Origin of the sequence: Pseudoalteromonas sp. S3785, assembly GCF_005887365.1 — a bacterium.
GTDB lineage: Bacteria > Pseudomonadota > Gammaproteobacteria > Enterobacterales > Alteromonadaceae > Pseudoalteromonas.
The window spans coordinates 57,672-115,342 of record NZ_PNCT01000052.1; the positions used below are offsets into that span (position 1 = coordinate 57,672).

Consider the following 57,671-nt stretch of genomic DNA (forward strand, 5'->3'; position numbering starts at 1 on the left):
TTTGAAGTGGTGATGGGCGCAAGCTTAACCGATCCAGACTGTGCTACGGTTGCAGCTGGTACAGCGTGTAAACTGGTTGGCGAATTAACCTATGGCGTAGACTTTATTACTCAAGCCTCTGGCGACGCTGTGGCTATTGTACCCTTAAAGCCATTCACACCGGGTAGTTCATACATAAATGTATTAACCACAGGTTTGAAAGATTCTCAAGGGCGCTCTATTCAACCGTCTTCTACTTATGCTTTAGTCAGTGAAGAAGCCCCATTAATTACAGATGCACAGCTAGGTCTTCAAACCGCAGTAAATAGCTATGAAAATGTAGTGGTGAGCTCGGGTGACATCACTAAAGATGACATTATATTTTCTGCAGCAATGACCATTCAGTCAGCAGGCCCAGTGCTAGGTACAATTAAAAACCTACTTGCGGCTAGCTTACAAAATGACGCATTACCAACTCCAATGGTAAGTGTACCTGAACAAGCTATGGTTAATGTACAGCAAGTATTTGCCAGTGCGGGTGTGAGCGTATCTGATGCGTTTTCTGGTGTTCAATATTTAAAAGGTAGCGTAATGTTACCTATGTACTTAGGCACACCCACCGGTACTGAAATAAGCGATTTAAACGATACATATTGGCAAGGTATGTGTGACAACGCGGTGGCTATTTTAGGTTACAAAGCGGCAGCGGGCGAAGCATTCCCTGCAGACCCAATTAGCGAAAACGACGCACTTTGTGCGGCTTTGAGCAACGGGCAATTACGTGATTTAGGTTTAGACTCTACGCGCCATTTAACTAAGTACAACTCAATACCAAAAGTACAAAGTATGGCGAATGTGCCAGTGCAAATAACTAAACCAATTTTGCCGGTTATTAATTTTATTCGTGATTCACAGGGCCTTGACCCTATTGAAATGCCTGAAACAGGTTGGCCTGTTGTGATCATGCAACACGGTATAACAACAGATAAAGAAAGCATGTTGGCATTGACAGCGCAACTTTCAATTCAAGGTTTTGCTACCGCTGCGATTGACCATCCTCGCCATGGTGAGCGCGGTGTAGACGTGGATGCTGATGGCACAGATGACTTTAATGCCACAACGGGTTCAGTACTTAGTTACATGAACTTAAATTCATTATTAGTTGCTCGTGATAGCTTACGTCAATCATCTGCCGATTTATTAGGCTTACGCTTAGGTTTAAACTTTATTAATGATGAAACAATTAATGCGCAAGATGTAACCTATGTAGGACATTCTTTAGGCTCTATTGTTGCACCTGCATTTATAGCGCAAGCTAATAGCCCACTTGCAGACACAGTTGACCCGTTATTTAAGGTAAACACTGTAGCACTTGCAAGTGGCGGCGGCGGTATAGCAAGCTTTTTACTTGAGTCGGCTGCGTTTGGGCCATTTATTCAAGGCTCTGTGTTATCGCAAGCAGGTACAGCAGAATCTCAAGAGTTTAACGAATTTTTACAAGCGGATGCTATTTCAAACTGTGGTACATTATTACCTGATATGGAAGCGTTTTTAACGTGTGGCTACCAAGCGTATGTAACCTCACTTACTACGGCTGGGGAAACTACAAAACTTGCTAACATCCAAGCGGTAATGACTGAATTTGCTTTTGCTGCGCAAACCGCACTTGATAGTGGTGACCCAACAAATTACGCAGCAGCGGTAAATGCATTAGGTACACCTGTGTACACTAATGTTGTTGTAGGCGATGGCGCAGATAACAAACCTGATCAGGTTATTCCGCCAGCGGCAACAAATAACCCAATTTCAGGAACGATTCCTTTAGCAAACTTTATGGGGCTAGAAACAGTAAGTACTTCACAAGCACTCAGTGAAACGCCGGGTAGCTACTTGGTGAAATTTACAAAAGGTCACCATGGTTCAATTTTAACACCTGCGCAAGATGAAGCCCAAGCGGCAACTGTTGAAGGCAGTGCAGCCGCAAATGCTGAAATGCAGCTGCAAGTAGCGACTTATTTAGCCGCACGCGGGCGTATGTTATTAGTCAGTAACCCTGAGGTGGTGACCGATTAATCAGCAAATACCTTATTAACCTTTAAAAGCCACTGTTTAGTGGCTTTTTTTTGTTATAAAGCATGATAAATTAGCTTAAATTTATAAATGGAGAGACCAGTTGGAATTTTTATACGAATACGGTTTGTTTTTTGCAAAAACGGTTACCTTTGTTATTGCTATTGCAATTATTTTAACGCTTATTGTTGGCTCAGCAGTGAAGCCTAAAACTAAAAAAGGGGCAATAGAAATAGACGATTTATCTGAGCAGTTAGATGACTTAAAACACAGTTTTTTAGAAAATACGTTAACTAAAAAAGAGCTAAAAGCGCATCATAAAGCGCAAAAAGCCGAATCTAAAAAAGCGGCAAGTGATGAGCCGAAGCCACGCCTATATGTTATTGATTTTATAGGTAGTATGGACGCTCATGAAGTTGAAAGCCTACGCGAAGAAGTGACCGCTATTATTGCTATTGCTGACCCCAAAAAAGATAAAGTATTAGTTCGCTTAGAGAGCGGGGGCGGTGTGGTGCACGGCTATGGTTTAGCTGCATCGCAATTACAGCGCTTTAAAACAGCAGGTATTAACCTTACGGTCTCTATTGATAAAGTTGCAGCGAGTGGCGGTTACATGATGGCCTGTGTAGCCGATGAAATATTAGCCGCTCCTTTTGCGATTGTTGGCTCTATTGGTGTAATTGCACAGATACCTAACTTTAATAAAATTTTAAAGAAAAACGATGTAGAGTTTGAGCAAATTACAGCAGGCGAATTTAAACGCACGTTAACTTTGTTCGGCGAAAACACAGATAAAGCCCGTGAAAAATTTCGTGATGAGATAGAGCAAACGCACGGTCTATTTAAAGAGTTTGTAAGTAGCCAACGCCCATCACTCAATATTGATAACGTGGCAACAGGTGAGCATTGGTTTGCAACACAAGCAATTGAAAAAGGCTTAGTGGATGTAATTAAAACTAGTGATGATGCATTATTAGAGCAACAATCTGAGCGTCAAATATACAAAGTAAAATACAAAATCAAGAAAGGATTAAGTGATAAGTTAGCGATAGGGCTGAGTAGTTCTATAAATAGAGCAGGCGTTAATTTAATGTCTCGGTTTAAAGCAATGAATCCATAAACCGTTATTAAACGGTAATAAAAAACCCTTGCTATGCAAGGGTTTTTTTTAGCTAAAATACTACTCCGTAGATTTGTGATAATTTTCTAGGTCTTTAGCTGCGTTCGGGTCGTTAAATATTGTTTCATCTAGTTGACCTTCTGATTTAGCAACCACACACGTTACCATACAGTCACCCGTTATATTAACGGCTGTACGCGTCATATCGAGGAGTCTGTCAACACCAATAATAATTGCTATCCCTTCTACTGGTAAACCCACTTGGTTAAGTACCATTGCAAGCATAATCAAACCTACACCAGGTACACCTGCGGTGCCCACCGAGGCAAGCGTTGCGGTTAAAATAACCATTAAATAGTCAGAAATCGTTAAATCAACAGCAAACACTTGTGCAATAAATACTGTTGCTACGCCTTGCATAATAGCTGTGCCATCCATGTTAATGGTTGCGCCAAGCGGGATTGTAAAAGATGCTACTGAGTTATTAGCACCGAGTTTTTTGGTTGCAGTTTCAAGTGTTATAGGCATCGTCGCGCTTGAACTTGAAGTACTAAAGCCAAATAAACACGCATGCTTCATTTTAGCTAAGAAAGTAAGTGGGTTGAGGCCGGTTAGTACTTTTAGAATAACGCTGTAATTAATGAATGCGTGAATTAATAACGCAGCCACTACCACAAGGAAGTACTTAGCTAAGCTGAGTATTAAGCCCATTTCGATAGTCGTGAAAAGTTTAGCCATTAAAAAGAATACGCCGTAAGGCGCAATGTTCATCAGTAACGTGACAAGTTTTAAAATAACCGTGTTTAAATCTTCAAATACGGCGGCTACACGTTTACCAGCTTTACCGCTTAGGGCCATTGAAACACCAAATAATAGCGCAAACACAATAACTTGTAGCATGTTGCCTTTTGCCATTGCTTCAAATGGGTTAGTCGGGAACATATCGATAATAACGCGCGCCAGTGTAGGGGCTTCTTTGGCATTAAAGCTTGCATCTGATGGCAGTGCAATACCTTGGCCAGGGTTAAATAACAACGCCAGCGAAATAGCGACAGTAATAGCCACCGCGGTTGTTACTAAATATAAGCCAATAGATTTACCACCTAAACGCCCTAATTTTTTAGGATCGCTCAGGCTACACGTACCGCACACGAGTGATACGAATACGAGCGGCACAACCAGCATTTTTAAACTGGCAATAAAAATTTGTCCGCCAACATGGAAAAGGCCATCTACAAAAAAAGCTTTAATTGGCAAAGAGAATAACCCAAGAGGAATTAGATAATCGTCTTCACCAGCTAATATAGCCTGAAATAAAAAGCCTACTGCAATACCCAGTGCCATACCTATCATGATACGGGTAGTTAAACTCATTGAACGTATTTTAGACATATTCCCTAATCTATTTTTTCAAATTTGCCATAGACTACCAGCAAGGAAATATTTACTACAGAAAAAAATAACCTTTGCAGAATTTTTTACACAAAAAAGTGATAAAAAACTGTGATATTAGACTAAGTTATAGGTTAATATTAGGTAAACGACTATTAGTAAATAATAACAACGCTAGGGAGAGGTCAATGCCTTTAACGCGACTACTCAGCATTACACTATTTAGCATTTTGCTTTGCGCTTGTGGTGGTGGTGGAACAATCGAAAAAGACGGCACCATCGGAGATGATGACGATTCTACAACAGAAACATCCACTTATACGGTAACTTTAAAGGGTTACACCCAATCTAGTGACACTGAGTCAAACACTGTCACAGCCACTGCTCCTTTAGAACTTAGAGCAACTTTAGAGGATGCAGATGGCGATGCAGTTTCAGGTGAGCGTATTACTTTTACCCTTGCAGACTCTATAGGTGAACTAAACCCTATCACAGGCACAGCCTTGACCCAGTCAAACGGTATAGCGTCAATAGAACTTACCGCTGGTGAAAATGCAGGAGCTGGTGAAGTCACCGCAACCTATACGCTAGATGGTGTAAGTTATACTGACACGTTTGCATTTGAATCGGATGGTGCTCAATCAACAGATCCACAATTGAGCGTCTCACTTGTTGATTCATCTGGAGATGTAACGCGAAGTGTTGATTATTTAAACCCTGCTACTGCACAAGTTGAGCTATTAATTGATAATGAACCAGCTGCTTACGAATTAATTGAGTTTGTGCTTACTGGTTTAGGTAGTATAAACCCTACTAATGGAACAGCTTTAACGAACGAACAGGGCATTGCAACAATTAGCTTACTTGCGGGGACTGAAGCGGGGGCTGGCTCAATTGTCGCAACTTACACCGATAATGAAAATACAGTTTTTAGCTCGGACGGTTACACGTTTACGACCGAAGGCGATGCACCCATTCAAGGTGAGTCACTAGACTTTTCTATCGGTTTGAGCCTTACCTCTTCAACGACTTTATCAGAAATTAGTACAATCAGCGCAGCTGACAGTGCGGTAGTTAAAGCAACTATATTAGACGGCGATGGCGTTGAAGTTGAAGGGGCGGTTGTAAACTTCTCATCAACATTAGGAAACTTAATTCCAAGTATTGGTACTGCACTCACAAATGGCAGCGGCGTTGCATCAATTAATTTAACGTCGGGAACTGTTGAAGGGGCAGGTGTTATAACAGCGCAGTACGAAGGCGTTGAACAAACTCTGGGTTTTTATACAAAAGGGGATGCTGTAAATCCAGACCAAAGTACTGCCGATATTAGCTTTTCTATTTTACAAAATTGTCCTGCAGACTTTAAATCACAAAGAGATGCAAGCCAATGTGACACTGTGACGAGTATTTCTGGTGATTCAACCGCGATTCTTTACGTACAAGTAACAAATGAAAATTCGACAACACCACTTTCACAAACTTTGGTAACAGCAAGCACAACAATTGGCTCAATTACACCTTCAACGGGCACAGCCATTACTGATGCAAACGGTATTGCACTTTTAGATATAGTGCCAGGACAAGATGTAGGTGCTGGTGAAATTACCGTATCTGTTCTTGATAGTGCTTTAACTAAAGCATTTCAAATTGCTGCTGTAGATGTTGAAATTGCCATTAGCAGTTCGCTTGCAGAGGACGAGCTATTAGCTGCAGGTGCAACAGCACTTATTTCAATTGAAATTTCAAAAGATGGTGAGCTATACACGACACCACTTACTGTTGAGTTTTCATCTGGTTGTGTTGGCTCTGGCCAAGCCCTTATAGACGAGACAGTAACCAGCATTGGCGGCTTTGCGCGCTCTACATACCGTCCGCTTACGTGTGTAGGTGGCGATATAATTACAGCGACTGTAATTACAGGCGGTGATACGGTTTCGGCCAGTACGACTATTAATGTATCGCCTGCTAATATTGGCTTTTTACAATTTGTAGAAGTTACTGAACCAGTTATCGCATTAAAAGGAACCGGTGGCGCTGACAGAACTGAAATTTCTGAAGTAACATTTAAACTTGTTGATTCAAATGGTAACGATTTAGCGTCTAGAACTGTGAACTTTGAGTTGTCTACAGCAGTAGGTGGTATAACATTAGGTACTGCTAGTGCAATTACTAATGCTAGCGGTGAAGTAACGACTTCTGTTCAATCTGGTTCAATTGCTACACCTGTACGCGTTATTGCATCTAGCGAAGAAGAGGTTGATGGCGATACGGTTATCGTAACAGCACCTTCAGACATACTTGTAGTAAGTACAGGTATTGCCGACCAAAATAGCTTTTCGCTTTCGCGTTCTATTTTTAACCCTCACGCATTAAATGTTGATGGTAATACAGTGTCGGTTAACGCGCGTCTTGCTGATCATTTTAACAACCCTGTACCAGATGGAACAGCTGTTACCTTTATAACAGAAGGGGGCGTTATAGAGCCAAGCTGTACAACCACGAATGGTGTGTGTAGCGTCACGTGGACCAGTAGCAACCCACGCCCGTTTACTGATTCGATGTATGAAAATACCATTGCTCAAAAGTGTGATGGCGGCTTACCTTGCCCATTAGGTATTTTAAATAATGACTTAACAGTTGATTTACCGCTAGGTGGACGTGCTACTGTGCATGCTTATGCTATTGGTGAAGAAACGTTCTCTGATTTAAATGGAAACGGCTACTTTGACAGTGAAGATTTCTTTGATGATTTATTCGATATTCCAGAAGCCTTTATCGATAATAATGAAGATGGCACTTATGGTGGCAAAGACTGTAACGATGGTACAGACCCATGTTCACGTGATAATTCAACGGGCGATGAGTTTGAAGAGTTTGTTGATTTTGATGGAAATGGGACCTGGACTACAGAAAATGGTTTGTATAACGGTTTGCTGTGTCGCGAAGAAGACGAACTTGCCGGTATTTGTAGCCGTCAAATGGTTAACGTTTTTCAAAACCAAGAAATCGTAATGTCAGGAGATACTGCATTCTTTAGACTAGTTACATACGCTGATGATTGTTCTGCTATTGCAGGGGCAACCGCTTCAGAGGTGCGTGTAAACAGTGACCCTGCAAGCCCACTTGTACGCCGTGTACAAAACGACCCTACTAGCGCGTTAATGTGTCAGGTTGATGCAATTGATTTAACCCAAACTGCATCTGGCACAGCGAGTTTAGGACTTACGGTATTTATAGCAGACATATACAATAACCCAATGCCAGCTGAAACTACTATTTCTATTGATACAGACAATGGTATTTTAACAGGCACCGATAACTATACTTACCCAAATACCACGAGTATTGTTCCTGTTGGTTTATCTTTTGGTATTACGCGAGAAGATTTAGATGGGGGTAACGAGCAGTTTAGCGGTATTTTAACTGTTACTGCTGAAGCGCCTTCTGGTTTAGAAAGTACACTTTCTGTAACCGTAACCGACGATTTATAAACGCGGTAATGTAAAAAATGCCAACCTTAAGGTTGGCTTTTTTATTTGTGTTCTATATATTCCACAGCAATTATTTGAAAAACACTGGTTTGTATAATTTAACTACAAAAATTGTTTGTTTATTCAGTAAATACTGAAAAGTTTGTATTAAAAGCTTGTAACAATAGGTGTTTGTAGATATACCTATAAATATTCGCGCCGTTTATGTCGGCAAAACACATTTAAATATTTGGTTAGAAATAGGCAACTATGGGCAAATCGCTAGTAATTGTAGAGTCACCTGCTAAGGCTAAAACAATTAATAAATACTTAGGTAAAGACTTCATCGTAAAGTCCAGTATTGGACATGTGCGTGATTTACCTACATCAGGTTCGAGTAAAGCTAAAGTACCGGCGACTAAAACGCCAGCTGAAGTTCGTAAAATGGAGCCTGAAGAAAAAGCAGCGTATAAACAGCAACGAGATTACAGAAACTTAGTTGCACGTATGGGGATTGATCCTGAAAAAGGGTGGGAGCCACATTACGAAATTTTGCCAGGTAAAGAAAAAGTAGTTCAAGAGTTAAAAAAGCTGGCCGAAAATGCAGACCAAGTCTATCTCGCAACGGATTTGGATAGAGAAGGGGAAGCAATTGCTTGGCACCTTCAAGAAATTATTGGTGGTGAGCCTGAAAAATACAAACGTGTTGTATTTAACGAAATTACAAAAAATGCGATTCAGCAAGCGTTTGAAACTCCTGGTGAGCTAAATACCGACATGGTATATGCCCAACAAACACGTCGTTTTTTAGACCGTGTAGTGGGTTTTATGGTATCGCCGTTATTATGGGCAAAAGTAGCACGTGGTCTTTCAGCAGGGCGTGTACAATCTGTTGCGGTTCGTTTATTAGTAGAGCGCGAGCGTGAAATTAAAGCGTTTATTCCAGAAGAATTTTGGGATATACACGCCGATGTTAAAAACAGCGAGTCACAATTACGCTTAGAAGTCACTAAACAAGCAGACAAGCCATTTAAGCCAGTTAATGAGGCTCAGGCTACAGCCGCAGTCAAAACGCTTGAGAGCGCAGAATATAAAGTAATAAATGTTGAAGAAAAACCAAGTAAAAGCCGCCCAAGCGCACCTTTTATCACTTCAACCATGCAACAAGCTGCTAGCACCCGTTTAGGGTATGGCGTTAAAAAGACCATGATGCTTGCACAGCGTTTATACGAAGGTGGTTACATCACGTATATGCGTACTGACTCAACTAATCTGTCTAAAGATGCGGTTGAAATGTGTCGTGATTATGTAACCCAAGAGTTTGGTGCCAAGTATTTACCAAAAGATCCAATCAGCTATAGCTCTAAAGGTAACGCGCAAGAAGCGCACGAAGCGATTCGTCCTTCAAGCGTGACTGTGCTTTCGGGCCATGTTGAAGGTGTCGATGCCGACGCTAAAAAGCTTTACGAGCTAATATGGCGTCAATTTGTAGCGTGCCAAATGGTACCTGCAGAATATGACCTTACAACGCTTACTGTGGCCGCTAGCGACTTCCAACTTAAAGCTAAAGGTCGAGTATTACGCTTTGATGGTTGGACTAAAGTACAACCAGCAGTGCGTAAAAAGAATGAAGAAGATCAGTCTCTTCCTGCTGTTAAAGAAGGCGAAGTACTGAGCTTAATTGAGCTTGATCCTAAACAGCACTTTACTAAACCGCCAGCACGCTTTAGTGAAGCAAGTTTAGTAAAAGAGCTAGAAAAACGTGGTATTGGTCGTCCATCTACGTACGCATCAATTATTTCGACAATTCAAGACCGTGGTTATGTAAGAGTAGAAAACCGTCGCTTTTTTGCCGAAAAAATGGGTGAAATAGTTACCGACCGTTTAGTAGAAAACTTCACTGATTTAATGAACTTTGACTTTACTGCAAAAATGGAAGGGCGTTTAGATGACATCGCCGAAGGCGAGCGTGTATGGACCCAGGTGCTTGATAAGTTTTATGCTGATTTTTCTACGCAATTAAATATAGCCAAAGATGAGCCAGATCAGGGCGGTATGCGCTTGAATCAAATGGTCGAAACCGACATTGATTGTCCTACATGTGCTAGAAAAATGGGTATTCGCACAGCATCTACAGGTGTATTTTTAGGGTGTACAGGTTATAACTTACCGCCTAAAGAGCGCTGTACAACCACAATGAACTTAGTTTCAGGAGATGAAGCGGTTGCTGCTGATGTTGAGGACATTGAAACAGAAACATTAATGCAAATGAAACGCTGCCCAATCTGTGAAACGGCTATGGACTCTTATCTAATAGACGAAACTCGTAAATTACATGTTTGTGGTAATAACCCCGCTTGTGAAGGGTATATTGTTGAACAAGGTACCTTTAAAATTAAAGGGTACGATGGGCCTATTATCGAATGTGATAAATGTGGCTCAGACATGGAGCTTAAATCGGGCCGTTTTGGTAAGTATTTTGGTTGTAACAACGAAGAGTGTAAAAATACGCGTAAGTTACTTAAAAACGGCGAAGCTGCGCCACCAAAAGAGGACCCTGTTCACATACCTGAACTTGAATGTGAAAAGTCAGAAGCTTATTTTGTTTTACGTGACGGGGCTGCGGGTATTTTCTTAGCGGCTAATACTTTTCCTAAATCACGCGAGACGCGCGCGCCTAAAGTGGCCGAGCTAAAGCGTTTTAGAGACCGTATTTCACCTAAGTTTTATTATTTAGCTGATGCACCAGAAAAAGATCCTGATGGTAATTTAGCGGTAGTACGTTATAGCCGTAAAAATAAAGCGCAATACGTGATGACTGAAGTCGACGGAAAAGCCACAGGCTGGACCGCACACTACGAAGCGGGTAAATGGGTAGAAGAAGCGAAGAAAAAAGCAGCACCTAAAAAGAAGGCTGCTACTAAAAAAGCGCCTGCAAAAAAGACAAAAGCTAAAAAAGAAGAAGAGTAACTAACCCGTTACTTGTTTTTTAGCCAGTAAAAAACCGGAACGCACAGCCTGTGTCGTTCCGGTTTTTTTATAAGTTCATATGCTTCGCAATGGCTTTGTTAGCCACATATATACTCATAATTTAAATTTTTACAGATGATACTTTTTTATAACCTTCAGACTGCAGTTCATCATTTACACATTGAAGTACGTAACCTAAAAGGTCTTCATTCGCTACATCGTCATCTTTAGCCCAGTTTACACACATATCTGTGTATTCTTTAATTGTTTGTGCAGAAGCAGCAGGTGCATCGTCTGCGATGGCAACTGTTGCAGAAACAGAAAAAAGTGGCGCAACTATTAACGCTAGCAGTGCTTTATTCATTTGTTGATTCCTAAATAAATAGTTTGACGATTTAAATACATTTTAAAGTGGTATTTAAACAGTGCCCAATGCAGAACAATTCTGTTGGTATAGTGATTTTTAAACGAAATTAAAATAAAAGATAACGAAAAATTTTTATCGTCAAGATGAGTAGATTACGCTTAAATAATTGTATAAGTAATTGTGCTTAAATAAATTATAAGCTAAGGTCGCTTTTTTATAAAAAGATACGTTAATGTCAGAACATCAAGTAAAACCAACTAATACGCCTCGCAAAATACACAAAGTAGAGCAGGGCTTAGAGTCGCTTATATTTAAAGGTCGCTGGTTATTAGCCCCGTTTTTTGTAGGCTTACTATTTGCTGTTATATTGCTATTAATAAAGTTTTTTAAGCAACTTTATTTAATGGGTATTGCCACTTTTAGTGCAACAAACCAAGAGTTATTAGTGGGTATACTTACCCTCGTTGATACCGCTTTACTGGCTGGTTTATTACTTATTATTATTTTTAGTGGTTATGAGAACTTTGTTTCAAAGCTTAATATTGATGACCATGAAGATAGGCCATCGTGGATGGGAAAAGTTGGTTTTTCTGGCTTAAAAATGAAGTTAATTAGTGCAATTGTTGCCATATCTGCGGTTGAGCTTTTAAAGGTATTTATTAATTCAAATATTCACTCAAGTGATGAGCTATTTTGGAAGGTCATTATCCATGTTACCTTTGTGAGCTCTGGTGTATTATTTGCACTCACTGATTATTTAAATAGCAAAACACAATCACATTAAAAAAGTTAGTTTAATAATGCGCTAGCAGCTATTTAGTTTTATACCTACTAAAGCGTCCACAAGTGTTAGGCGCACAAAAAAGCCCGATAAATCGGGCTTTCAACTATCTGCTAGAGCTTTATTAATTTACAAAAGCGAAATAGCACGCAAAGCCGCTCATGTTTAACGTATTACCATCTAGTGTGGCATTACAATGAGATAATGAGTCATGCGCTTCAGTCACTGTTTTAGTCAGCTCAAATGTTTGATTGGTTTGTGCTAAATTAAACACACACAGCATAGTTTGCTCATTTAATGTTCTGTAAAAAGCGAGTACAGGCTCAGCAGTATCAACAAACTCAATGTCGCCCTCCAATAACACAGCATGCTGTTTACGCCATGCCATAAACTCACGGTAGGCATTAAGTATAGAGTCTGCATCTTTATCTTGAACAGATACAGCACGTTGAGTGTGTGCGTTATCTACCGGTAACCAAGGTTTGGTATTACTAAAACCTGCATGTTCTGAGCCATTGCCATCCCATGGCATTGGCGTTCTGCAGCCATCACGGCCTTTAAAGTTTGGCCAAAACGTAATGCCGTAAGGGTCTTGTAGGTCTTCAAATGCAACAGAAGCTTCACCTAAGCCAAGCTCTTCACCTTGGTACATGCATACGCTACCACGCAACGACGCTAATAAAGCAGTCAACATTTTGCATTGTGCTGGGTTAATTTCACCATTTTGGCTCCAGCGGCTCGCTACGCGCTCTACATCGTGATTGCTAAACGCCCAACACGGCCAACCCTCAAGCATACGTTGCTCAAGTGTTTGTACGGTTTCTCTAATGTATTCGCTTGAGTAGTCATCAGTTAATAGCTCAAAACTGTAGCCCATGTGCAGTTTATCACCACCATGAGTATACTCTGCCATTGTTGCTAATGAATCTTCTGATGAGATTTCACCCAGTGACACAGTGCCTGGGTACTTATTAAGTAATGCACGTATGTCTTGCATAAACTCAATGTTTTCAGGCTGGGTGTTATTATAATAGTGGTACTGAAACGCATACGGGTTATCTTCACTAAAGCCACGGCCTTGGCGTTTATCTTTAGGCTTTGCTGGATTGTCACGTAATTGTGCATCGTGGTAGCAAAAGTTAATAGCGTCTAACCTAAAACCGTCCACACCTTTTTTAAGCCAAAACTCTACGTTTTCTAACACAGCTTTTCTTACATTAGGGTTGTGAAAGTTTAAATCTGGCTGTTCGGTTAAAAAGTTATGTAAATAGTATTGACCACGACGAGGCTCCCATTGCCACGCGCCGCCACCAAATATAGATAACCAGTTATTAGGTGCTGTACCATCGTCTTTAGCATCCGCCCATACATACCAGTCTGCTTTATCATTGTTTTGGTTTTCGCGGCTGTCTAAAAACCATTGATGTTGGTCTGAAGTATGGCTTAACACTTGGTCAATAATAATTTTGATGTCGCGTTTGTGTGCTTGATCTATTAATTCGTCAAAGTCGTTTAAGTCACCAAAAATCGGGTCTATGTCGCGATAATCGCTAATATCATAGCCAAAATCTTTCATTGGGGATTTAAAAAAAGGAGAAATCCAAATAGCGTCGACGCCTAAGCTTTTAATGTAATCAATGCGATTAATTATCCCTTTAAGATCACCAATACCATCGTTATTGCTGTCTTGAAAGCTTCGCGGGTAAACCTGATAAATAACCGCACCTTTATACCACTGCTGTTGGGCCATGCTTTTCTCCGTCGTTCCACACAGTATTTATATTGTTATTAGTTCGATTGAAACAATCGCTAAACTTTCAAAAAGCATACGTGAAGGGGGCTACACTGTAAAAAGCCTGCATACGTATGCAGTTAATTTACTTAGTTAAAAGTACTTTTAAGAAGGTGTATTAAAGGTGCTGTGTTTTTATTACTAACTTTACCAATCATTCTTTTTAATTATAAATAAAACAGTGCGAGTCTATTTTGGTGCTTATTTTAAAAGGCTTGCACGGTATTGGTGAAGGCGGTGAATGGTCTTACCAATTTCACAAAACGGAAATTATGAAAATAACTTATGTAAATATTAAAAAATGCTTTATTTAACGCTATTTGCCCCCTGTATTGTGAGTAATTTACAGTGCGAACAAATGTATTTTTATAAAATTCATTAACAATCATATTGCACCAAAATAATAACATTAGAATCAGTGGGTTAGAGGTTTTATTGTGAATTAAGTGTTAATTTTTAACGCGTTGCATAGTTTTGAATACGTATGCATAAAGTTGTTAATAAAATAATTCGAGCGTTAATATTGATGCTGACAACAAAATTAGCTCGCCTGTTTGACTATCACTCAAATAAAGAAGCGGGTATCACAATATGGGTAACGGGAAAACATCATGTCTATGTTCAAACCAAGTATATTAACGTTGGCAATGGCAACTGCCGGATTAGCAAGCTTTGTCTCTGTAGCAGCGCAAGAAGATACAGTTAAAAATGATGACGTTGAGGTTATCGAAGTAAAAGGATTCCGTGGCAGTGTTGTTGAATCTATCAACACCAAACGCTTTTCTACACAGGTTGTAGAATCTATTTCTGCAGAAGATATAGGTAAACTACCTGACTCTTCAATTGCTGAGTCTATTGCACGCTTACCTGGTTTAACGGCGCAGCGCCTAGATGGTCGTGCAAGTAGAGTATCAATTCGTGGTTTTGGTGAAAACGAAAGTGGTACTACGTTTAACGGCCGCGAGCAAGTATCTATTGGCGATAACCGCGGCGTAGAGTTTGACCTTTACCCTTCAGAAATCATGAGCGGCGTTACTGTATATAAAACACCTAACGCAAGTATCGAAGCCGAAGGTATTGCCGGTGTTATTAACATGCAAACCGTGCGTCCTTTAAGTAAAGGCGAGCGTGTATTCCAAGTTAATGGCCAATACGAGCAAACCAGCTTTGATAAACTAAACCCAGACGGTAACGACGATGGTTACCGCGGTACTATTTCATACATTGATCAGTTTGCTGATGACACTATAGGTGTTGCATTTGCACTAAACACCATGAGCTCACCAAACCAAGAAAAACGTTGGAACTCGTGGGGTTACCCAGAGTTTACTGCTGATGATGGTAATACGTACTCAATTTTAGGTGGCGCAAAACCATTTGTGCGTTCATCAACACTTGAGCGTGATTCAGCCATGCTTGTACTAGAAGCGGCTCCAACAGACAAACTAAACATGACGTTTGATGCATTGTATGTTGACTTTACAGATGAAAAAATCTTACGTGGTATTGAAGTTCCTTTTGCATGGGGCCAAGGTTCGATTGACCCTGCAAGTGTATCTGTAGATGCAGAAAGCGGCTTTATTACCAGTGCGGTAACTAATGGACAGCGCGTGGTTGTTCGCAACGACTACGAAGAGCGTGAAGCAGAGCTAACCGCGTTTGGTTTTAATACTAAATACGATATTGACGATTCATGGTCAGTAGAATTTGATGCAAGTTACTCGCAAGTTGATCGCAAAATATGGAGCCTTGAAAGTTACTCAGGTACAGGGCGCGGCGATTCTCGTGGTATTGCAGATAACCTAGGTTACACCTTTAATGGTGGTAATACTGGCGCTACGTTTACTCATGACTTAGATTACAGTGATTACAGCCTTATTCAATTAGGCGGTCCTTTATCGTGGGGTGCAAGCTCTGCTTTAAACGATAAATATGGTTTAACGGGTACTGAGTATGAAAACCAAGCGCAAGACGGTTTCATTAATGCACCAACGATTGAAGATGAACTATCTACGTTAAAGCTAGCGGCATCAAAAGTATTAGAAAACGAATACTTCAGTTCTATTGAGTTTGGTATGTCTTATAAAGAACGCGAAAAAACAAAAGATTCGCAAGGTTTCTTTATGACGTTATCTGACTTTTCGCTTGATAATCCTGGCATGCTAACTGTACCAGAGCAATATCGTATGGGGAGTGTTGACTTAGGCTTTATTGGCATGGGCGATATGATTGCCTACGATGTAAATGGTCTTGTTAATGACGGCTACTACGACTTACTGGATGAAAGCTTAACGAATACGAGTCATTTAACTAAATCGTGGACAGTTAAAGAAGAAATCACCTCTGCATTTGCACAGGCTAATATTAATGCCGAAGTACGCGGCTTAGCGTTAACGGGTAACATAGGTGTACGTTACGTTCATACCGACCAATCATCGCAAGGTAATGCATTTAGTACTGTAGATGGTATTGTTGTGGCATCACCTACTAATATAAGCCACGATTATTCTCACGTTTTACCGAGCTTGAACTTATCACTTGCAATTGATGAGCAACAAACAGTACGTTTTGGTGCAGCTAAAACAATTTCTCGTGCCCGTTTGGATGAAATGAATGCCTCTATCGACGCATCATACAATACAACACCTGATGAAAACGGTAACTTTTGGTCTGTATCGGGTGGTAATCCTAACTTAGAGCCAAAAGAGGCAACTGGTTACGATTTAACGTACGAAAACTACTTTAGTGATGAAGGTTACTTCTCTGCTGCGTTTTTCTATAAAGACTTAACGCAGTGGATTTTTGACGGCACTTACGAAATTGATATGTCTGGCGTTGCTGACCCATCAACAGGCGAAATTCCTGCAACATCTGAGGGCACAGGTAGCGGTAAAGTCAATGGCGGTGGGGGTGATTTATACGGTTACGAGCTATCACTTGCGCTTCCATTTAAAATATTCCACCCGTCACTTGAAGGTTTTGGTTTAATTGCAAGCCATACCGGTATTGAGTCTGATATTGAAGATCAAAACGGTAATGAGTATGAACTGCCGGGTCTGTCTGACAAAATTCAAAGCTTAACGGTTTACTATGAAATGAATGGTATTCAACTGCGTACCAGCATGCGTAAACGTAGTGCCTTTAAAGGTGATGTATACGGGTTAGGTTTTGATACTCAACAAGTGGACATTCTGGGTGAGACTATCTGGGATGTGCAAGCAGGTTATGACTTCTCTGAAGCTGGTGTTGAAAGCCTTGAAGGGTTATCAATTCAGTTCCAAGTTCAAAACTTAACAGAAGAGCCGTTTACATCGCTTTCTGGCGATAACGCGCTGCAAGTTCGTGACTACCAAGATTACGGGCGTACTTACTTGTTAGGCTTTAGCTACAAGCTATAATAAAGGTTGTGTGTAGGAGCCCTTGTAATTTGTTTTACAAGGGCTTTTTTATAGCTACTTTATCTAATATTAATCCGCAATATTACCTAATCATTTTGTGGGGCTAAACGTGGACACTACTATGAAACCAATAAAACACGTCGTAATCGCTGGTGGGGGTACGGCAGGGTGGATAACAGCTGCCTTGCTTAATAAAGTGTTAGGTAAAGTGATTAAAATAACGCTTATAGAATCAAGCACTATTGGCACGATAGGCGTGGGTGAAGCGACCATTCCGCCTATTATTCAACTTAACAACGCACTGGGTATAAACGAGCAAGATTTTATAAACACTACACATGCATCTATAAAATTAGGAATTGAGTTCGAAAATTGGAAAAACACCTCTCATAGCTACATGCATGCTTTTGGCTCATTTGGAAAAGACTTTCCCTTTTGCGATTTTTACAATTTTTGGATAAAAGGAAAAATTTCAGGCTCTGAAAACAGCCTATGGGATTTTTCATTAAATTACCAAGCAGCAAAAAAACATAAGTTTGCACCCTTAAATACCATTCCTAATACGCAATTACCCGGTTTGAGTTATGCCTATCACTTTGATGCCACTTTATATGCTGAGTTTTTAAAAAATCTCGCAGTGGCACGTGGTGTTGAGCATGTTGATGCCAAAATTGAGCAGGTTGAACAATGTCCGCTATCAGGGAATATAAAATCTTTAACCCTTGATAACTCACAGCAAATAAACGGTGACCTTTTTATAGATGCTACTGGCCAGCGCGCCTTACTCATAGAGCAAACACTAAACACAGGCTTTGTAGATTGGTCTCATTATTTACCGTGTGATAGCGCGGTGGCGGTGCAGTCAAAAGGTACAGACGAGCTAAAACCTTACACGCGTTCAATTGCACACAGCGCGGGCTGGCAGTGGCAAATACCTCTGCAAAGCAGAATCGGTAACGGCTTGGTGTACTGTAGCCGTTATTTATCTGACGATGCGGCAACGCAGTTATTATTAAATAATTTGCCAGCTGAACCGATTACAGCACCACGTGTTATAAAATTTAAAACAGGTCGGCGGTTAAAACAGTGGCACAAAAATGTGGTGTCGGTTGGTCTTGCCAGTGGTTTTTTAGAGCCGTTAGAGTCAACCAGTATTCATTTAATACAAAGCGCCGTGACCCGATTAATAAAGTTGTTTCCGCATAATGGGATTAGCGATGCGTTAGTTACTGAATTTAATAGGCAAAGCGTAATTGAAATAGAACACATTCGTGATTTTATAATTTTGCATTATAAGCTAACTGAGCGAGACGATTCTGCTTTTTGGCGACAATGCAAGCAAATGGACATACCTGACTCATTGGCCCACAAGCTCGAGTTATTTAAGGAAACTGGCAAAGTCGTGCGCGAGAACGACGAATTATTTGCCGAAGTTGCTTGGCAACAAGTATTTATAGGCCAAGGACTTATCCCTGAAGATTACAACAGTATTGTTGACTCACTCAGTAGTGAACAACTTAACGATTTATTTTCCACATTAAATACTTTGATCACTTCAACAGTAGAACAGCTACCTACTCATAAAGAATTTTTAGCAAAAATTAAAAAGGCCTGATGATGCAACTTTTAAATAAACTTTTACTTGTAAGTGCCTGTACTTTACCAACCATTAGCTACGCACTTGACGTTGAGCCCGCTAATTGGTGGGTTGGCATGAACAAAAATACCATAACCATCATGGTGCATGAGCAAAACATTGCAAACGAGCAAATTAAATTAGCTAAATACAACGGCGTTAAGTTAAATAAAATAACCCGTACAGATAATCCAAATTATGTATTTTTAAATATTACCATTACCGACGAAGCTAAAGCCGGAACGCTGGAATTTAATAGCAGTGAAACAAGCAATAACTTTGAGTTTCCACTTCTTGAACGAGATAAAAACAGCGCACAGCGTCAAGGGTTTACATCAGCTGATACGCTTTATTTGATTAACCCGGATCGCTTTGCTAATGGTGATAAACAAAACGATACCCTCCCTAGCATGTTAGAAGCAGCAAACCCGAGCATAAAAGGGGGGCGCCACGGTGGTGATATTCAGGGCGTTATAAACGCACTACCGTATTTAAACGATTTAGGTGTTACACAGCTTTGGTTAACCCCAGTGCTTGAAAACAACATGCCTAACTATTCTTATCATGGTTATGCAATTACAGACTTTTATAAAGTTGACCCGCGTATGGGCTCAAACCAGTTATACAAAACGTTATCAGTAAAAGCAAAAGAACAGGGGATAGGCCTAGTCATGGATATGGTCCTTAACCATTTTGGCTCTGAGCATACTTGGGTTAAAGATAAACCCACTAAAGATTGGATTAACTTTAATGGTGAGTTTAATAAAGGCAAAAATGCCACCAGCCATGCACGTCAAACTATACAAGACCCACACGCCAGTGAATACGACAAGCGCCAGTTTAACGATGGCTGGTTTGTAGAAACCATGCCTGATTTAAATCAGCGCCAACCACTGTTAAGTGAATACTTAATTCAAAATGCGATTTGGTGGATAGAATACGCCGATTTAAGCGGCATACGTGTTGATACCTACTCATATTCAGATAAAGCATTTTTGAGTGATTGGACAAAAGCCATAATGCAAGAGTACCCAGACTTTAATATTGTTGGCGAAGAGTGGACGTCTAACCCTGCTATTGCCTCTTACTGGCAACGTGGTAAGCATAATCAAGATGGCTATACATCAAGCTTACCGAGCGTGATGGACTTTTCGCTGCAAGAGTCGGTAATTCAAGCGCTAAATGAAGATGAGGGTTGGAACACGGGCTGGGTTAAAGTATATGAATCGTTAGCGAATGACTTTTTATACCCTGATACCAATAACATTATGGTATTTGCCGATAACCACGATATGAGCCGTGTATATACCGAGCTTGGACAAGATGTTGCAAAAACTAAAATGGCCATGACGCTATTTTTAACTACGCGCGGTATTGCACAAATGTATTACGGTACGGAGGTTTTATTAGATAACACCCCGAGTAAAGACCATGGTGATATTAGAATAGACTTCCCGGGTGGGTTTAAAGGCCAAACGAGTAATGCATTTACAGGTAAAGGGCTTACCTCGCAGCAAAAAGAGATGCATAACACCATTAGCACCTTGCTTAACTTTAGAAAAAGCAGCACTGCGCTAGATAAAGGCAAATTAGTGCACTTTACGCCTCAACAAGGTGTGTATAGTTATGCGCGTATTAGCGACGAGCAAACTGTGTTGGTATTTATGAATAAAAACACTCAAACGCTACAAAAAAATATTGGGTATATGCAAGAGGTGATGCCTAACAGCACAACAGCATTTAATTTATTTACTCAAAAAACACAAAAGCTTGGCAAAACCATTGAATTACCAGCGATGAGCGCAACGGTACTCGTTATAAATACGCCACAATAGTGACCTGAATACGTATGCAGCAACTGTATGGTTGCTGCAGTAATCTTTAGTATAAAGTTAATAACAATACTGACAAAAGACACGCAATGAAAAAATCCGTTTATGTATCCGCAGTACTGTGCAGCTTACTTGTTGCAACTGGGTGTTCAGAAAATAACAAACCTGAACAACAGCAAACACCTGCACACACGCAAAATGAGCTTACCAAGCCGGTTGTATACCAAGTATTTACTCGGTTGTTTGGTAATACCGAAACAGCCAATGTGCCTTGGGGCACAAAAGAGCAAAACGGTGTAGGTAAATTTGTCGACTTTAACGACGCAGCGCTTAAAGGCATTAAAGAACTTGGTACCACGCATGTTTGGTATACTGGTGTGTTACACCACGCCCTAGTTGGCGATTATACCGACTACGGTATTTCACAAGATGACCCCGATGTAGTAAAAGGCCGCGCGGGTTCACCGTACGCGATTAAAGATTACTACGACGTTAATCCCGATTTAGCCGTTAACGTATCAAACCGCATGGATGAATTTACTGCACTTATAGAGCGTACACATAGCCACGGTATGAAAGTCATTATTGATATAGTGCCTAACCATGTTGCCCGAAATTATCAATCACTTGGAAAGCCTAAAGGCGTAGAGGATTTTGGCGCGCAAGACGACACCAGCAAAACGTACGATAAAAATAACAACTTTTATTATGTGCCGGGTCAGTCATTTCAAGTACCTAGCTCTACAACCTACACCGTGCTAGGTGGAAAGGCTCACCCTCTTGCAAATGGCTTTTTTGATGAAACGCCTGCTAAATGGACAGGTAACGGTGCCCGTGCACCAAAACCCGATATTAACGACTGGTACGAAACAGTAAAAGTAAATTATGGCGTTAAGCCAGATGGTAGTTTCGATTTTGCTCAGCTGCCCAACGACTATAAAGACAAGGATTACCATGCCCATTATGCGTTTTGGCAAGATAAAGAGCTACCAGATAGCTGGTACAAATTTAGAGATATTGCGCTTTTTTGGCTAGACAAAGGTGTTGACGGCTTTAGGTTCGACATGGCCGAAATGGTACCGGTTGAATTTTGGAGCTTTTTAAATTCATCAATAAAAATGCAAAAAAGCGACGCCTTTTTATTGGCCGAAGTCTATAACCCGTTAATGTACCGAGCGTATATTCAACAAGGTAAAATGGATTACCTTTACGATAAGGTCGGCTTTTACGATACCTTAAAAGCAATAATGCAACTAAAACTACCCGCCAATAGTATTTTTGAGGCGCATCAAAGTGTGCTCGACATAGAGCAGCACATGCTGCATTTTTTAGAAAATCACGACGAACAACGTATCGCCAGCCCAGACTTTGCCGGTAATGCCCAGTGGGGTAAACCTGCTTTAGTTGTCTCTAGTTTGATCAGCCGTTCGCCAACCCTCTTATATTTTGGTCAAGACGTGGGAGAGGATGGCTCTGAAAACGCAGGATTTGGAACGCCGACACGTACCAGTATATTTGATTACATTGGCGTACCAGCGCACCAAGCATGGATGAATAACGGAAAATTTGATGGGGCTAATTTAAGCGCCGATCAAGTCGCACTTCGTGATTACTACAAAGCGGTTATGTCACTTAATAAATTACCCGCTGTAGTGGGAGGAGAGATGTCACCTCTTAAGCTTGAAGGCAGTGAGCGCGTTGTTGGTTTTACCCGCTCTTTAGGTCAGCAAAGTGTGTATGTGCTGAGTAACTTTAGCGCGCAGCCACAAACAATTACAGTTAATGTATCAAAGGCACAATTAGCTGCAATGAGTGAAAATACGCTATTAAATGATTTACTTGAAAATTATACCACCGAGCTTAAAGCTCATGCGCAAGGCGCTACATTTAACCTCACACTTGATGCATTTAGCAGCGCAGTATTAATAAATAAGGCTAATAATGAATAATCAAAATAATAATACCGATAAGCCAAATTTAAGTTTTTGGCAGATATGGAACATGTGCTTTGGCTTTTTAGGCATACAGTTTGGTTTTGCCCTACAAAACGGCAATGTGAGCCGTATATTTCAAACATTAGGCGCACAAGTAGATGATATTCCCATTTTATGGGTTGCAGCACCGCTAACCGGGTTGATTGTACAGCCAATTATTGGTTACTGGAGCGATAAAACGTGGGGGCGCTTTGGTCGTCGCCGTCCATTCTTTTTTGTTGGGGCTGTGCTCACAACGCTTTCGTTGTTTATTATGCCGCACTCGCCAACACTTTGGATTGCCGCCGGTATGTTATGGATCATGGATGCGTCAATCAACGTAACCATGGAACCATTTAGAGCGCTTGTTGGTGATAATCTACCAGAAAAACAACGTGCGACAGGTTACGGTTTACAAAGCTTTTTTATTGGTATTGGTGCGGTGTTAGCCTCGGCGTTACCGTGGATGATGACCAACTGGTTTGACGTAAGTAATACCGCGGCACCAGGGCAAATTCCTGAATCAGTTAAATACTCATTTTATTGGGGCGGGGTGGTGTTACTTGTTGCCGTGCTTTGGACCGTGGCACGAACTAAAGAATACAGCCCGGAGCAATTAGCGGCTTTTGAAAAACAAAGCGCTCAACCTACAACAAGCAACGTGGTTGATATTAACTTTAATAAGGGGGCCATTATTTTTGTGGTGCTGGGTTTAGCAACCCTTGCATTAGTAATGGGGCTATCCCTTGGAAAAGAGCTTTACCTACTTGCTGGTGGCTTACTTGCGTTTGGTATTGTGCAGTGGATTGCAGCAGCGCTTAAAAGTGCCAATAAAACGCAAGGTGGTTTTTACCAAGTAGTACAAGATGTATTTACTATGCCAGAGGCCATGAAACAGCTTGCCTGGGTGCAGTTTTTTAGCTGGTTTACTTTATTTGCCATGTGGATTTATACCACGGCGGCAGTTACAAGCTTTCATTATGGTAGTAGCGATGCAACCTCTAAAGCATTTAACGATGGTGCAGACTGGGTAGGCATTTTATTTGCCGCGTACAATGGTTTTGCCGCTATTGCCGCTATGTGTATTCCGTTTTTAGTTAAAAAAATGGGGTTAAAAGGCGCGCATTGTTTTAATTTATTGCTGGGCGCATTAGGCCTTGCAAGCTTTATGTTTATTCAAGATCCTAAAATGTTACTTATTCCTATGATTGGTGTGGGCTTTGCGTGGGCGTCTATTTTATCGCTGCCTTACGCCATGTTAAGTAATGCTCTACCGAGTAACAAAATGGGCGTTTACATGGGTATTTTTAACTTTTTTATAGTTATACCTCAGTTACTTGCCGCCAGTATTCTAGGGCTTATTTTACGCCATGCATTTTCAAATCAACCTATTTACGCATTATTAATTGGTGCAGCCTCGTTTGTTGTTGCCGGCATTGCTGTAATGCGCGTTAAAAATTCAAATTAAGGACACACAATGAAAAAATACAACCTTATCACCGCCTCACTTTTAACGTTAGGTTTAACGGCTTGTGGCGCTCAAAACACAAGCACGACTGATGAAACTACCGCTGCACAAGTTACATCGGCACCTGGTGCCCCAGGCGCAGAGCCGTTTTGGGCTTATGCAGGTAAAACAGGTATTGGTACATCTTTTGAACAATACCAAAACGGACAATATACGGATGCAGCTGCAACGGGTGATGTATCTAAAGTATGGTTTTCAATTGCTAAAGGTATGATCACCGAAACCATGTTTGGGCTTATTCATCAAGCACAAATTAAAGACATGCAATTTGTTGTTACAGGTAAAGACTTTACCGTTAGTGAAGCCGATGAATTAGATGTCACCATAGATTACTTATATAAAGATGCACAAGGTCGCCCACTTTCGCTTGCTTATAAAGTAACAAGCACTGACAAACAAGGCCGCTTTAGCCTAGAAAAACACATATTTACCGACCCTGACGGGCAAACCCTGTTTATACGCAGCATATTTAATACTGAGCTTGAAGGGCTAAAAGCGTATGTGTCTGTTAATCCGTACATTAACAACAACGGCTTAGGTGACTTTGCTAAAACAACAGATCACGGCCTCGTTGCATGGGAAGACGATAACTATTTATCACTTCAATCAGCAACCCCTTTTAAAGCTAAAACAGTGGGCTTTACAGGGGAAAGCGATGGTATTAACGCACTTAAAACAACGCAATCTTTAAAAAACCAATACACAAATACTGGCGAAACTGCAGGTAACGTAAGTATGTTGGCAGAGCTTGGTGAAATAAGCGCAAATACCACCTTTGATTTGGCTCTAAGCTTTGGCAAAACGCAGCAGCAAAGTTTCAATGAAGGTAAAAAAAGCTTAGCGAAAGGGTATCAAACAGTACTTGAACACTATAACGGAAAAGGGGAAGCGCTGGGCTGGCAAGATTACCTACAAAGCCTAAAACCGCTTAATAGCATGGTTGAGCAAACCGCCGATAACGGCAAGCTTTTATACACCAGTGCCATGGTATTAAAAGCACAAGAAGATAAAACACACGCAGGGGCATTAATTGCTTCTCTATCTAATCCGTGGGGCGAAACGGTATCTGCTAAAGAGGGTTCTACAGGTTATAAAGCAGTGTGGGTGCGCGATTTTTATCAAGTAGCCATGGCATTTATGGCGCTTGGCGATACTGCCACAGCAAAAACAGCATTCGAATACCTTGAAAAAGTACAAGTAAACAGCAAAACACCGGGCAATAATGGCGATACAGGCTGGTTTTTACAAAAAACACATGTAGATGGTGAACTAGAATGGGTAGGCGTACAGCTTGACCAAACTGCTATGCCTATAATGCTTGCTTGGAAGTTACACAAAGCCAATGTACTTAGCGATGAAGAGCTAAAAAGTTGGTACGGCAAAATGTTAAAACCTGCGGCTGATTTTTTAGTGGATGGCGGGCTTGCTAAAATTTTGTGGAACGACACACAAATTACACCACCGGCAACACAGCAAGAGCGCTGGGAAGAGCAAGAAGGTTACTCCCCTTCAACAACTGCAGCAATAGTCGCTGGCCTTATTACCGCAAGCGATATCGCAACGCTTAGTGGCGATGATAAAAACGCAAAGCGCTACCTTGTTACGGCTAAAAAATACAGTAATGACATCGAATCGCACATGTTTACTACCGAAGGTAACTTAAAAGGCGAGAATAGCGATGGCGAATACTTTATTCGTATAGGCCAAGATACCGATGCAAATTCAGACACTAAAATTAACGCTAATAATGGCCGCGAAGGGTTTAATAAAAAGCAAATTTTAGATGGCGGATTTTTAGAGCTAGTACGCTACGGCGTTCGCGATGCTAACGACGAAAGCATTGTTAAAACACTGCCAGAGTACGATGACGAAACGCTTGAAGATAACTTACAAGTTAGATACAGCTTTAGCTTTGACGATGGCAGCGGCACATTTGCAGGCTACCGTCGATATGGTAACGACGGCTACGGTGAAGATGAAGTAACAGGCACTAATTACGCAGAAGGTGGTAGCAACACACCAGGTCAACGCGGTCGTGTTTGGCCATTTTTCACTGGTGAGCGCGGGCATTACGAAATCGCAGCAGCGAATGCAAACAACGCTCTGGATGATGCTAAACAAGCACAAATTAAAAACAGCTATGTAAAAGGCTTAGAACAATTTGCTAATAACGGCCTTATGTTACCCGAGCAAGTATGGGATGGCGTAGGGGTTAACAAAGCAGGTTATGAGCTTGGCGAGGGGACTAATTCAGCAACCCCATTGGCATGGACTCACGCCGAGTATATTAAATTAGTTCGTTCACTCAGCGACAAACAAGTTTGGGATCATTACCCTATTGTTGAGAAAGCTTTGAAATAAGGCTAGTTCAAAATCTAAAATTAAAGCCACGGTTAATAGCCGTGGCTTTTTTGTATTTAAGTGGGGTTAGTGTTTAATAAGCACATGAAGTTGAGTTGTAAACCCTTAACTAGACCCTCTGGCAATTAACACTGGCGGTAAAAGGGTGCTTTGCACTTCTTCCTCGCGAATTAGCTTTAGAAGGTTTTCTACCAGCATTTGTCCTGCAACGGTGGTGTCTTGCGCTATTGTAGTAAGCGGTGGGTTTATATAGCTTGCTATGGCTATGTTATCAAAGCCGACCACAGCCACTTCGTTAGGAACATTAATATTGGCTTCTTTTAAAGCGCGAATTGCACCAATGGCTATTAAATCACTGGCGGCAAATAAGGCGTTAAATTTAATGTTATTTGCTATGAGTGAGCGTGTAGCATGGTAACCCGACTCTTCAGTAGAAATAGCATTGGCCATTTTTCGCTCATTAATGGTTATACCACTAGTAAGTAGCTCATCTTTAAACCCCTGAAAGCGGGCAAAAAATTCTGGACTGTGATCAGAAGCATCACCGATAAAGGCACAATCAGTCCGGTTATGGGCAATTAAATGGCCAGCAGCTAGTTTACCTCCGCCGTAGTTATCACAACATACGGTTAAATCCGGGCGGTTATCGACGGTGGCGCCCCAGCATACAAATTTTGTGTTTTGCTCTAGTAAGGTTTTAAATTTTGGTTGAAAGTCTATGTAATCACCATAGCCGAGTAAAATTATGCCATCGGCTCTGTGGCTGTCTTCGTAATCAGCTTGCCAATCGGCGCTGGCTGATTGAAACGAGACTAATAAGTCGTAACCTTCTTTAGCACACGCCCGGGTAATACTGCCCAACATAGACAAAAAGAAAGGGTTTATTTGTGATTCATCTGATGTTGGGTCTTCAAACAATAATAGCGCAAGGGTACTACTTTGCTGAGTACGCAAGTTGCTGGCATTTTTATCCACTTTATAGTTAAGTTGCTTAGCTATGTCGTGAACGCGTTTGCGTGTTTCTGCATTAACAAGAGGGCTATTACGTAAAGCGCGAGATACCGTTGATTGTGAAACCCCTGCATAATGGGCAATGTCAAATGAGGTGGCTTTACCTTTCATTGTTACAACTTAATTAAATGCTAAATAATTGTGTCATTTTCGACTATTAATGAATTATTTCAAGCTTTTTAAGATTTATTATTGATCTAATCCTGACACCGGTGTCATAATGCAAGTGTTTTATCATTTTGTTGTCAGAACGTATTAGTTGCAATTTTAAATAGCAGCCTTTTTTACTGTGATAGCTACTTTGAGGTGATAGCTCAAAGTATATAAATAACAATGCAAAGCCATTGTAAAATAATAAGCATAAGCCGCTTACACAAAAGAGATAATACCATGAACCAAAATCCTTCTGCCCAGTTTAACCCTATCTTAGTTGCTGATATAGGGGGCACCAATGCGCGCTTTGCATTAATTACCGATTTTAACGAGCAATTAAACCAATTTGTTATTGAGCATATTAACATATTCCCTAGCGCAAACTTTGGTTCTTTAGAAAGTGCACTTGAACAATATTTAACAACTATTCCTCATATTAAACCAACACATGCGTGTCTAGCTGTTGCAGGCCCTATAAAAGCAGGGCAAGTACATTTAACAAATTTAGGTTGGCATTTTAGTGTTAACGAATTTAAAGCACAATTTAATTTAATTCAGTTAGAAGTAATTAATGATTTTGCAGCCTTTGCTTATGCAGCCCCTTACTTAGACTCAACGCAAAATATTACGATTAAATCAGGCCAAGCCGATGCTAACGCTAATATAGGTGTAATGGGACCCGGTACTGGTTTTGGCGCAGCGTGTTTAGTGCGTACAGCACAATCTACAGCAGTGTTGAGCTCTGAAAGCGGCCATATGACGCTTGCTCCAGTAAACGAGCTTGACTCTTTATTAATAAGTGAGCTTCGTAAAGAGCACCCTCATGTTTCTGTTGAAACTGTTTTTTCAGGCCCAGGTATTACCCATTTATACAAAGCCATGGCTGCGGTGAAAGGTGTTAAACCTAAAAATTTAGATGCAGCGCAAATCAGTAGCCTGGCTAACAGTGGCGAGTGTGAAGTGTGTGATGCAACCCTAAACCAGTTTTGTGATTGGATAGGCAGTGTGGCTGGCGACTTAGCTGTTGCATACGGTGCATTAGGTGGCTTGTTTTTAGGCGGTGGGATTTTACCTCGAATGCAAAGCCGATTATTAGAAAGTCGTTTTGTAGAGCGTTTTTCGCAAAAAGGCGTAATGTCACAATATGCGAGTCAGATTCCAGTTACGCTGGTAACGCAAGATAACATTCCACTTATTGGCGCTGGTGCGTGTTTATATAACAGCAAATAGTTTTTGTTTAATGGTTGTATTTGGATAATGAACAAATGAAAAAAGTAACCATAAATAGTGTAGCAAGCCATGCGGGCGTTTCTAAAAAAACAGTATCGCGGGTTTTAAATAACGAGCCTAATGTAAGTGCAGCGACGCGTGAAAAAGTGCTGAAAGTATTTAAAGAGCTTGATTATACGCCAAACCCAATAGCACGCGGACTTGCTCAAAATCGTAGCTTTATTATTGGCTGTTTGTACGACAACCCAAGTAAAAGCTATATAACACGTGTACAAACAGGTGCACTTGCTGCCTGTAAAGAGAATAACTACAACTTATTAATACACCCCTGCGAATTACGTGGTGACGATTTAATTAACGATATAGAACAGTTATTACAAACATCACGCTTAGATGGCGTTGTGCTTACCCCACCATTTGGTGATTTTGAAAAGCTCGCTAATTTTTTAAAAGCTAAAAAAATACCGTATGCACGGGTTGCATCAGCACTGCTTGAAGATGATTCAATTTCAGTTCGTAGCAACGACGAGCAGGGCGCGTATGAAATTACTGAGCATTTAATTTCGCTTGGTCACAAATCTATTGCCTTTATTAAAGGGCACCCTGATCATAGTGCTACTGAGCAGCGCTTTAAAGGTTACAGGCGAGCTTTAGCAAGCCACGGGATTGAATTTGACGAGCGTTTAGTTGAAGAGGGTAACTTTAGTTATCACTCTGGTGTAGACAGTGCACGCAGTATTTTAGATTTATCGCCAAGGCCTACGGCTGTATTTGCATCGAACGATTACATGGCGGCGGCGGTACTTAAGCTTGCTACACAGCGTCAATTAAAAGTGCCAGATGATATTTCTATAGCGGGGTTTGATAACGCGCCAATTGCACGCCACATTTGGCCAGGCTTAACAACTATTGCACAGCCAGTTGAAGAAATGACTAAACAGGCTGTAACGCAGCTTATTTCGCATATTTCACAACCTCAAGAACAGCCGTATCAGGTAACTCTTGAATCACGACTAATAACGCGAGAGTCCACAGCGGTCATAAAGTAAACTTTATTTGTTTTTCACAGTAACCCGAATATGAGTGACGCTTATTCGGGTTTTTTTTGTGCGGATTTTAGTAAATAAACTAAAATTACTATGTTCATTAATTGGTCACGTTAAAATTTTACACTAATTTTGTTACTCAGGGTTGACACCGGTGTCAATGCTATGCGTTAATACAGTGACACCGGTGTCAGGGTTGTTGTGAGAGGCTCCCTGGTAGCGTACCTTTGAACGGGTAAATCAAAGATGCTCAGTGCAGTTATTTACGTGGAGTCTGTAATTGCTACTGAGCCTTTTTCCTCTAACTAATAGAGATGAGCTAAATTATGTTGCACCCTCGCATTGAAGAAGTCACCCAACGCGTTATTGAACGCAGTAAACAAACCCGTCAAGATTATTTAGATCGTATTTCGCATGCAAAAAAACAAACAAGAGTTCGTGCTGGACTAGGTTGCGGAAACATCGCTCACGTAATGGCTGCGTGTAGCAGCGACGACAAAGCGCGCTTAAAGGCTGATGAGCAGCCAAATCTTGCTATTATCAACTCATATAACGATATGCTTTCGGCCCATGTGCCATACAAAGACTTTCCTGATTTAATTAAAGATATTGCCACTAAGTACGATGCCACTGCCCAAGTTGCAGGCGGCGTACCAGCAATGTGTGATGGTGTTACGCAAGGGCGTGACGGTATGGAATTGTCACTTTTTTCTCGTGATGTAATTGCTATGTCTACGGCGGTTTCATTATCGCATGACGTATTTGATGGCGTATTTTGTTTAGGCGTATGTGACAAAATTGTCCCTGGTTTATTAATTGGTGCCTTATCGTTTGGTCATTTACCAGTGTTCTTTTTACCTGCTGGCCCAATGCAATCTGGTATCCCAAATAAAGAAAAGGCTCGTATTCGCCAAAAATTTGCACAAGGCTTAGTTAGCCGTGATGTATTACTTGAGGCTGAAAGCGCGTCATACCATAGCGCTGGTACATGCACGTTTTACGGTACTGCTAACTCAAACCAAATGTTAATGGAAATAATGGGCTTACACCTTCCAGGTAGCTCGTTTATTAACCCTTACACTGAGCTTCGCGATGGTTTAACAGGTAATGCTGTAGAAACTATGCTTAAACAGCTTACAGGCGATAAAGAAAGCCCATGTTTAGCAGATGTGATCAGCGAAAAAACCATCATTAATGGTTTAGTTGGCTTGTTATCTACAGGTGGCTCTACTAACCACGCTATCCACATTGTTGCTATCGCAAAAGCAGCAGGTGTACAAATAACGTGGAAAGACATGTCTGATTTATCAGAAGTTGTACCACTACTTACGCGTATTTACCCTAATGGCTCGGCTGATGTTAATCATTTTCAAGCTGCCGGCGGTATGGGTTTCTTAATGCGTGAACTAGCCGGTGCTGGTTATTTGCATACTGACGTTAAAACTATGCTTGGTGAAGGCTTAGCCCCTTACATGATGGAGCCGCGTTTAGATAAAGACGACAGCTTAATTATGAGCGATTCAACAGGTCCTTCAAAAGTTAAATGGGTAGATTGCCCAGAAAACTCACTTGATGAAGAAGTACTTCGTCCTGTTAACAATCCGTTTAGTAAGCAAGGTGGCCTGCAACTTCTAACAGGTAACTTAGGCAAAGCCGTAATAAAAGTGTCTGCTGTCGCAACAGAGCATCAAGTAGTAACAGCCCCTGCTAAAGTGTTTAGCTCACAAGGCGAATTGCAAGAAGCTTACACCCGAGGCGAGTTAAACCAGGACTTTATAGCCGTGCTTAAAGAGCAGGGACCTAAAGCGAAAGGTATGCCAGAGCTTCATAAATTAACGCCAGTAATGGCAACCCTTCAAGACGAAGGCTTTAAAGTAGCTATAGTAACTGATGGCCGCATGTCGGGTGCATCAGGTAAAGTGCCTGCTGCTATTCACTTAGCGCCAGAAGCCGTTGAAGGGGGCATTATTGCAAAAATTCTAGAAGGCGATTTAGTAACCTTAGATGCGCCAAACGGAATCTTAAAAGTACACGTTAGCGACGAAGAGCTTGCTAAGCGTGAACTACAACTTAGTCAACCAAGTTTAACATTTGGTACCGGCCGAGAATTATTTACTGGATTTAGAAATATTGTAAGCAGCGCCGATTTAGGTGCTAGTGCTTTTGGACTTGAATAATAATTGCCACACACTGGGTAATGAGGAACAAGTAATGAGTATTGAAAAAATCTTAGCGTCGGCACCTGTGGTGCCAGTGGTTGTAATCGAAAAATTAGAAGATGCAGCACCACTCGCTAGAGCGTTATACAACGGTGGCCTAAAAGCACTTGAAATTACGCTACGTACGCCTGTTGCAGTTGAAGCTGTGAAACTAATGAAAGCAGAAGTTCCAGAAGCTTACGTTGGTACAGGTACAGTGGTTGATAAAGCAAGCTTTGATGCCTCAGTAGAAGCAGGCGCTGATTTTATGGTAAGCCCAGGTGTAAGTGATGAATTATTAGCGTTAGCTAAAAATTCTGATACGCCATTTTTACCTGGCGCAGCAACTGCAAGCGAAGTAATGCAGTTAGCAAGCCATGGCTTTAAGTATTTAAAGTTCTTCCCAGCTGAAGCTGCTGGCGGAACAGCCATGCTTAAGTCGATTGGTGGCCCATTACCACATATTACTTTTTGCCCAACAGGTGGCATTAGCCTAGCAACAGCCCCTAATTACTTAGCGCTTAACAACGTAATTTGTGTTGGTGGTACGTGGATGCTAGACAAGCAACTAATTGAAAACAAAGACTGGCAAGCCATTGAAGCGCTTGCTCGACAAGCAAGTGAAGTTAAATAGGAGTCTAAAAATGATTAATGTAGCAATTAATGGCTATGGCCGTATCGGTCGCAATGTATTACGTGCACTTTACGAGTCAGCACAAAACAGTGAGATTAAAATTGTAGCAATTAACGATTTAGCACCGGCTAACGTAAATGCGCATTTAACACAATTTGACTCAGTTCATGGTCAATTTTCTCAAAAAGTAACACTTGAAGATAACACCATGTTAATTGGTGACGACGTAATTACTTTGACGCAAGAGCGTGACCCTGCAAACTTACCGTGGAAAGAGCTTAACGTAGATATCGTTTTAGAATGTACGGGTTTTTTCACTAAGCGTGAAGATGCCGCTAAACACATTACAGCAGGTGCTAAAAAAGTAATCGTATCTGCACCTGGCAAAGACTTAGATGCAACAGTAGTGCACGGTGTTAACAGCGATGTAATTAACGCTGATAGCAACATTATTTCTAATGCATCTTGTACTACTAACTGTTTAGCGCCAATTGCTAAAGCAATTAACGACACAGTTGGTATTGAGCAAGGTAGCATGACTACAATCCATGCTTACACAAACGATCAAAACTTATCTGACGTTTACCACCCAGATTTATACCGTGCACGTAGTGCAACTCAGTCTATGATCCCAACTAAAACAGGTGCTGCAGCAGCTGTTGGCTTAGTACTTCCTGAGCTTGCGGGTAAATTAGACGGTATGTCGGTACGTGTACCTACTATCAATGTTTCTTTAGTTGATTTTACGTTTATCACTAAGCGCGACACAACAGCTGAAGAAATCAACGAAGTAATGAAAGCCGCAGCGACAGGTTCAATGAAAGAAATTTTAGAGTACAACGAGCTTCCGCTTGTTTCTATTGATTTTAATCACAACCCTGCGTCGTCAATTTTTGATTCAACGCAAACTAAAGCTGATGGCAAATTAGTTAAAGTAATGGCTTGGTACGACAACGAGTGGGGTTTCTCAAACCGCATGTTAGACCAAGTTAAAGCATTAGGTCAGTACTTATAATTGATCGTGTAAAAGTTTAGCTTTATCCAACCAAGCCTGCATTATGCAGGCTTTTTTAGTTTTATTGATTTATAGCCGTTCGTTTAATAAAGCGCTTAGTGCTTTAAAACTAGGGCGCGAGGCAATAGCAGTGTTTATAGCACGCGCTGCTATATCGGACATTTTAACAAACAGTTCGGTTTGCTTATCTGCTTCGCTAACCGTACTTAGTAAGTCGTCAATTAAGCAACCAAAAGCACGTACTTCTATAAGCTCTATGCATTTTTGTTCTTGATGGGTAAGCATGGCTAAATTAGTAGCCGCACCAAAATCGCCAAATAAAACATCATATTGCTCATTTATCATGGTGTTGTGTGCGTAAATATCGCCATGGCTTACGTGATTATCATGCAGGTGAGCAAGCGTATTAGCCATCTGTTTTGCTATTTTATAAACAGCTTCAATAGGGTAATTACAATCATCATTGAATGTATCGCGGGTGCAGGTTTGTAAGCTCGGCGGTAAACCTAAATTTGTATAACTGGTACCTATTAGCTCCATCACTAAGCCAAGCTGCGTGCTTTGCTCTATGTAACTTAATACGTTAATTAAATTTTTATGATTCCCCGCCTGTAAGCAGCAGTTTACTTCATCAAGTGGGTAACCATCGCTTGTAATTGCTCCTTTAAAAAGTTTTACCGCCACATTGTTATTTTCTGCTTTTGCTAGGTGTATAACGCCCGATGCACCTTGGCCTATTACTTTTTTAAGCTGAAAATTTTCAAGCGGGGTATTTTTTAAAGTACTTTTTGTTAAGCACTGCGCTTTATTAAATTCGTTACCTGCAAATGCAAGCCAAGCAAGTTTTGGTAATTCTAGTAGCCAATTATCAATTTTTGCTAAGTTATTAGCAGAGAGCCTTACAAGCTCTAAATTAGTACATTTAGCCATACTTGTTGGTAAATGTGTTAACTCATTGCCAGCTAGCGCAAGCTTTTTAAGCTGTGTGTAATTGCCAAAGTCACCTGGTAACGCGCTCAATTTGTTATCGGTAAGTATTAACCATTCAATATTTTTAGGTAAGCTGTTAAGAGCAAACTCTGTTATTTGATTGCCTTTAAATGCAACCATAATTAAAGCAGGGCACTTAGCGAGTACTTCAGGTATATGTTTAAATTGGTTAAACGATAAAAACACCCGCTTTAAACGGTGCAAGCAGGCAAATTCCGCAGGTAAATCTGATAACTTGTTATTTGATAAATCGAGTACTTCGAGGGTGTCTGCAAGGGTAAAAATTTCTGAGGGGAGCTCTGTTAATTCTTCAACGAGTTGTACGCGTGTAACGCCATTTAACTTACCCGCTTTAAGCTCTGCAAGGGTATTCATAAAATTTAATAAGCCTTTTAAAATAAAAAAGCCAACATCGCTGTTGGCTTAAAATAAATGCGTTCAGTAAAATTTAAAATTGCGCGTTATGGTAAACGTTCTGTACATCGTCACAATCTTCAAGCATGGCTAAAAAGCGCTCCATTACTTCTACGTCTTCACCTTCAATAGGGGCCTCAACTTGAGGTACAAACGAAATTAAGTCTACGTCAAAATCTGTAATACCCATTTCTTCAAGTGCTGTACGTGTGTTGTTGTATTCGGTATGGGGGGCAAAAACCGTCACTTTACCGTTTTCTACTTCTACATCGGTTACATCAACATCGGCCATCATAAGGGCTTCTAGTACAGCTTCATCGTCGTCGCCGTCAAAAACAAAAATAGCGAGGTGATCAAATAAATGTGATACCGAATTTTGTGCGCCTATTTTAGCGTTTGCTTTGGTAAAACAAATGCGCACATCAGCAAATGTACGTTTATTGTTGTCAGTTAAACAGTCAACAATAATCATACAGTTACCAGGGCCGTAACCCTCATAACGTGTGGCTGCGTAATCTTCACCGCCGCCGCCTTTGGCTTTTTCTATTGCGCGTTCAATAACGTGTGCAGGTACTTGGTCTTTTTTAGCGCGTTCAATTAAACGACGCAGTGCAAGGTTGCCGTCTGTATCTACGCCACCGTTTTTAGCACAAATGTATATTTCTTTACCGTACTTAGAATAAACTTTAGTTTTAGCACCCGCAGTTTTAGCCATTGAATCTTTTTTGTTTTGGTAAGCTCTTCCCATCTGCGTTTCGCCTTAATATATGTAAATTATTGAATAAAATTTCAAGGCCGTATTCTAAAGGTAAAGCGGCAGTATCGCCAGTAAATGGCTGTAATTAACCAAAGTTCAAGATAATTAATCTTCCTGCTGTTGTAATTGCCACATTTGAGCGTATTGACCTTTTTTTGCTAAAAGTGTTGCATGTGTGCCTTGCTCAACTAGTTCACCGTTGTTAAATACCAGTATGTTATCGGCATCAACGATAGTAGAAAGCCTATGAGCAATCACCACGCTAGTATGGTTTTGAGTAACAGCACGCATTGCGTTCAATATAGCTTGCTCGGCATGCGAGTCGAGCGCTGAGGTTGCTTCATCAAATATTAAAATAGGGGAGCATTTTAAAATAGCGCGTGCAATGGCAATACGTTGCTTTTCGCCGCCAGATACTTTTAAACCGCGCTCGCCAACCAGTGTTTTATCGCCTTCGGCTAATGTTGAAATAAAGTCTTTTAAATGGGCCATTTCTATTGCTTTATCTATTTCAGCATCGCTTGCTGTGGGTCTGCCATAGGCTATGTTTTCTCGTATGCTGGTATTAAATAGCACAGTGTCTTGTGGCACTATAGCAATAGCACTGCGCAGGCTATCGAGGGTAACGGAGTCTATTGCTTGGTTATCTATAGTAATAGTGCCTAAGCTCACATCGTAAAAGCGATAAAGTAATCGTGCCAATGAGCTTTTACCTGCACCACTTGCACCTACAACGGCGACTTTACTGCCTGCTTTTATTTTAAAGCTAATGTTTTTTAAAATTGGACGATTGGCATTGTAACTAAAGCTTACATTATTAAACGCTATGTCGCCGCGAGTAACTATGAGGTTTTGGGCATGGGGTCGCTCAATGACTTGTGGCTTTTTATTGAGTAAGCCCAGCATATTTTCTAAATCGGTAAGCGCGCGTCTTATTTCTCGATATACAAACCCTAAAAAATTAAGCGGTAAAAATAATTGGATCATGTAGGCATTTATCATTACAAGTTCACCAATTGTAAGAGTACCTGTTACTACATCTTTGGCGCCTAACCACATTAGCGCTGTAATAGCGCTGGCAATAATCAACGCTTGGCCAGAATTAAGCGCAAGTAACGACATTCTATTTTTTAAACGAGCGGTTTCCCACTTTGCTAAAAAGGAGTCGTATGTTTTTGCCTCAAATTCTTCGTTATTAAAATATTTTACGGTTTCAAAATTAAGAAGGCTGTCTATAGCGCGGGTATTGCTTAAATTATCGGCGGCGTTTGCCTCGCGTATAAATCGGTTTCGCCACTGCGTTACAGTTACGGTAAAAGTTATATAAATAGCAACCGCTAATATAGTAATTAACGCAAACCAAACAGAAAATAGCGACCCAAAAATAATAGCGACGGTGAGTATTTCAAAAAGGGTGGGTACAATATTAAACATTAAAAAGCGCATTAAAAAGCTTAGCCCACTAGTACCGCGCTCTATATCACGGCTTATTCCGCCTGTTTGTCTGTCTAGGTGAAAGGCAAGCTCTAACGAATGTAAATGCTTAAATACCTTTAAGCCAATGTCACGCATAGCGTGCTCTGTTACACGAGAGAACACTGCATCGCGTACTTCACCTAAAAAAACGCTGGCAAACCTAAGCCCACCATACATTAGCAGTAGTAGCGCCGGAATAACTAAAACGGGATTAATTGATTTATCTACCGAATCGATAATCTCTTTTAATGCCCAAGGCATTAAAAGTGTCGCGCCTTTAGCACCTATAAGCGCTAAAAGTGCAATAAATACTCGCCCTTTAAATTTAGTAATGTAAGGCCACAGTGTTTTAATGCTTTGCTTTAAGGTCATGGCATCGGCGCGTTTTTCTGTACTGTGCTTGGAGCGCATTAAGGGTCTCAGTTATATTAAATACTTAATTAATAAGCATTGTATTTTAAATACTTGCCCATATATACTACGCATCCCTTATTTAGTTTGAAATAACCATGTTTAACGTCCGTGTGTTTATAACTGCTTTTTTGCTGTTTTGTGCGCTTTTTAGTGTGCAAAGTAGTGCGCAGTGCGCTACACATAAATTAAACACGGCAACCAGCTCATTGAGTATGCTTGCTGACAGTGTTGATTTAGCTAAAACGCTGCCTATATCAAAATCGGTAAAGGGAAATGAGCACAAAAGAACACATCAAACAGGGTTTGACGCGCATCAACCAAGGTTAACGGCTAGCAATTCTTCGCTATTTTTACATGCCGCTCAAAGTGAACCAGAATACGATGTTGTTTTTGAGTTTTTTGCGCAGCGCCTTGTTAGACAAATATTCATACGCCCTCAAGCTGTAAATGCTATTCAGCCTTGGTATACGCTTGTGTACCATAGTAAAAAGTCTCGGTTAAGTGGCTGGAAAGATGCCAACCTACTCTATAGAGCCGTCACTACTTACCACGCTTAATTTTTCTTATTTAATTTTTATTAGGTTTTAACGTTTTACGTTTAAGCCTTGAGATTAATTGTGCTTTAAAAAGCACATTGCCAGTAATTTACTGGCAATAAGGAAAATTATGTTAAGTGTAAAAAAAGATCAAAAGCCATTTATGGCTAAATTTAAATTGAGCTATATAGCCATGCTTATTGTGCTGATTTTATTAGCTATTAGCGCATTACCCAACTTATACCCTAATAAATCGTGGTTGCATGTAAGCAATACACCACATAGCGAAACTCAAGCTGTGCAAAGTACTAACGCGTTAGTTACTTTTTTAAATAACCAAGGCTTTAACGTTGAGCAAGGGCTTGATAAGCAATCAACTATCAATATTTTATTAAACGAGCCAACTAAAAGCGCCCAAGCGCAAGCGGCTATAAAGGCGCAGTTCCCAAATACGCAAGTTAAAATTGTAGAACATGCAACAAGCCCACTTTGGCTGCAAGAATTTGGTTTATCACCAATAAAGCTTGGCCTTGATTTAAATGGCGGTGTGCTATTTGTACTCGACGTAGATTTAGACAAAGCCGTTGATGAGCAATTAGTGAGTGCATATCAACAAGCTAAATCAATCGTCATAAAGCAAAAAGCGCACGGCCTTAAAGTGCAGCAAACAGCTAATGGCTTTGAAATTAGCGCGCTGCCAAATGCGGTGCAAAAACTTAACCCCGTGATTGAAGAGCTACAAAGTCGCTTTGCTAATTTAGCGGTTACAACCGCCAATAACGGCAAGGTTAAAAACGCAATATTTAGCTATTCAGAGCAAGGGCGCAGTAGCTTTGATAAAGAAGTAATGAGCCAAACACTCACCACACTTCGCTCACGCATAGAAGAGTTAGGCATTACCGAAGCCGTCACTCAGCGCCAAGGTAAACAACGTATACGTATTGAGCTGCCTGGAGTGCAAGACCCAACAGAGGCTAAGCGCATTATAGGTGCAACTGCATCACTTGGGTTTTACCAGTTAAAAGAAGTGGGTGGTAAAACATTTAACATGCAGTCGGGTGGCACCATAAACCTTGACCCTGTGCCAATTTTTACCGGCGATCACATTAATAATGCCAAAATAGGGCGCGACGATTGGGGTAAGCCACTGGTACAACTTAGCCTAGATGGGCAAGGTGGCGATGCTATGTCGGCGTTTTCAAAAGCCAATATTGGTAAGCCTATGGCGACTGTTTACTCTGAGTACTCTCAAAACGCGAAGGGCGAAACCGTTAAAAAAAGTGAAGTTATAAATGTAGCCAATATTGCCCAACATTTAAGTTCACGTTTTAGCATTACTAATATGAAAAGCCAGCAAGCCGCGGCTGATTTAGCTCTATTATTGCGTGCAGGTTCACTTACTGCGCCTGTAACAATAGTGCACGAGCAAACAATTGGGCCAAGCCTTGGCAGCGAAAACATTAGTAATGGTTTAGCCGCATTAATGCTGGGCATGGGTATTACACTTGCCTTTATGGCAATGTGGTATCGCCGCTTAGGGCTTATTGCAAACGTAGCGCTGTTATTAAATTTAACGTCGCTTGTAGGGCTAATGTCGTTATTACCAGGGGTTGTGTTAACCCTGCCGGGTATTGCCGGGCTTGTGCTCACTATTGGCATGGCGGTAGATACCAACGTTATTATATTTGAGCGAATTAAAGAAGAGCGCAGAAAAGGCCGCTCTGCTTATCAAGCTATTCAAGAAGGTTACAAGCAAGCCGCTAACACTATATTTGATGCCAATATAACCACTATGATCACCGCGCTTATTTTATACGGAATAGGTTACGGCCCAGTTAAAGGCTTTGCCATAACATTGGCACTTGGTTTAATAACCTCTGTATTTACTGGCGTGTACGTATCAAAAGTACTCAGCCAAACGTTATATTTAAAATTGGCTAAAAAAGCAGGAGTAAATGCACATGCTTAACACTTTTTTAAAGGGCGAGGCGGGCACTCGTCTGCGTTTTTCTGGCATGCTTTTGAGCGCCATACTGGTACTGCTATCGGTATTTACGCTTAGTCAAAAAGGGCTTAATTTTGGACTCGACTTTACCGGTGGTTACCTAACAGAGTTTACCACCAGTGAAAGTGTTGAGTTAAAGCAGCTTGAGCAATTTATTGCTAAAAATCACAATGGTGAGTTTGAGCTAACCGCGCAAGGCAATAGCCATTATCAACTACGCGAAGCGCCTAGCGATTCTGTAAACAGTGACCGAAGTGATTGGCAATCTGCCATTACTCAAAACGCAGATATAAACGCTGAGGTTTTATCGTCAGCGTATATTGGCTCACAAGTGGGTGATGAACTGTTTGAGCAAGGTTGTTTAGCACTATTTTCAGCTATGGTTGCAGTAATGCTTTATTTAGCGGTGCGGTTTGAATGGCGTTTAGCTGTGGGCTCAGTGGTTGCGCTAGTGCATGATTTACTACTCGTACTGGGGTTATTTTCGCTATTACAACTTGAGTTTAATTTAACTGTACTGGCTAGCTTACTCGCCATTATAGGCTATTCGCTTAACGACTCAATAATAGTAGGTGATAGAGTACGCGAGCTTTTACGTGTTAAATCTAATAATGCACTTAGCCCTGCAAGTATTATAAATAGCGCGATAAAAAGCACCTTAACGCGCACACTTATTACATCGGGCACCACGCTTGCTACGGTTGCCAGTGTTTGGTTACTCGCAGGCGCACCACTGCAAGGCTTTGCCATTGCATTATTTACAGGCATTGTAGTGGGCACATTTTCTTCTATTTGTATTGCGGCCACCTTACCTGAGCTTTTAGGGTTAAGTGCTAAAAACTACGAAGAAAAACTAGATGTAAAAACCCAAGCATTAATGGATATGCCATAAATTCGGGTTTACATAACTGAGTAAATTTATTGGCGCTTAAAATAATGGTTTTAAGCGCCTTATAACGTTAAAATTAACCACATAGTTTACAGCATTGGTTATTAGCGCTCCCTCATGAACAAAACCCACGTAATTGAACACCTTAAATTTGCACTTGAAGCTCTATTAAACAGCGCAAAACAAGCTGCCAAAGCCGCGCACGACGCCGCAACTCACGAAGAAAGCGTAGCCGAAACACAATATGATACCCTCGGGCTCGAAGCCGCTTATTTAGCACAAGGCCAAGCCGAACGTGTAAACGAATGCTACAAAAGCATTAAACAGTTTGAAACCATTTTTAAAGAGCCTACTCACAATAAAGTGATTATAAGCTCACTCGTTTGTTTAGAAGATGAAAGCGCCTTACAAAAATGGTTTTATTTAGGCCCAGCCGCAGGCGGCTTAACGGTTGAAGTAAAAGGGCTAATCATTCAAGTAGTTACATCCGAAGCACCACTGGGCAAACAACTTTTAGGCAAACAACTTGATGATGAAGTAAGCCTAACCATGGCAGGCAAAAACCATGAATATGATGTGGTAGAAATTTTATAAAACATTGGTTTTATATGTAGGTCGGATAAGCGAAGCGCCATCCGACAAAGGTAATTTGCCTAATAACATTATTAAAAGTCGTTTTGGTGTAAATCATTTGGCCCATGTGAATGCATGGGTAATTACCTGTTTACATTAGAGTTATTAAGTAGAATTATTGATGTATGTAATATGCGCCGTTTTGGGGTGTTGTAAACCACTGAAATAGTGTTCAATAAGCTGTTTGCAAGCCATGGAGGTCTCGTGAAAATTAAGCGTTCTGAAGTAGAAGTTTTAGAAGATAACCCTTTCAAAAATGATGAACTAGGCAGGCAAGAAAGCTCAAATGTGCTGACACAGTTTGTAAAGTCATCTACGGAACCTCTAGTTCTATGTATAGATGCTCCTTGGGGGCAAGGTAAAACAACATTTCTTCGTATGTGGGAGCAACAGTTAAAGAACGAGAATATCCCCACAATCTACTTCAATGCTTGGGAAAACGATTTTACTGATGATGCTCTAATATCATTATTAGGTGAAATTAGTTCTTCTATTGAAAGTATTTCAAAAGCAGAACGAAAGGATAAGGTTAAAGAATATTTAGATAAAACAAAAAAACTCGGTGTATCACTTCTAAAAAGAAGCGTGCCAGTAGCTGCAAAAATTGCGACTGCGGGTGCATTAGACTTAGATAAAGTAACTGAGCAAGCCCTTGCTTCCTTTGCTGAAAGTGTTGCAAAAGAACAATTAGATAGATATGAACAATCGAAAGCAACAATTGTATCTTTTCGGACTGCATTAGCTGATTTAGCTTCAAATATCTCATCTCAAACTGACAAAAAACCTTTGGTATTCATAATTGATGAACTGGATCGCTGCCGTCCAAATTTTTCAATTGAAATACTTGAGAAAGCAAAACACTTTTTTAGCGTAGAAAATATCATTTTTGTACTTGGTGCAGATAAAGATCAATTAGGACACTCGATAAAGTCAGTATATGGTGATGGGATAGATGTTCATGGGTATTTACGTCGATTTATTGATGTTGACTATGTACTACCCACTCCAAATAAAGGGCTCTATGCAAAAGCATTATTCAATAAACATGGGTTCAATGAATACTTTAAAACAAAAACAGAAAGTGAAACTAAGTATGAGGGTGAGCAAGCCTTAGTGATGTTTACTGAACTTTTTGAGATTTATAACCTATCACTTAGAGAACAAGGGCACTGCTGCTCCTTATTATCCATCTCAATAAAAACATCAACGCATGAAGAACGTTTATATCCTTTATTCCTTTGTTTTTTGATCGTTCTAAAAATAAAGAAGCCGACTGAATATAAAAACTTTATAAACGAGAGGTTAACCCCTGAAGATCTTCTGACTTTACTAAAATCAAATGAGTTAGGTGTAAATTTATTATCGACAAACTATGGAATGTCATTGGAAGCTTACTTAATGTGCTGTAAATCTTTTTCGCATGATACTCATGAAATCAATGCTAAGTATGAGTTAATTAAAACTGATCTAGATTCTTCCGCAGAAGAAAAGAAACGAGCAGGTGATTTAATAAAACGTATTGACCATTTTGATTGGAACGGTGGTGTTGGTATCTTACGAGAGACAATTAGTAAAATTGAAATAGCATCGAGGTTTAGTGGCTAGGAGTTGCTAACAAGCTGTTAAACAAGGTCAAAAAACAGTTGGCTTTTATTCCTTCGTCACTAATTTTAGCCAACAGATTTTTTGCCTGTTAACAGGGCGTTGGTATGACTCCCACTGTCAAATTAAACACACTGATCCTTGCTTAACTTTTTAAGCCATAATTACTTCAGCTCGAATTAGAGCGAGTTAAAAGTAAAGGGGTTAAATCTTGACTTCAGACATCAAGCGCTTTTTAAAGAAATAGTAAACGACTCGTGTAAATAGAGCCTGCTTTTTTTATATAAAAGGTGGAGTATGACCGTCAAGAAAAAAATAAACAGGCAACCATCCTAAATTTTGCAGTTTACGCATAGGTTCGTCTGTTAAATTAAAGTGGGTGTCAAGTTTGGTTTTCTTCTCAAGTTTGGTTTTTCGTTACGGCGTTAGGTTGCATTGATTATCAATGATGTGTCAAGTAAGAGAAAATCTTGTGAGCTTGCGAAGGCGTTGTTAACAAGCAATGAAGATTATTTGGATACTGTCTTAGCTTTGTCATATTTAGGAAATAATATTCATGGTCAATGTTGGGAAACAGAGTTTCATATCTTTGGGCTAATTACATCAGAAACTGATCATTTGCCACTTAAAAAAGTCAGGCAACATTGTAGCGATGAGTTATTATCTAAATCTGACAGTGAAATACAAGAAACAATTAATTATTATTCAACGCAAGTACACGCTGCATGCACTGATATATTGGAAAAATATGGCAATGTATAACAAACAAGTCATCCCAAAACAAAACAATCAGCATGACACCGATCCAAATTACCAACACAATAAACGCGCTTCTTAAAATTCATAAATTAATTGTCGGATGGCATGGCTTCGCCATTTATCCGACCTACGTCAATGTTGTATATATTCTAAACTTACGCTTTATTTAGCTGATGCGTAACAAATAATACAGTGGATATGTAATGCAATATCGTCGTAATTATGTAAAAGGTGGGACGTACTTTTTTACCGTTAATTTGCTCGATAGGAATAAATCGTTGTTGGTTGAGAATATCGATTTATTAAGAGAGTCTATCCGTGTTGTTAAACTCCAAAGACCATTTTATATAGATGCATGGGTTGTGCTACCCGAACACCTTCATGCGGTTTTAACCTTACCAGATGGTGATGTGGATTATTCAAGTCGCTGGCGAGAAATTAAAAAGCGATTTTCAAAATCTCTCCCAAAAACAGAGTTTTTAACTCAAACACGAAAACGTAAAAATGAGCGCGGAATTTGGCAACGCCGATTTTGGGAACATACCATCAGGGATGATAATGATTATTGGCACCATGTTAACTATGTTCATTTTAATCCGTTAAAGCATGGTCTAGTTAGTCGAGTAGCAGATTGGCCTTATTCAAGTTTTCACAGAGCCGTAAAGCAAGGGATTTATACGAATAATTGGTGCTGCGAAAAAATATAAATTATTCGTAGGTCGGATAAGCGAAGCGCCATCCGACAAAGCCATAGCAACATAATACACTTTAGCCTTGTATAAAAGTTTGTTGTTGAATGAAATAACTTCGGCTTCTATTAAGCGTCGGATGGCATGGCCTCGCCCTTTATCCGACCTACGAGTTAGCCTTTTTCACAAACTTCGCTGTTACCATCATTTCGCCAATGCCATCTACTTTGCAATCTAGCTCGTGATCTTTTTTATCAAGCACACGTCTAACGACCGCTTTGGTACCAATTTTAATCACTTGTGAGCTGCCTTTTATTTTTAAATCTTTGGCTACGGTTACTTTATCGCCATCATTAAGTAGAGTGCCGTTGGCATCTTTAACTAAAATTGCGTCTTCATCGCTTGTACTATTTGGGTTCCATTCATAGGCGCATTCAGGGCATATAAGCAGTTGTTGGTCTTCGTAAACATATTCAGATTGGCACTGTGGGCAGGCAGGGTGTGACATTTTTAACGCTCGTAAAATATTTATTTTTGTATATTTTAATCTGCATTAAGATGAAAATATAGTTAATCAATATTTTTTATCTTTACGCTAAAAATATCTCGTTTGTGTGGTTTTTAAAAAGGGCATATAAAGCAGATGTCGCTTAAGCAATTTAAGCGCTAACACTTACAGTAGGTATTTGTTAAAGCACCCATCGTATTAAGTGATACGCGCAATGCCCACTTAGTACGCTGGGTGTTTCTATTTACGGTGCTGAGTATTTTATTAGGCATGCTTTTTATATTTCTGACTTAACTAGGAAAAGTCGTGTTTTAAACCTTAATAGTGGTTGATAACAATGAGCAAACACTTGCTCAATCATTCGACAATGTGATTACGTTTAATAGTTACTTACGTGATTACCCAAAACATAATGAACCTAAAACCCGCATTATTAATTTATGCGACTCAAGCCAATACTTGAGTAAGGGTTACTATTGCTCTTTGCTTGCAGAGGCGCGTAAACACCAAGTTTTACACAGCGTTAAAACAATAAACGCGCTTCGAAGCGGTCAAGATCCTATGCTAAATATTGGGCAAATTGATGGCGAAATTTACTTTGGTAATGCGCTAAACGAATTACAAAGTAAAGCGGCTAAATCGGTATTTAAACAATACCCAGCGCCTATTTTATTTGTAGATGAGCAAGGTTTGTTACAGCAAGGTTCGCTAAGTTCTTTAAACGAGGAGCAATACAACAATTTTGTAGCAACATTAAATACGTTTACCCAAACCCAATGCCAATGGCGCATTGGAAATGTGCAGCGCCGTTTTAGATGGGGTATGGCAATACTGGTTGATCATAACGAAAAAGTACCACCGAGTGATAAAGACGCCATAGCCCGCTTTATAAAAGCCGCGGCTAAGCATGGTATTAATGCGCAAGCACTCAGTTTTGATGAAATAGACAACATTGCCCAGTTTGATGCGTTATTTATTCGCCAAACTACAGCGATTGACCATCCAACGTATCGCCTTGCAAGTAAAGCGCAAAGCCTAGGTTTAGTGGTTATTGACGATGCTGAATTTATTTTACGTTGTTGTAATAAAGTGTATTTACACGATGCGTTTAATTATCAAAAAGTGCCCAGTTTAAAAACGGTTGTAGTGGCTGATCAATCAGCGCAAACGCTTGAGCAATTAGAAGAGGCGTTTACCTATCCTCTGGTTTTAAAAATGCCTGAAGGGTCGTTCTCTAAAGGGGTATTTAAAGTTGCAAACCGCAGTGAGCTTGAAGCTAAGTTAACCGAGCTGTTTGAATATAGCGCATTGGTACTTGCACAAGAATACATGTACACAGAATACGATTGGCGAGTAGGTGTATTAAATGGCCGCGCTATATATGCGTGTCGCTACTTAATGGCGCGCAACCATTGGCAAATTTATAATCACGATGCTAAACGGTTTGTCTCGGGTGGTTTTGAAACGCTACCTACCTTTGAGTTACCAAAAGCCGTATTAGATGCGGCTTTAAAAGCATGCAAAACAGTGGGTAAAGGGTTATATGGCGTAGATGTTAAAGAACATCAGTAAAACTAACCAGACACCCACTCTAAATTTTGCACTTTTCGAAGTTAGAGGCTAACTTCTATGCAGTGTGAAAAGTAAGCAAGGTGCCTTATGGCTATTGCAAGAAAGCGTCAAATAAGTTTGCTTGATACAAAATACTACCACTGTATTTCTTGTTGCGTGCGCCGTGCTTTTTAGTGTGGTGAAGACCATTTTACAGGCAAGTCTTATGAGCATCGTAGAGGCTGGGTTGAAGACAAACTGCTTGAGTTAGCAATGATATTTTGTATTGATGTGTGTGCTTACGCTGTGATGAGTAATCATACACACTTAGTGTTGTATGTTGATGATAAGAAAGTGAATAGGCTAAATGATAAAGCGATTGTTATTCGTTGGCATAAACTCTGTGAAGGCAACGTGCTTACGCAAAAGTACACACAGGGTGAAAGCTAAGTAAAGCAGAACTTATCATTTTTAATCAAACAGTAAACCAATACCGTGAACGTCTAGCAAGCATTAGCTGGTTTATGCGATTACTAAATGAAGACATTTTGCCTGAAAAGCAAATAAAGAAGATAACTCACAGGTAGGTTTTATTCGCTGCCATCCATAGCGCTCACCCTTCGGGCCGCCTATGGCGTTCAAAGTTGTTCCATACAATTTTGTAGGAGGGGCGATTTAGCTCACAAGCATTGCTTGATGAAGCCGCACTTGTCGCCTGTATGGCTTATGTAGATTTAAACCCCATTAGAGTAAAAATGGCTAATACCCGAGAAGAGCCAGACCATACCAGTGTACAAAAGCGTCTAACATGCGCAAAAAAGGATAGCAAACAACCAAAACAACTCCTTCGCTTTGCAGGTATGCCACGTCAGGTAATGCCAAAAGGACTCCCGTTTGAGCTTAAATCGTACCTTGAACTTTTTGAATTAACAGGGCGTTGCTTACGAGAAGACAAGCGAGGGTATATTGAAAGTACACACTCCCCCTTCCTCGAAAGACTTAATATCTCCCCCAGAAAACTGGTTAAAACTCATCACACAATTTACGCGTTTATTCCATGGTGCAGTGGGCAGATCCACTCCCAAGCAGGTTACTGTGAAGGTTTAAAGCGGAAACGGTGATCAAATATAAGTAACTGCGAAAAACTACTCGCATAAAGCTTAAACTACTCAGTAAAATTAAAGCTACAGTTATGTAGATATTTCCATGCGCTTAATTCAGGTTTAACAGTGATAATGGTTTATTTAATGTGTGACGCGCGAGTAAAGATATAAAAAGAAATGAACTCTTAGGCCAAAAAAGTAAATTTAGTGGCGCGCTAGATTAGTGTAAAATTGGAGTGGCTGTTTATTTTAATGTTATTCCCGAAAATATCATTCAGAGCAATAAGCACAAAATAGCATTACACTATGCGGTTTTTAGTTTTTCAGCTTCTAGATCGAATTTACTGCGTGCCGCGAGCACCGCAGCTTGATTATCTTGAGCCCATTTAGACATGCTATCTAAAGGCTCAAATAATGATTTCCCCAGCGCTGTTATTTTATAGTCAACCCGCGGTGGTATTGTTGGAGTGACTCTACGAAGCACTAATCCATCTCGTTCTAATTTGCGTAACGTTTGCGTTAACATTCGCTGAGATATATCCGGTATCTTCTTGGCAATATGCGAAAATCGAAGCTCTTCATCACCCAGAATTATAATGACTAATAATGTCCATTTATCACTAATTTGAGCGAGTATTGTTCGAATAGGACATAAGTCTAATCCCAATGCTTTTTCAATTTCGTTTTGTTTTTTCATCTTTATTCCAGTTACTAAAAAGTGCCTACTTCCTTTTAAGAAGCCATATATTCATAATAATTAAAGCATAAATAAAGCCCCACAAAAAGGATAAAAAAGATGAAATCATTAATAAAAAAGACCGCAGCCGTTGGATTGGCATTAAGTGTCACAGCTTGCGCTAACCAGCAAAACACCAATAAAGAAATTGCGCTGGGTCTATTAGAACTAGGCATTGTGAAATTTGATCGTGATTACATATTACAGTACACCGCGCCTGAATATCGCCAACATAACCCCGTAGTCGCAGATGGCAGAGCTGGACTACTCGATTTCATCGATTTACTCGAACGCCAACAAACCGAAATAACCATCACACCAATACGTATTATTGCAGAAAACGACCTTGTTATGATTCACCAACAAGCTCAGGTTAATGGCGCTAAAGTCGCGATAGATCTCTTTAAAGTTAAAAACAACAAAGTGGTAGAACATTGGGATGTCATTCAGAATGAAATTATTGACACAGTCAGCGGGCGTAGTATGACTGGCGGGTCAACTGAAATTAAAGACCTAGACAAAACAGCCGAAAACAAACAACGTGTCAGCCAATTAATTGATGCGCTTTTTATCAACGGAAAACAAGACGCGATTGATAAATACATTGCTAAAAATTATATTCAACATAGTCCATTTGTGCCTGAAGGCAGAGAAGGGTTAAAGCAATTTATAAACGATTTAACTAATAATAATATCTCTTTTGGCTATACCAAAATGCATAATATAGTTGCGGAAGGCAACTTTGTATTTACTCAATCAGAGGGGGTTTTTGATGATCAGCCCATTGCATTTAGCGACTTATGGCGATTAGAAGATGGCATGATTGTCGAACACTGGGATGCGGTACAAACAATACCAACCGAGTTCGCACATGATAATGGTATGTTTTAAAAATAAATTGATGAATAACTAAACAGTAAAACGCAGCATGACTTAATAATCCTGCTGCGCATGACATTCTCTAAAACTAAAAATTAAGTAATTCGACCTCAAAAGAAATAATGGGGTCAGGTCTTTCTTTTTGCCATAAGCTTTGCATCTTCCCCATCGGTTAATATAGCTACATTGACTCTATCAGTTATGAATACATCTCTTAATCGTCCTGCGGTCTCTGGGAATAATCAATAAAAGTGACATTCATCGTAATTTTTGCAGTTTAGTGAATTAAGTCCTAGGCTTTTATCAGTGTGAAAAGTAAGCAGGATGTCTTATGGCAATTGCAAGGAAGTGTCAAATAAGTTTGGTTGATACAAAGTACTACCACTGTATATCACGTTGAGTACGCCGTGCATTTTTATGTGGCGAAGACCATTTTACAGGCAAGTCTTACGAGCATCGTAGAGGCTGGGTTGAAGCAAACTGCTTGAGTTAGCCAAGGTATTTTGTGTTGACGTCTGTGCTTATGCTGTTATGAGCAATCATACATACTTAGTGTTGTATATTGATGATAAAAAAGCGAATAGGCTAAATAATAAAGCGGAACTTATCACTTTTAATCAAACAGTAAACCAATACTGTGAACGTCTAGCAAGCATTAGCTGGTTTATGCGATTACTAAATGAAGACATTGCCCGCAAACCAAATAAAGAAGATAACTGCACAGGTAGGTTTTTGGAGGGGCGATTTAGCTCACAAGCACTGCTGATGAAGCCGCACTTGTCGCCTGTATGGCTTTGTAGATTTAAACCCCATTAGAGCAAAAATGGCTAATACCCCAGAAGAGTCAGACCGTACCAGTGTACAAAAGCGTTAACATGCGCAAAGTATTTCTGACTTAACTAGGAAAAGTAGTATTTAAAACCTTAATAGTGGTTGATAACAACGAGCAAGCACTTGCTCAATCGTTCGAAAATGTAATTACGTTTAATAGTTACTTACGTGATTACCCAAAACATAATGAACCTAAAACCCGCATTATTAATTTATGCGACTCAAGCCAATACTTGGGTAAGGGTTACTATTGATCATGACATGTATGTTCACTACCCATTTTACAAGCCAGGAAGCGATAAACAACTCGCAATAGATTGCCAGTACGTACCTATAGCGCTCAGTGATTTTTGTAAAATGTCAGCATTTGGTGACCAACGGCTAAGAACCGAAAACCTGTGGGTATTCGTACCTCAGCTTTAATAACGCTGGGCACGTATTTGTTTTTAGCAACTGCATTTAACTTAAAAGGCGATGTGATTGATCATTCTCGTGTAGTGGGGTAAATAATTACAGGCATTGGCTTTTTAGGCGCTGGCGTTATGCTTGCAAAAGACGGGGCCGTAGTTGGGGTAACCTCAGCTGCAACCATTTGGGTGCTTGCCTCAATTGGCGTAATGATAGCCACTGACAATCTAGCTGCTGCTATTAAACTTTCGGTGCTGGTGGTTGTTATTTTATACGGCGTAGATGTACTTGAGGTAAAATTTAAAAGCTTAAGTAAAGGCGTACACACTAAAGTAAAAAATTATCAAAAACGTTACTACCGAAAAGACTGTAACGACACAGAAAACCACTGATTTAACGCCACTAATTTAGTGGCGTTATTATTTGCATTAGCCAAATAGTTTTCTTCGTACTACTTTTCTGTACTCGCTTGGCGTTTGGCTTAGCACTTTTTTAAATATGCGTGTTAAATGCCCTTGGTCGTTATAGCCAACCTCAAGCGCCACTTCCTGAATCGTTAAATTAGACGATGCTAACAACTCTTTAGCGCCTTCTACCCGTAATTGCTGCCAATATTCTATCGCACTTTGATTAGTGGCAAGTTTAAAGCGCCGTGTAAAGGTACGATAGCTTAAACTAAATTGGGCGGCTACTTCTTGTAAGCTTAACTCGCTGGCTAAATTAGTTTTAAGCCAAAACTGAATTTGCGCTATAAGTTCATCTGGATGTCGGTCAACTGCGCCTTCAAGATAGCGTTGATCTTCGTAGGGTTTACGTACTTCATGCGAGAAGTTACGCTCTACGTGTTGCGCAGCCGCCTTGCCATAATATTGGCTAATAATATGTACGATCACATCTGCAAGCGCATTTAAACTTGCCACCGTATACATACGCTCAGATTGGGTGATAAAAAAGTCGGGCTTTAAATCTACCAATGGGTAGTCGTGGCTAAATTGTTTTGCATAATGCCAGTGGGTTGTAGCAGGGTGGCCATCAAGTAAGCCCGCTTCTGCAACTAGGCAATTACCCGTACCTACACCAATTATATGACTGCCGGTTTCAAAGCTTTCTTGTAGCCATTCAACCACTTCTTTATTAGTACGTACGACAGGGCGGGGGTTTCGCCATATGCCGGGTACTATAATTAAATCGTTGTACGGGGCGTTGTGTGTAGTGCCGTCGGGTACTATGGCAAGCCCACTACGGTTTTGTATTGGCTCAATATTTTTAGCAATTAAGTTTATACTAAGCGGTCTAAAATCCGTGTGACTTAAATGGCCTTTTGCATAAGCCTCACCTGCTCTAAGCATTTCTATAGGCAGTGTTAAACTAGTAATAAGCAAATGCGGATACACTGCTATGGCAATATTTAACGCTGGGTTGACAGTTTTGTTTTGCATGTGAATGCTCCGACCAGTACTTTTTGGCCTTAAATGCTTAATATTTGGCTATTAAAGCATAAAGCGCTATGGTTAATCCAATTAAACTGTTGGCTTCTCCCATAACACGTTTTAAAGGTTAATTATGACAGCATTACCCGTAATAGTAGGCATGGGTGGTATTAACGCCGCTGGCCGTACTTCTTTTCATCAAGGTTACCGCCGTATCGTGTTAGACGCATTAGACGCACAAGCTCGTAGTGAAACATATTTAGGCCTCGCCACATTAATGAACTTAGTACGCGTTGTTGATGGTCAATTACAAGATACAAACGGTAATAATGTTGAGCAAAGCGACATAGAAGCACGCTTTGGTGAGCAAATTATAGCTGGCACACTTATTCGTAAAATTGAAAAAGAGCATTTTGACGCAGACGCCACCCCTTGGCAGCAAAAAATGACGTTAAAGTCGTCTGACGAAAACGCAATAGTATTTGAAACTCGCGCGCGCGACTTACCAACCCCAGTGCCTGCAAGCTGGGAAGTACAAGCGCTTGATGGCAAAAAAGTAAAAGTAACAATAGCCGCAGATTTAGACGTAAAGCTTGATTCTACACGTGATAACCCAATTAAATCGGCGGGGCAGTTTCCTACTGGGTTTGATCCATCAATTATGTATAACAGCCGTTACCAGCCGCGTGGTTTGCAAGCGACTATATTTGCAGCAAATGATGCCATTAAGTCAACGGGCCTTGACTGGCAACGTATAATGAATAGCGTAGAGCCAGATAAAATTGGTACCTATTCAGCCTCTGTTATTGGCCAAATGGACGATAAAGGATTAGGTGGTTTAGTTAAAGCGCGCCAGCAGGGCGATCGTGTTAGTACTAAGCAATTAGCACTTGGCTTAAATACGATGTCGACCGATTTTATAAACGCGTACGTTACAGGTAATGTAGGGACTACGTTTTCTACCTCGGGCGCATGTGCAACATTTTTATATAACTTACGCGCTGCAGTAAACGATATTCAAGCAGGACGTACCCGTGTTGCGGTGGTAGCAAGTGTTGAATGCGCTATTACGCCAGAAGTGGTCGAAGGTTTTGGCAATATGAGCGCCCTTGCCAATGTTGAAGGCCTGCGCCGTTTAGATAATTTAAGCAGTGAACAAGAGCCCGATTACCGTAAAAGCAGCCGTCCATTTGGTGAAAACTGCGGCTTTACATTAGGTGAAGGTGCACAAGTGGCTATTTTAATGGACGATGCGTTAGCACTTGAACTAGGTGCAGACATTATGGGCTCTGTACCTGATGTATTTGTAAATGCTGATGGCATAAAAAAATCAATCACTTCTCCTGGCCCTGGTAATTACATTACCATGGCTAAATCTGTAGCGCTTGCAAAAAGCATATTAGGTAAAGAGGCGCTGCAAAAGCGCAGCTTTATTTTAGCGCATGGATCAAGCACACCGCAAAATAGAGTCACAGAGTCACTTATTTACCATAAAGTAGCGCAAACGTTTGCCATTGATAGCTGGAAAGTAACGGCGCCTAAAGCCTATGTAGGGCATACAATTGCCCCTGCTAGTGGCGATCAGCTAGCGATTGCGCTGGGTGTATTTAGCCATAATATTATGCCGGGCATTACTACCATAGATAAAGTTGCTGACGATGTTTATGCAGATCATTTAGATATACGTAACAGCCACTACGACTGTGGCGATATGGACATAGCCTTTATAAACTCAAAAGGTTTTGGCGGAAATAACGCCACAGCCACTGTACTGAGCGCTAAAGTAACACTGCAAATGCTTGCTAAGCGCCACGGTGATGAGGTTATGAGTAGTTATGCAGATAAAAATACATCTGTTATTGCCGCGCAACATACTTATAAAACGCAAGCTGACCTTGGTAAGTACGAATTAGTCTATCGTTTTGGTGATGGCGCCATTGACGATAACGATATTGTAATCGGCGAAGCAGGGATAGAGCTTCCTGGCTTTGATAAAGCTATTTCGTTTAATACAACCCACTCCTATCAAGATATGTCTTAAGCACACATACTTGAATCCAAAGGCGCTATGAAAGGCGCCTTTTTTTATGCTTGAGTTTTATAATACCTACTCGCCATACTCAATCATTTCGTGTGCCTAAACGACCCATTATCGGCGTTAAAATATTATTTAGAACAACTAAATAAGATTATTTTGCTGGTTAGCAACACGTTTTTCCAACCTCACAATAGAGAAATTAATTAAACGGATTGGTATAAAATTGATGAAAAAATGACATGCTTTTATGGATTTATTTGGATTTATTTGGATTTATTTGGATTTATTTGGATTTATGGAGTACCTTTGTTTTTATATTAGAAACATAATCTAGGATGGATAACTCGATGAAAAAACGTTTACTCACACTTTCTTTAGCTTCAACCTTCACTCTACCACCAGTATCAGCGGATGACTTTGTACCTGCACAGGTAATAAATAAAAATTACGATCAACTGACTAATACCTCACCACGCGCATCAAGGTTAGAAGGCATTAACTTAAGCAGCTACGTGGTTGATGAAAACGGGCAGGTAAGTGATATCGAAATTGTGGCCACGGCAGGACAAAAAAAATATCAAAGAGAAGCCATCGATTACGTTTCCAAACTCAATTATAAAAGCGCGCGCATAAATGGTAATGCTGTACCCACAGCTAAAACAATTAAGGTAAGCTCACAAAATGTGCACGCTAGTTTTTCTAACGATCAAGCATCTCCTGGCTTTTTCGACGATTATAAAAAAGCCAGCCAGCTTATTGATGATAAAAAATACGATGAGGCTAAAACATATATTACAGAACTTGAAAACGAGCATACTAAAAACACCGTTGAAATAGTTTTATTGGCGTGGCTAAAAAGCCAATATAGCTACTTTGTAAAAGACTGGGAAAAATTTGATAAGCATATTTATGAAGCTTTTTTGTTTAGAGATAACTTACCAGATCAAATAAAAAAGCGTGTAATTAAAAATGCACTGCAATGGTTTATATCAAAACAAGATTTTGTGCGCGCTTACGATGCGATTGATGCACTAGACAATATTGATTCAATAATCTTTTCAGAGCAAAATAAAGCACAGCTATTAGCGCAAGTGAACGATATATATAAAAATTCGGGTGAAATAAGTCAGCAAATTTCACTTGAATCTGAGCAGGCTGTTTTACCGCTCTTGTCTAAAAGTGAAGTGGAACTTAAATCAGACAAGCCGTTATCTAAAGTGCAGCTTAGATGTGAAAACAAAGTAGTTAATTATGATTTAAGCACTATTGATAAGATTGAAATTTCTAAAAATGATGTGCGATGCGGTTTATTAATTAAAAGCACTTTTGCTCAAACTGTGACTCTTAAACAAAGCGGTAAAAGCTTTTTATAGATTATTACTGAGTATGCTTACCAACTAAAACCCCGCAGTATTATGCGGGGTTTTTTGTTTTTTTAAATGTATTTAGCAATTAAGCTGTGTTTGTTATTGTGTTTCCAAGTAATGTAGCGCTTAGCAAGTAAAGTGGTAAGCCCAATAACAACAGCTATAAAAGTAAGTGTAGCTACGTAGCTCATTCCATATCCTGGCGGTAAACCAACAAGGGTTTCACCGTAGGTCATATCACTATATTTAAGCCCCAAAACAGGGATAAGCAACCACGCTAGTGCATGCAACAAATACAGATGTACAAGGTACGAAAACATACTGGTTTTGCCAAGTACCTGTAAAAACCCACGTGAAAAATCGGTTTTTAGACGGCTTAAAAATTTAAGTGCGATAAGCCCAAGGCCTACTGTTAGCAACATAAACTGTAACGACAGCGGATATTTGGTTGGGTTTAAAAACGACATAATGGTATCAAGAGTATTACTGTGAATAGTAAATGTTGATGTATCACCATATAAATTAAAACCGCGTAGTATTGTATATAAAGCTAAGCAACTAACGCCCAGTAAAGCTGCATGGTTTATTGCTTTTGCACTGTATTTTTTTGCTTTGTAATAAACGCCAGCGCAATAAGCCATTGCCATTAAGCCTATAATGGGAGCTACGGGGTAGGTTGTTCTGATTTTAAAACCGAAAGGCAGTTCGAGTACATTTTTTTGATGTGCTATAGACCACAGTGTATTTGCCAGCGTATTTGGCTCAAAACTTACCCCATCAAATAAATTGTGGCCGAACACTAATAGCAAACCTGCTATAAATACAGCATATAAGCCAATTAAACGAAGTAGCCCAAGCATAACAAAGCCCCAGCCAATTGCCCAAATAACCTGCGCGTATAGCATCGGGAAAGCGGGGTTGAAACTCCACGACCATGAGACGATAGTAAATTCAAACAAAATAAGTACTAAACCACGAATAATTAAGCTTTGTGAAAATGCTTTAGTGGAAGTGTATTTATGCTCAGTTATGGCTGCCGAAAGCCCCGCTAAAAAAACAAATAAAGGAGCGCAAAAGTGCGAAACAAAACGGGTAAAAAAGGTGAGGGGATCAGTACCAGGAACCGTCATCGGATCGGTGACTGAATAATTTAGGCAGTAATACATGCCGTGGTCTATGACCATAAAAATAATGATAATACCTCGAAGTAAATCAATATGATGTAATCGAGGGGGTGAAGCTGGGGTCGACATAACTAAGCTCAAAAGGGAGATAAAATATGCCGGTATTATATGTTATAAAATAACGTCACGCGAGAGTGAGCGCCTCAAATTTAGGAAATGACAATCTGTGGTTTATTAGCACCGCTTAAGCGTAACTCCCCAAATATGTATTACTTGAACTTTTTAACGTATCTGAGTGTTATAAAATTAATGACAGCTAATACTATGGCGATTTCATAGCGGTTATATGCCACAGCTATACCAATTAAACCCATATTCCAAATACTTGCAGCTGTTGCAGTGCCCGACGTAGATTTATTATTTTTTAAAATTGCGCCACCACCAATAAAACCTATACCTGTTATTATTCCTTGTAACATTTTAGATTGCGCCTCAGCACCTTCTAGCACCGACATTGCAATAACAGCATAGCCACACGAGGCTACAGCAACTAGAGGAAATGTTCTTAAGCCT

General features: G+C 40.3%; 38 protein-coding genes and 6 pseudogenes (2 of these 44 cut by a window edge). 32 read left to right on the forward strand and 12 right to left on the reverse strand.

The window, feature by feature from the left end; all coding sequences use genetic code 11:
- A protein-coding gene (locus CWC17_RS13340) for a VolA/Pla-1 family phospholipase (RefSeq protein ID WP_138613366.1) crosses the window boundary here: on the forward strand, positions 1 to 2,052 show its 3' portion. 378 nt of this gene lie to the left of the window's left edge; only the last 2,052 of its 2,430 coding nucleotides appear in the window; its start codon lies off the left edge, out of view; the stop codon is at positions 2,050 to 2,052.
- Positions 2,053 to 2,152: 100 nt separating this feature from the next.
- Positions 2,153 to 3,169: a protease SohB gene (gene sohB / locus CWC17_RS13345; RefSeq protein ID WP_138540724.1), complete on the forward strand. Its 1,017-nt coding sequence runs from the start codon at positions 2,153 to 2,155 to the stop codon at positions 3,167 to 3,169.
- 60 nt (positions 3,170 to 3,229) lie between these two features.
- Here the strand turns inward: sohB and CWC17_RS13350 are convergent, their stop codons facing one another.
- Complete coding sequence (locus tag CWC17_RS13350; RefSeq protein ID WP_138613368.1) at positions 3,230 to 4,561, reverse strand: dicarboxylate/amino acid:cation symporter; 1,332 nt, start codon at positions 4,559 to 4,561, stop codon at positions 3,230 to 3,232.
- A gap of 188 nt (positions 4,562 to 4,749) precedes the next feature.
- On the opposite strand from CWC17_RS13350, the gene CWC17_RS13355 reads away from it, so the two are divergent.
- Positions 4,750 to 8,055, forward strand: coding sequence for an Ig-like domain-containing protein (locus tag CWC17_RS13355; RefSeq protein WP_138613370.1), 3,306 nt, complete (start codon positions 4,750 to 4,752; stop codon positions 8,053 to 8,055).
- Between the two features lie 249 nt (positions 8,056 to 8,304).
- Positions 8,305 to 11,004 (forward strand): type I DNA topoisomerase, encoded by a 2,700-nt coding sequence (gene topA / locus CWC17_RS13360; RefSeq protein WP_138613372.1) that lies wholly within the window; start codon positions 8,305 to 8,307, stop codon positions 11,002 to 11,004.
- Positions 11,005 to 11,125: 121 nt separating this feature from the next.
- On the opposite strand, the gene CWC17_RS13365 is transcribed toward topA, so the two are convergent.
- On the reverse strand, positions 11,126 to 11,368 hold the full coding sequence (locus CWC17_RS13365; RefSeq protein WP_138540720.1) for a hypothetical protein: 243 nt from the start codon (positions 11,366 to 11,368) through the stop codon (positions 11,126 to 11,128).
- A 235-nt stretch (positions 11,369 to 11,603) separates the two neighbouring features.
- On the opposite strand from CWC17_RS13365, the gene CWC17_RS13370 reads away from it, so the two are divergent.
- Positions 11,604 to 12,155, forward strand: coding sequence for a TIGR00645 family protein (locus tag CWC17_RS13370; protein WP_138540719.1), 552 nt, complete (start codon positions 11,604 to 11,606; stop codon positions 12,153 to 12,155).
- A 121-nt stretch (positions 12,156 to 12,276) separates the two neighbouring features.
- Here CWC17_RS13370 and CWC17_RS13375 read toward each other — a convergent pair whose 3' ends face one another.
- Positions 12,277 to 13,902 carry an alpha-glucosidase family protein gene (locus CWC17_RS13375; protein ID WP_138613374.1) on the reverse strand — a complete coding sequence of 542 codons (1,626 nt, stop codon included), beginning with the start codon at positions 13,900 to 13,902 and terminating at the stop codon, positions 12,277 to 12,279.
- Between the two features lie 653 nt (positions 13,903 to 14,555).
- On the opposite strand from CWC17_RS13375, the gene CWC17_RS13380 reads away from it, so the two are divergent.
- From CWC17_RS13380 to CWC17_RS13405, 6 genes are all read left to right on the forward strand, one after another.
- Positions 14,556 to 17,342: a TonB-dependent receptor gene (locus tag CWC17_RS13380; protein WP_138540717.1), complete on the forward strand. Its 2,787-nt coding sequence runs from the start codon at positions 14,556 to 14,558 to the stop codon at positions 17,340 to 17,342.
- A 121-nt stretch (positions 17,343 to 17,463) separates the two neighbouring features.
- Positions 17,464 to 18,957 carry a tryptophan halogenase family protein gene (locus tag CWC17_RS13385; protein ID WP_138540716.1) on the forward strand — a complete coding sequence of 498 codons (1,494 nt, stop codon included), beginning with the start codon at positions 17,464 to 17,466 and terminating at the stop codon, positions 18,955 to 18,957.
- Positions 18,957 to 20,813 carry a glycoside hydrolase family 13 protein gene (locus CWC17_RS13390; protein ID WP_138540715.1) on the forward strand — a complete coding sequence of 619 codons (1,857 nt, stop codon included), beginning with the start codon at positions 18,957 to 18,959 and terminating at the stop codon, positions 20,811 to 20,813. Before CWC17_RS13385 ends, CWC17_RS13390 begins: the two co-directional genes overlap by 1 nt.
- An 86-nt stretch (positions 20,814 to 20,899) precedes the next feature.
- Entirely contained in the window at positions 20,900 to 22,759 is a 1,860-nt protein-coding gene (locus CWC17_RS13395; protein ID WP_138613376.1) for an alpha-amylase family glycosyl hydrolase, read from the forward strand.
- Positions 22,752 to 24,251: an MFS transporter gene (locus tag CWC17_RS13400; RefSeq protein WP_138613378.1), complete on the forward strand. Its 1,500-nt coding sequence runs from the start codon at positions 22,752 to 22,754 to the stop codon at positions 24,249 to 24,251. Before CWC17_RS13395 ends, CWC17_RS13400 begins: the two co-directional genes overlap by 8 nt.
- A 9-nt stretch (positions 24,252 to 24,260) precedes the next feature.
- Positions 24,261 to 26,672 carry a glycoside hydrolase family 15 protein gene (locus tag CWC17_RS13405; RefSeq protein WP_138613380.1) on the forward strand — a complete coding sequence of 804 codons (2,412 nt, stop codon included), beginning with the start codon at positions 24,261 to 24,263 and terminating at the stop codon, positions 26,670 to 26,672.
- A 105-nt stretch (positions 26,673 to 26,777) separates the two neighbouring features.
- On the opposite strand, the gene CWC17_RS13410 is transcribed toward CWC17_RS13405, so the two are convergent.
- On the reverse strand, positions 26,778 to 27,794 hold the full coding sequence (locus CWC17_RS13410) for a LacI family DNA-binding transcriptional regulator (protein ID WP_055014988.1): 1,017 nt from the start codon (positions 27,792 to 27,794) through the stop codon (positions 26,778 to 26,780).
- A gap of 279 nt (positions 27,795 to 28,073) precedes the next feature.
- Between CWC17_RS13410 and glk the strand changes: the two genes are divergently transcribed.
- The 5 genes from glk to gap all read left to right on the forward strand — a co-directional run bounded on the left by glk (position 28,074) and on the right by gap (position 33,959).
- The gene (gene glk / locus CWC17_RS13415) at positions 28,074 to 29,066 is read left to right on the forward strand and encodes a glucokinase (RefSeq protein WP_138613382.1); all 993 of its coding nucleotides are present in this window, start codon (positions 28,074 to 28,076) and stop codon (positions 29,064 to 29,066) included.
- A 35-nt stretch (positions 29,067 to 29,101) separates the two neighbouring features.
- Positions 29,102 to 30,115, forward strand: a complete 1,014-nt coding sequence (locus CWC17_RS13420) for a LacI family DNA-binding transcriptional regulator (protein WP_138613384.1) — start codon at positions 29,102 to 29,104, stop codon at positions 30,113 to 30,115.
- Between the two features lie 323 nt (positions 30,116 to 30,438).
- On the forward strand, positions 30,439 to 32,289 hold the full coding sequence (gene edd / locus CWC17_RS13425) for a phosphogluconate dehydratase (protein ID WP_138540711.1): 1,851 nt from the start codon (positions 30,439 to 30,441) through the stop codon (positions 32,287 to 32,289).
- 34 nt (positions 32,290 to 32,323) lie between these two features.
- Positions 32,324 to 32,944: a bifunctional 4-hydroxy-2-oxoglutarate aldolase/2-dehydro-3-deoxy-phosphogluconate aldolase gene (eda, locus tag CWC17_RS13430; RefSeq protein WP_055014984.1), complete on the forward strand. Its 621-nt coding sequence runs from the start codon at positions 32,324 to 32,326 to the stop codon at positions 32,942 to 32,944.
- A 10-nt stretch (positions 32,945 to 32,954) separates the two neighbouring features.
- On the forward strand, positions 32,955 to 33,959 hold the full coding sequence (gene gap / locus CWC17_RS13435; protein ID WP_138613386.1) for a type I glyceraldehyde-3-phosphate dehydrogenase: 1,005 nt from the start codon (positions 32,955 to 32,957) through the stop codon (positions 33,957 to 33,959).
- 69 nt (positions 33,960 to 34,028) lie between these two features.
- On the opposite strand, the gene CWC17_RS13440 is transcribed toward gap, so the two are convergent.
- From CWC17_RS13440 to CWC17_RS13450, 3 genes are all read right to left on the reverse strand, one after another.
- Positions 34,029 to 35,324: a leucine-rich repeat domain-containing protein gene (locus tag CWC17_RS13440; protein WP_138613388.1), complete on the reverse strand. Its 1,296-nt coding sequence runs from the start codon at positions 35,322 to 35,324 to the stop codon at positions 34,029 to 34,031.
- A gap of 73 nt (positions 35,325 to 35,397) precedes the next feature.
- Positions 35,398 to 36,111, reverse strand: a complete 714-nt coding sequence (locus CWC17_RS13445; RefSeq protein WP_055017806.1) for a YebC/PmpR family DNA-binding transcriptional regulator — start codon at positions 36,109 to 36,111, stop codon at positions 35,398 to 35,400.
- Positions 36,112 to 36,225: 114 nt separating this feature from the next.
- Complete coding sequence (locus CWC17_RS13450; protein ID WP_138613390.1) at positions 36,226 to 38,007, reverse strand: ABCB family ABC transporter ATP-binding protein/permease; 1,782 nt, start codon at positions 38,005 to 38,007, stop codon at positions 36,226 to 36,228.
- A gap of 98 nt (positions 38,008 to 38,105) precedes the next feature.
- On the opposite strand from CWC17_RS13450, the gene CWC17_RS13455 reads away from it, so the two are divergent.
- The 7 genes from CWC17_RS13455 (at position 38,106) to CWC17_RS13485 (ending at position 45,141) form a co-directional block, all read left to right on the forward strand.
- On the forward strand, positions 38,106 to 38,567 hold the full coding sequence (locus CWC17_RS13455; protein ID WP_138540708.1) for a hypothetical protein: 462 nt from the start codon (positions 38,106 to 38,108) through the stop codon (positions 38,565 to 38,567).
- Positions 38,568 to 38,676: 109 nt separating this feature from the next.
- Complete coding sequence (secD, locus tag CWC17_RS13460) at positions 38,677 to 40,515, forward strand: protein translocase subunit SecD (protein WP_138613392.1); 1,839 nt, start codon at positions 38,677 to 38,679, stop codon at positions 40,513 to 40,515.
- Entirely contained in the window at positions 40,508 to 41,443 is a 936-nt protein-coding gene (secF, locus tag CWC17_RS13465) for a protein translocase subunit SecF (RefSeq protein ID WP_138613394.1), read from the forward strand. Before secD ends, secF begins: the two co-directional genes overlap by 8 nt.
- Positions 41,444 to 41,557: 114 nt before the next feature.
- Complete coding sequence (locus tag CWC17_RS13470) at positions 41,558 to 42,034, forward strand: GreA/GreB family elongation factor (protein ID WP_138613396.1); 477 nt, start codon at positions 41,558 to 41,560, stop codon at positions 42,032 to 42,034.
- Between the two features lie 243 nt (positions 42,035 to 42,277).
- Entirely contained in the window at positions 42,278 to 43,678 is a 1,401-nt protein-coding gene (locus CWC17_RS13475; protein ID WP_171042092.1) for a KAP family P-loop NTPase fold protein, read from the forward strand.
- Positions 43,679 to 44,110: 432 nt separating this feature from the next.
- Positions 44,111 to 44,437 (forward strand): hypothetical protein, encoded by a 327-nt coding sequence (locus tag CWC17_RS13480; RefSeq protein WP_249935928.1) that lies wholly within the window; start codon positions 44,111 to 44,113, stop codon positions 44,435 to 44,437.
- A gap of 200 nt (positions 44,438 to 44,637) precedes the next feature.
- Positions 44,638 to 45,141, forward strand: coding sequence for an REP-associated tyrosine transposase (locus tag CWC17_RS13485; RefSeq protein ID WP_138613400.1), 504 nt, complete (start codon positions 44,638 to 44,640; stop codon positions 45,139 to 45,141).
- A 148-nt stretch (positions 45,142 to 45,289) separates the two neighbouring features.
- On the opposite strand, the gene CWC17_RS13490 is transcribed toward CWC17_RS13485, so the two are convergent.
- Positions 45,290 to 45,631, reverse strand: coding sequence for a zinc ribbon domain-containing protein YjdM (locus CWC17_RS13490; RefSeq protein ID WP_138613402.1), 342 nt, complete (start codon positions 45,629 to 45,631; stop codon positions 45,290 to 45,292).
- Between the two features lie 321 nt (positions 45,632 to 45,952).
- On the opposite strand from CWC17_RS13490, the pseudogene CWC17_RS13495 reads away from it, so the two are divergent.
- Both CWC17_RS13495 and CWC17_RS13500 read left to right on the forward strand, forming a co-directional pair.
- Positions 45,953 to 47,200 (forward strand): annotated as a pseudogene (locus CWC17_RS13495) (RimK family ATP-grasp domain-containing protein); the annotation flags it as partial.
- Positions 47,201 to 47,290: 90 nt separating this feature from the next.
- Positions 47,291 to 48,303 (forward strand): annotated as a pseudogene (locus tag CWC17_RS13500) (transposase).
- 286 nt (positions 48,304 to 48,589) lie between these two features.
- Here the strand turns inward: CWC17_RS13500 and CWC17_RS13505 are convergent.
- Positions 48,590 to 48,982 carry a winged helix-turn-helix transcriptional regulator gene (locus CWC17_RS13505; protein ID WP_138613404.1) on the reverse strand — a complete coding sequence of 131 codons (393 nt, stop codon included), beginning with the start codon at positions 48,980 to 48,982 and terminating at the stop codon, positions 48,590 to 48,592.
- 99 nt (positions 48,983 to 49,081) lie between these two features.
- Between CWC17_RS13505 and CWC17_RS13510 the strand changes: the two genes are divergently transcribed.
- The 5 genes and pseudogenes from CWC17_RS13510 to CWC17_RS13530 form a co-directional block, all read left to right on the forward strand.
- Positions 49,082 to 49,912: a nuclear transport factor 2 family protein gene (locus CWC17_RS13510; protein WP_138613406.1), complete on the forward strand. Its 831-nt coding sequence runs from the start codon at positions 49,082 to 49,084 to the stop codon at positions 49,910 to 49,912.
- Between the two features lie 319 nt (positions 49,913 to 50,231).
- Positions 50,232 to 50,771: pseudogene (locus CWC17_RS13515) on the forward strand (transposase); the annotation flags it as partial.
- A 55-nt stretch (positions 50,772 to 50,826) separates the two neighbouring features.
- Positions 50,827 to 50,982 (forward strand): annotated as a pseudogene (locus CWC17_RS13520) (RimK-like ATPgrasp N-terminal domain-containing protein); the annotation flags it as partial.
- A pseudogene (locus tag CWC17_RS19815) lies at positions 50,966 to 51,154 on the forward strand (peptidase C39 family protein); the annotation flags it as partial. The pseudogenes CWC17_RS13520 and CWC17_RS19815, both read left to right, overlap by 17 nt.
- Positions 51,124 to 51,531 (forward strand): annotated as a pseudogene (locus CWC17_RS13530) (MgtC/SapB family protein); the annotation flags it as partial. The pseudogenes CWC17_RS19815 and CWC17_RS13530, both read left to right, overlap by 31 nt.
- Before the next feature lie 36 nt (positions 51,532 to 51,567).
- On the opposite strand, the gene CWC17_RS13535 reads toward CWC17_RS13530, so the two are convergent.
- Positions 51,568 to 52,578, reverse strand: a complete 1,011-nt coding sequence (locus CWC17_RS13535; RefSeq protein WP_138540699.1) for a GlxA family transcriptional regulator — start codon at positions 52,576 to 52,578, stop codon at positions 51,568 to 51,570.
- Positions 52,579 to 52,702: 124 nt separating this feature from the next.
- On the opposite strand from CWC17_RS13535, the gene CWC17_RS13540 reads away from it, so the two are divergent.
- Together CWC17_RS13540 and CWC17_RS13545 are read left to right on the forward strand one after the other, a co-directional pair.
- On the forward strand, positions 52,703 to 54,610 hold the full coding sequence (locus CWC17_RS13540; RefSeq protein ID WP_138613410.1) for a beta-ketoacyl synthase: 1,908 nt from the start codon (positions 52,703 to 52,705) through the stop codon (positions 54,608 to 54,610).
- Between the two features lie 344 nt (positions 54,611 to 54,954).
- Entirely contained in the window at positions 54,955 to 55,980 is a 1,026-nt protein-coding gene (locus CWC17_RS13545; RefSeq protein ID WP_138540697.1) for an energy transducer TonB, read from the forward strand.
- A 62-nt stretch (positions 55,981 to 56,042) separates the two neighbouring features.
- Here CWC17_RS13545 and CWC17_RS13550 read toward each other — a convergent pair whose 3' ends face one another.
- Positions 56,043 to 57,227, reverse strand: a complete 1,185-nt coding sequence (locus CWC17_RS13550; RefSeq protein ID WP_138613412.1) for an acetyltransferase domain-containing protein — start codon at positions 57,225 to 57,227, stop codon at positions 56,043 to 56,045.
- Between the two features lie 140 nt (positions 57,228 to 57,367).
- A protein-coding gene (locus CWC17_RS13555) for an MgtC/SapB family protein (protein WP_055016441.1) crosses the window boundary here: on the reverse strand, positions 57,368 to 57,671 show its 3' portion. 113 nt of this gene lie beyond the right edge of the window; the window shows 304 of its 417 coding nt (coding positions 114-417); its start codon lies off the right edge, out of view — the gene reads right to left on this strand; it ends in the stop codon at positions 57,368 to 57,370.

Excerpts from the sequence above, each read along its gene's own strand:
- CWC17_RS13350 (WP_138613368.1), bottom strand. The coding sequence starts at position 4,561 with ATGTCTAAAATACGTTCAATGAGTTTAACTACCCGTATCATGATAGGT.
- CWC17_RS13355 (WP_138613370.1), top strand. The coding sequence starts at position 4,750 with ATGCCTTTAACGCGACTACTCAGCATTACACTATTTAGCATTTTGCTT.
- topA (WP_138613372.1), top strand. The coding sequence starts at position 8,305 with ATGGGCAAATCGCTAGTAATTGTAGAGTCACCTGCTAAGGCTAAAACA.
- CWC17_RS13365 (WP_138540720.1), bottom strand. The coding sequence starts at position 11,368 with ATGAATAAAGCACTGCTAGCGTTAATAGTTGCGCCACTTTTTTCTGTT.
- CWC17_RS13370 (WP_138540719.1), top strand. The coding sequence starts at position 11,604 with ATGTCAGAACATCAAGTAAAACCAACTAATACGCCTCGCAAAATACAC.
- CWC17_RS13375 (WP_138613374.1), bottom strand. The coding sequence starts at position 13,902 with ATGGCCCAACAGCAGTGGTATAAAGGTGCGGTTATTTATCAGGTTTAC.
- CWC17_RS13380 (WP_138540717.1), top strand. The coding sequence starts at position 14,556 with ATGTCTATGTTCAAACCAAGTATATTAACGTTGGCAATGGCAACTGCC.
- CWC17_RS13385 (WP_138540716.1), top strand. The coding sequence starts at position 17,464 with ATGAAACCAATAAAACACGTCGTAATCGCTGGTGGGGGTACGGCAGGG.
- CWC17_RS13390 (WP_138540715.1), top strand. The coding sequence starts at position 18,957 with ATGATGCAACTTTTAAATAAACTTTTACTTGTAAGTGCCTGTACTTTA.
- CWC17_RS13395 (WP_138613376.1), top strand. The coding sequence starts at position 20,900 with ATGAAAAAATCCGTTTATGTATCCGCAGTACTGTGCAGCTTACTTGTT.
- CWC17_RS13400 (WP_138613378.1), top strand. The coding sequence starts at position 22,752 with ATGAATAATCAAAATAATAATACCGATAAGCCAAATTTAAGTTTTTGG.
- CWC17_RS13405 (WP_138613380.1), top strand. The coding sequence starts at position 24,261 with ATGAAAAAATACAACCTTATCACCGCCTCACTTTTAACGTTAGGTTTA.
- CWC17_RS13410 (WP_055014988.1), bottom strand. The coding sequence starts at position 27,794 with ATGAAAGGTAAAGCCACCTCATTTGACATTGCCCATTATGCAGGGGTT.
- glk (WP_138613382.1), top strand. The coding sequence starts at position 28,074 with ATGAACCAAAATCCTTCTGCCCAGTTTAACCCTATCTTAGTTGCTGAT.
- CWC17_RS13420 (WP_138613384.1), top strand. The coding sequence starts at position 29,102 with ATGAAAAAAGTAACCATAAATAGTGTAGCAAGCCATGCGGGCGTTTCT.
- edd (WP_138540711.1), top strand. The coding sequence starts at position 30,439 with ATGTTGCACCCTCGCATTGAAGAAGTCACCCAACGCGTTATTGAACGC.
- eda (WP_055014984.1), top strand. The coding sequence starts at position 32,324 with ATGAGTATTGAAAAAATCTTAGCGTCGGCACCTGTGGTGCCAGTGGTT.
- gap (WP_138613386.1), top strand. The coding sequence starts at position 32,955 with ATGATTAATGTAGCAATTAATGGCTATGGCCGTATCGGTCGCAATGTA.
- CWC17_RS13440 (WP_138613388.1), bottom strand. The coding sequence starts at position 35,324 with ATGAATACCCTTGCAGAGCTTAAAGCGGGTAAGTTAAATGGCGTTACA.
- CWC17_RS13445 (WP_055017806.1), bottom strand. The coding sequence starts at position 36,111 with ATGGGAAGAGCTTACCAAAACAAAAAAGATTCAATGGCTAAAACTGCG.
- CWC17_RS13450 (WP_138613390.1), bottom strand. The coding sequence starts at position 38,007 with ATGCGCTCCAAGCACAGTACAGAAAAACGCGCCGATGCCATGACCTTA.
- CWC17_RS13455 (WP_138540708.1), top strand. The coding sequence starts at position 38,106 with ATGTTTAACGTCCGTGTGTTTATAACTGCTTTTTTGCTGTTTTGTGCG.
- secD (WP_138613392.1), top strand. The coding sequence starts at position 38,677 with ATGTTAAGTGTAAAAAAAGATCAAAAGCCATTTATGGCTAAATTTAAA.
- secF (WP_138613394.1), top strand. The coding sequence starts at position 40,508 with ATGCTTAACACTTTTTTAAAGGGCGAGGCGGGCACTCGTCTGCGTTTT.
- CWC17_RS13470 (WP_138613396.1), top strand. The coding sequence starts at position 41,558 with ATGAACAAAACCCACGTAATTGAACACCTTAAATTTGCACTTGAAGCT.
- CWC17_RS13485 (WP_138613400.1), top strand. The coding sequence starts at position 44,638 with ATGCAATATCGTCGTAATTATGTAAAAGGTGGGACGTACTTTTTTACC.
- CWC17_RS13490 (WP_138613402.1), bottom strand. The coding sequence starts at position 45,631 with ATGTCACACCCTGCCTGCCCACAGTGCCAATCTGAATATGTTTACGAA.
- CWC17_RS13505 (WP_138613404.1), bottom strand. The coding sequence starts at position 48,982 with ATGAAAAAACAAAACGAAATTGAAAAAGCATTGGGATTAGACTTATGT.
- CWC17_RS13510 (WP_138613406.1), top strand. The coding sequence starts at position 49,082 with ATGAAATCATTAATAAAAAAGACCGCAGCCGTTGGATTGGCATTAAGT.
- CWC17_RS13535 (WP_138540699.1), bottom strand. The coding sequence starts at position 52,578 with ATGCAAAACAAAACTGTCAACCCAGCGTTAAATATTGCCATAGCAGTG.
- CWC17_RS13540 (WP_138613410.1), top strand. The coding sequence starts at position 52,703 with ATGACAGCATTACCCGTAATAGTAGGCATGGGTGGTATTAACGCCGCT.
- CWC17_RS13545 (WP_138540697.1), top strand. The coding sequence starts at position 54,955 with ATGAAAAAACGTTTACTCACACTTTCTTTAGCTTCAACCTTCACTCTA.
- CWC17_RS13550 (WP_138613412.1), bottom strand. The coding sequence starts at position 57,227 with ATGTCGACCCCAGCTTCACCCCCTCGATTACATCATATTGATTTACTT.